Source organism: Klebsiella sp. X1-16S-Nf21, assembly GCF_002837615.1.
GTDB classification, from domain to species: domain Bacteria; phylum Pseudomonadota; class Gammaproteobacteria; order Enterobacterales; family Enterobacteriaceae; genus Klebsiella; species Klebsiella variicola.
The window spans coordinates 1-57671 of sequence record NZ_PJDK01000025.1 but is presented as its reverse complement, the minus strand read 5'-3'; the positions used below and the strand labels follow the sequence as shown (position 1 = coordinate 57671).

Below are 57671 nucleotides of genomic sequence, written 5' to 3'. Positions count from 1 at the left end.
GTCGAAGCTGACATAGCCCCCGGCGCGTTTTATCGCCTCCATTGCCGCGAATGCCGTGCTGCGGCTCGGCTCGGCGCTGAGAGCGATGGAGCAGACGTGCAGCCACTGGCCGGCGGCAAACGGCGGGAGATCCTCGGGCTGAAGGAACAGGTCGGCGCTCGGACGGACCATAAAGGTAAAGGTGCGCTCCCCGTGCTGATCGAGATCGACCACCACCGTGGAGGTGCGCTGCGCCGCATCGAGGCGCATGTAATTCACATCGACCTGCTCCTGCGCCAGGGTGTGACGCATAAAGCGGCCGAAGGGATCGTCGCCGACGCGGCCAATAAACCCGCTGTCGCCGCCGAGCCGCGCCACGCCGACCGCGACGTTGGCCGGTGCGCCGCCGGGGCATTGCAGCAGGCGGCCCTCGCCATCGGGCAGGAGATCAACGACCGCATCGCCGAGTACCCAGATTTTTCCATTCATTCGACAAATTCCTCTTAGCTAAACTATGTTAAACCGGTTTAGCTAATTAAAGCATAGCCCACCGGTAAGCGGAACGATCGGGTCACGAAACAGGGAGGTGAGGGTAAAAAATGTGAGCCAGGCGAAATATTTCGCCACTCCAGATCTGGACTTTTCCTTCCCCACCCGCTTAGGTATAGTTCAACAGGTCGCGGTTAGCCCCGCCGCGGTGGCCAAAGGTAAAGGAGTGCGCAGCGCGATGAACCCCAGTTTTGGCGATATTTACGATCGGTACCAGAATCTGACGCTGACCACGCATCTGCCGGCGGTGATCGCCTGCAGTGAAACGCTGAGTTTGGGCAAAGACCAGGGCTTTATTCCGCAGCCGGGCTATCTCTACTTTCTGCTGCAGGGGCAAATGACGTTGGCCTTTGGCGATGAGCAGAACCTGGTCGGGATTGTTATCGCGCATATGCCGTTAGGATTACTGGAACATTATTGTCCGTCGGTCGCGCTCTATTATCGGTGTCTGGGCGAGTGCCAGTTGGCGAAAATAACCGCCAGCGATTTTGAGCGAATATTCTTTCATTCGTCGCCGGGCTATATGCAAGAGCTGACCACGATCCTGGCCTATATGGGCATATTTGCCCTTGATGCCCACTATGAACGCGGCAGCCAGACCAGTTTTCAGACCATTAAATCGATGCTGTCGCGCTATTTATATCGCAGCGAAATTGATGGTGGTCAGCATGAGAGCCTGTCGGCATTTATTATTAAACGAACCAATCTCTCGCGCAGCTATGTGTACCAGGTGCTGGCCGCGCTGCGCGAGGGGGGATATATCACGGTGAAAAAAGGCAAGCTGATCTCCATCGACCGTCATATTCCTGAGAAATTCTGAACCCGATTCGGCAGATTCACGCCATCACGTTGCTATCACCGCCAGGGAAAGCGCTAAGCGCGCTTTTTCCCCGGCCCCGTTACGTCTGAATCTGGCTGTTTTATTTAGTTAACCTTTCACTCTGGAGTTATTTTATGACCCTGGATTATGTTGCGCTGGCCATTCTGATCGCCGTGGCCTTAATACTGTTTTATGGCGTGATTGTTATTCACGATATTCCTTATGAAATTGCCAAAGAGCGGCGCCATCCTCATCAGGATGCGATTCATTATGCCGGCTGGGTTAGCTTATTTACCCTGCACGCGCTGTGGCCTTTGTTATGGATCTGGGCAACGCTGTGGCGCGAAGATCGCGGGTGGGGAATGCGCCACATTGCCGACGATCAGCAGGCGCTGCATCAGCGTCTGGAAACGGTGGTCCAGCAACTGGAACAGGTCCAGCGCGAGGTGGCTGCGCTGAAAGCGGAGGAGGCAAACTAATGGAAACATTAATGTTACTGACCTACGCCGCGTTGTGCATTGTGGTGTTTAAGGTCTTCCGCATCCCGCTCAATAAGTGGACCGTACCGACGGCGGTGCTCGGCGGTATCGCCCTGATTGGCGCGGTGATCTTCGGGATGAACTACAACTTCCCGTATACCGACGTTGGTAACCAGGTGTTTCGCACCGTGCCGATTGTGTCGCAGGTGCGCGGCCGGGTGCAGAGCGTACCGGTGAAGCCTAACCAGATGCTGCATAAGGGCGATGTGCTGTTTACCCTCGACCCGACGCCGTTCCAGGCAAAAGTAGACGATCTGCAGGCGCAGATAAAAGCGGCCAGTCAGGATGCGCTCTCCTTAAACGCGGCGTTAAGCCAGGCGCAGGCCGAGCTGAGCAGAGCGGTGGCCCAGCGCGACCAGTCGCGGCGGGAATATGCCCGCTATCGGGAGGGTCATGCCCAGGGCGCCTTCTCCGATCAAATGGTTGATACCCGTCTGCAGACGTGGAAGGCCGATGAAGCCAGCGTCAGCGCGGCTCAGGCAAAGGTGGTGCAGGCGCGCAACGCGCTGGAATCGGTGGTGAAGGGCAAAAATACTACCGTGGCCTCTCTGCTGGCGCAGTTGCAGAAAGCGCAGTTTCAGCTGGATAACACTGTCGTCCGCGCCCCGGAAGACGGCTATGTCAGCACCGTCGGCTTACGGCCGGGTACCATGTCCACTGCCCTGGGGATGATCCCGCTGATGACCTTTGTGCCGGTGGAGGGCGCCGCCTCGCGGGAGTACGTCGCGGCATTTCGCCAGAACGCCCTGCAGCGTCTGCACAAAGGCGAGCCCGCGGAGCTGATGTTTCCGGCTATCCCGGGCACCGTCTTTCGCGGAGAAGTGGCCGACGTGCTGCCGGCGATTGGCGAGAGTCAGTTTCAGGGGCAGGGCAAATTGCTGACCACAGACGCGCTCAATACCCATGGCCGGGCGCTGGTGGTGCTGAAGGTGACCGATCCGCGATTTGCCGAATACGCTCTGCCGCAGGGGGCCACCCTTGAGGCGGCGGTCTACTCGGATCACCTGAAAGAGCTGTCGCTGATCAGGAAGATCCTGATCCGCATGAAAAGCTGGGAAAACTACCTCTATCTCGATCACTAAGCCGGCGGGCGCAGGGCGGACGTGCCGCCCCGCGCCGCAGTCAGGCCTCGCTGTCCACCAGGCCGTCAATAATGACCTGCCGCACCCCCTGCGAACAGGGTTCAATACGCCCGCGCACCCCATAGACGGCCGCCAGGGTCTCGGGGGTGATGACCGCGGCCGGGGTGCCGTCGCCGAGCAACTGGCCCGCCTTGAGCATCAGCACGTGGTCGGCATGACGCAGGGCAATATTGATATCGTGCACCACCACCAGGGTTACGATGTTGCGCCGTCGGGTCTCCCGGCGTACCAGATCCATCACGTGAAACTGGTAGTTGAGGTCAAGGGCGCTGAGCGGTTCGTCGAGCAGCAGCAGGCGCGGCTGGCGGATCAGCGACTGGGCGAGACCCACCAGCTGCTTTTGCCCGCCGGAGAGCTGATCGAGGTAGCTCATCGCCAGATGGGCAATCCCCAGCTGCCGCAGCAGCGCCATCACCTCCTCCTGGTGCTGCGGACTGTGGCGTCCTCCGGCGGCGCGCTGGGCAACGATAATCGACTCCAGCACATGCAGATGCACGCCGGCGGGCAGCGTCTGCGGAAGATAGACCACCTGCTCTGCGCGACGTGAGAACGGCTGCGTCAGCAGATTTTCCCCCTCCAGCAGCAGCTCGCCGCGGCAGGGTCCCAGACCCGCCATCGCCCGCATTAACGTTGATTTACCGCTGCCGTTTGGCCCCAGCAGCGCGGTGATTTTCCCTCGCGGCAGATGGGGAACCGTCAGGTTCTCGATCACCTTGCGTCTGGGGTAGCCGGCGCTGAAGTAAGACAGCGACAGCCCGGATAACGTCTGGTCGCTCATGCCTGCCCCCGATGACGTAAAATAATGCTCAAAAAGAACGGGACCCCGACCAGGGAAGTGACGATCCCCACCGGAATAATGGCCCCCGGGATCAGGTTCTTCGAGGCGATGGAGGCCAGGGAGAGCACCAGAGCGCCGATCAGCGCGCTGGCGGGCAGATAAAAGCGATGGTCTTCGCCGAAGAGCATCCGCGCAATATGCGGCGCCACCAGGCCGATAAAGCCGATTGGCCCGACAAAGGCCACCGAAAGCGCCGACAGTATGCTGATCCGCAGCAGCGTGGTCAGGCGCAGGCGGCGAACGTTAATGCCAAAACTGATGGCCCGGTCCTCGCCCAGCCGCAGGGCGGTCAGCTTCCACGCGCTGCGCAGCGACAGGGGCATCACCAGCGCCAGGGCGACCAGCAGGATGGCGACTTTGCTCCAGGAGGCGCGGTCGATGCTGCCCATGGTCCAGAACACCAGCCCCTGCAGCGTGTCTTCGTTGGCGATGAACTGCAGCATCGAGACCAGGGCGTTAAAGGTAAAGACCAGCGCGATGCCGAACAGGATGACCCCGGAGGTGGCCACCTGGGTCCAGCGGGTGATGCCGTCCAGCAGCAGGGCCGCCAGCAGGGCGAAGATAAAGGCGTTGGCCGAGATAAACCACTGGCCGGGAATACCGGGCAGGCCAATACCCAGCACAATCGCCAGCGCGGCGCCAAACGCCGCAGCCGAGGAGACGCCAAGGGTAAACGGACTGGCCAGAGGGTTATTGAGGATGGTCTGCATTTCGGCGCCGGCCAGTCCCAGCGCCAGACCGACGATAATCGCCATCACCGCATAGGGCAGACGGATATCCCAGACGATGGCGCGCGTGCCCGGATCGGCGCTGGCCGGATCGGTTAACGTCTGCCACAGGCTCTGCAGCGGCAGACCGGAGGGGCCGAGCATAAAATCGAGCAGCAGCGACGCGACAATCAACAGCGCCAGCAGGAGCATCAGCAGCAGACGGCGACGCACGATACGGCGATAGTCATCTATCACGCCAGAGGTCCCGGCGGGCAGCCCGTCGAGCACGGAGTCGGAGGTTAAACGCATGCCGGATTACTCGCTCTGCTGCCAGGAGAAGACGAACGGCTGGTCCGGCAGGTCGGTGAAATGGCGCACGATATAATGGTAAGTCTCATCCGGGTTGAGATCGCCGAAGGCCTGCGGGTAGATATCTTTCGCCAGGTATTCCATGCCGACAATATTCCACGGGTGGTTATAGAAGTGGTGATAGACGCCATAGGCCCGCTTTGCCTGTACCGCCGGGATCTGGCTGACCCCAGGTCGCGCCAGCAGGATCTGCGCCTGGGCCTTCACCGCCTCCGGCTTAACCTCATAACCCAGGGGCAGCACCTGGCTGTTGCCGCGCTTCGAGCCGGTCATGATCCAGGCGTCGGGCTTCATGCTGATGATTTTCTCCAGCGAGACGAACCCGGAGGCGCCCGGCAGCAGCTGCGAACCGATATTGTTCGCCCCGACCGCCTCCACCAGCCCGCCCCAGCCGCTGTGGCCGTGGGTAAAGCAGCAGGCGTCGCTGTTGCCGGCCAGCGCTTCCACGAAGACGTTGGCCTTCGGCGTGATGGCCGCGGTTTTCTGGCGAATCGTCTGCAGCTGCTGACGATAGTAATCGGTAAAGGCTTTGGCCTGGCTCTCGCGGTTAAGGACTTTGCCCAGCAGGTCGATGCTGGGGGCGGTATCTTTCGCCGGGTCGATCTCATAGTCGACAAACAGCACCGGAACGTGCAGGGCGCTGAGCTTGTCGATGACGCCGCTCTCCATCAGCGCTGGCCTGGCGCGCAGCTGGGCGATCATCAGATCCGGCTGACGGGCGATGACGCTTTCAAGATCGACGTTCCCTTTGTCGCTGAAGCCCATGTCAAGGATCGTGACCGACTGCGGCCACGTCGTTTTCAGCATCTGCCAGGTGGCAACATCCTGCTTTTTCGCCAGATTATTCCATGCCACCAGCCGTTTAAACGGATTGTCCCGGTCCAGCAGGGCGAGGGTCATAATGTCGCGGCCATCCTGCAAAATAATACGCTGTGGCTCTTTGGCCAGGGTGACCTGCCGGCCGTCGAGGTCAGTAACCGTCAGGGGATATTGGGTTGCATAGCTGAAGAGGGGCGTCGCGATCAGCGCAGTAAGTAACAGCGATCTTACTGATTTTCTTGCCATAAAAGGAGTTCCGTTTGCCAATTTATAAATATAATGATTCTGAGAATTATTCTCGAACAAACATCAACGGCAAGTATATCAAGGACAAATTTCATAAAATGTAACAAACATATTGGAAATTATGCCAACGCCGACAGGGCGCGCACGGCGGCAGCATTTTCTGCCATGGCTGGAGGTCGAAGACGTTTTTCAGGCTAATTCCTAATGTCATCCCCGGTTCGTTGTGCCATCCTGAATGCGACTCATAACACGACACGTGAGAGAGGATATTATGAAAAAAGCAATGATTGCGTTATCGGCTATTCTGGTTGCAGCTCCGGTTTTTGCTGCGACAACACATGCAACAGATGATACCGTCGCGGCGGCGAATGCCAATGCCAACACCGCCAAAGAGAAGCTGCACCAGGCCCAGCATGAGGGCGAAGAGCAGCAGCTGAAGGCGAAACATGCTGCCGAAGGCAAGCAGGACAGCGTTGGCAGCCAGGTGAGCGAAGGCGCGCAGAAAACCTGGAACAAGACCAAAGAAGGCACCGAGAAGGGGTGGGATAAGACCAAAGAGGTCAGTGAAAAAGGCTGGAATGCCACCAAATCCGGTGCGGAAAAGGGCTGGGATAAAACCAAAACCGGCGCCGAAGAGTTAAAAAATAAAGTGACTGAATAAGTCCTTTTACCTGTCTGAATCAAGGTCGCGAAAGCGGCCTTTTTTATTGCCCCGCCATCAGCACAACCTCTTCCCGACAGCCGATGCCAGGAATCGTCCTGGTTAACCAGTTACTCACTCTTTCTTCACATTTGCCCGGTACAAAGGAGCTGAATCAGGAGGTGTACCATGAAAAAGATGATTTCTCTGGCAGTAATTTTATCGTGTGTGCTGAGCGTCCCGGCCTTTGCCGATGGCCCGAACGACGGCCATCGCCCGGGGCAGCCAACGGTGTGGCAGAACGGTCCGGACCATGATGGGCATGCGCCGCAGGGCGGACCTGACGCGCATCATCAGGGCGACCATGACCAGCGTGGCCCGGATCGCGACGGTCATGGCAAACGCGATCAGGCACGTCATGAGCAGGACCATTTCGCCTGGCGCGGGAACGATTTCCGCAAAGGACACCCGGCTCCGGCGCCGTTCCGTGGCGATGAATATCGCGTCCGCGACTGGAGCGACCGCGGCCTGCCGCCCCCGCCGGAAGGCCATCACTGGTCCTATATCGACGGTAACTATGTGCTGATCGCTGCGGCGACCGGGATCATCACCTCGATTCTGGTGAGCGGCGCCCTCGGCCACTAAATGCGCTGCTCCGCGACGCCGGGTCAGGGAAAGCCTGATCCGGCGATGGCGCACTCGCGGAAAGCTACGGGTTCAGCGCAGCATCCGGCCAGTATTTATAACCATTGATCATTGCCTGGGCGGCCAGCCCTTTTTCGGTCAGGTCGTAGACGTTGACCTTCGAGGGCAGGGAGGCGGTATCTGACGCCACGCCGCTGGTGGAGGCGGCGATCGGCGCGATGCCTTTGTCATCATATTTTGCGGCGGCATTCGCATCGGCGCCAACCATGTATCCCTGGCGAATAAAGGTCTCCAGGGCCGCTTTATCATGGAAAACCAGCACCGTGCGCTGCTGCTTAATCCCCATCCCCAGGCCGGCGCCGCCCTGGGCCATTTTCATATAGGTATCCTTCCCGGTGGCCTTATTCCGCACCACGCCGTAACCGCTGCCAAACCCGAACAGCAGGATCTTGCTGCTGTTATTGGCAAACACCGCATACCCCTTCGCATGCTGAATATCACTGCGGGCCTCAGGCTGCAGGGCGTAAAGCTTGTTGAGGGTTTCGCTGCGCATCTTCTGGATGCTGGCCCGCTGCTGGCTGGCGGTATCGCCCTGCGCGCTGCAGCCCGCTAGCATGACGATGGCGGCGAGGGAAAGCGTCTGTAATTTCATACACGTTTATTTTATTTAAATCTGAATATGGTCGGGAATGGTAGGTTAAATAACGGTAAATCCTCCATAAAATAAACGTTTATTTTTAAATTTCACTATTTTTATTATTTATTACTCTGTAATGTGCGGATTATTAAATAAGATGAGTTCATTCCAGGTATTAGAAATGCTGCTTGCATAAAGTTTCCACCACGTTACCGTGTTAAGTCCTTAATTTATTTCCCGGAGAACGGCATGAGTGATTATGTAATCCCCGAAATTAAAGCGACGGAAGATGAAATGATTTCTATCCGTCATTATTTACATGCCAATCCGGAATTAAGTCTGGAAGAGTTTAATACCAGTGAGCTGGTGGCTGGCAAACTGGCGGAGTGGGGCTATCAGGTCACCCGCGGCCTCGGTAAAACCGGCGTCGTCGGCAGCCTGAGCAAGGGCGACTCGCCGCGTACTATTGGCCTGCGCGCCGATATGGACGCGCTGCCGATCCATGAAACTACTGATTTGCCCTGGGCCAGTACGGTACCCGGAAAAATGCACGCCTGCGGCCATGACGGCCATACCACCATTCTGCTGGCGGCGGCGAAATACATCGCCTCGCCGGCCTGCCAGTTTAACGGCACGGTGCATCTGATTTTTCAGCCGGCGGAAGAGGCTATCGGCGGCGCCGATTTAATGATTAAAGACGGGCTGTTCGAGCAGTTCCCCTGCGAACGCATCTTTGGCTTGCACAACATGCCGGGGCTACCGGTGGGCAAGCTGGGCTTCTACGCCGGCAACTTTATGGCCTCGGCGGACACCGTCAAAATTACGATTACCGGCTACGGCGGCCACGGCGCCCATCCGGAGCGTACCGTCGACCCGATCGTCGCCGGCGCAGCGCTGGTGATGGCCCTGCAGAGCATCGTGGCGCGCAACGTGCCGCCGGGGGAAACTGCAGTGGTCAGCGTCGGCACCTTCCAGGCCGGTATCGCCTCCAACGTCATTCCGGAGAGCGTGGTGATGGAGCTGAGCGTGCGGGCGATGAAGCCGGACATTCGCGATCTGCTGATCAAGCGTATTCACGAGCTCGCTGATTTTACCGCCAAAAGCTATGGCGCCAGCAGCGTAGTGGAGGTGTACGACTCCTACCCGGTATTAACCAACAGCCCTGAAGAGACCGATTTCGCCCGGGCGCTGGCGCTGGAAGTGTTTGGCCGCGAAGGGGTACTGGAGTCGGTCTCGCCGATGAACGCCAGCGAGGATTTCGCTTTTATGCTGCGCGAACGCCCAGGGAGCTACTTCCTGCTCGGCAACGGTGAGAAAGGGGAGAAGGGCGGTTGCATGGTGCACAACCCCGGCTACGACTTTAACGATGACATTATCACCACCGGCGCGACGCTGTTCGCCCGCCTGGTGGAAAAGCACTGTCGCTAATCTCTGGAGAAGAACGCGAATGAAAAAATCACTGTTGCTATGGCTGGCATTAATGGCGTCGACGTCGGCGCTGGCCGAAGGGGGAAAGGAGATCCGCTTCGGCGTCGACCCGACTTTCGCGCCGTTTGAATGGAAAGATCCGCAGGGCAAGCTGGCGGGGTTTGATATCGATTTAGGCAACGCCATTTGCCAGCAGCTGCAGGCGAAATGCGTGTGGGTGGAAAGCAATTTCGACGGCATTATCCCGGCGCTGAAGGCGCGTAAATTCGACGCGATCCTTTCCGGGATGTACATGACCGAGAAGCGCAAAGCGCAGATTGCCTTTAGCGACAAGCTATATAACGGGCCGGTGTTCCTCGTGGCGCGTAAAAATACCCTGCAGGGCAATACGCCGGAACAGCTGAAGGGCAAAACCATCGGCGTGGAGCAGGGCTCGGCGCAGGAGACTTATGTTAACCAGCACTGGCGGCCGCAGGGGATTAACATTGTGGCCTACCAGGGGGCCGATAGCGTGGTGCGTGACCTGGAGTCCGGGCGCATCGACGGCGCAGTGCTCTCCGGGATGATGGCCGACTACAGCTTCCTGCAGCAGCCGCAGGGTAAGGAATTCGCCTTTGTCGGCGGCCATCTGCAGGACGATACGCTGTTTGGCGCCGGGGCGGCGATCGGCTTGCGTAAAGACGATGAGGCACTGCGTCAGGAAATTAACGGTGCCATTGCGAAGATTCTTGCCGACGGCACCTATAAAAAATTAGCCGGCAAATATTTTAGCTTTGATGTTTATTCCGGGACATAATGTCTGAGTGTACCTGCGGGCGTGGAGCGCCCGCCGTAAGATTCCTTTTCTGATTATCCAATCACCTCCTCTCCTGACCCCTGCGGTTACCTGAGGGAAGCAGAATATAAGCTAAGGAGTACTCGGCATGATGACACGTCCATTGGGTAAAACCGGATTTTCCATCGCCCCATTAGTCTTTGGCGGCAACGTCTTTGGCTGGACCATCGATGAAAAAACCAGTTTTGCTCTTCTTGATGCTTTTGTTGACCACGGTTTTGACGCTATCGATACGGCGGATGTTTATTCCCGCTGGGCGGAAGGCAACCAGGGCGGCGAATCCGAAACCATCATCGGTCGTTGGCTGCAGGCGCGCCCCGGCATGCGCGATAAGGTCAAAATCTTCACCAAAGTCGGCTCCGATTTAGGCCTACCCGGCCATAAAGGGCTCAGCAAAGCCTGGATCCAACAGGCGGTAGATGACTCCTTACGCCGCCTGAATACCGACTACATTGATCTCTACTTCTCCCACTGGCCGGATCCGCAAACCCCGGTGGAGGAAACGCTGGAGGCTTTCCACAGCCTGCAGCAGGCTGGAAAAATCCGCGCCATGGGGGCCTCTAACCTGGATGCGATGCAGCTGGCGGGGGCGCTGGAGGTAGCGCGTAAAGGCGGCTTGCCTGCCTGGCAGGTGCTGCAGCCGGAATATAACCTCTACCACCGCTCCGCGTTTGAAGGCGCGCTGTGCGATCTCTGCGTCAGCCGCGATATCGGGGTGGTGACCTACTACAGCCTGGCCTCCGGGTTCTTAACCGGTAAGTACCGCCAGCCATCGGATCTGGCCCAGAGCCAGCGCGGAGGGGGGATTGGTAAGTACCTGAATCCGCGCGGGATGCGGATTATCGATACCCTGGTGGCGGTCGCGGACGAGCAGGGGGCGAAGCCGGCTGAGGTGGCCCTGGCGTGGCTGATCGGCCGCGAAGGCGTGACCGCGCCGATCGCCAGCGCCACCAGCGTGGCTCAGGTGGAGAGTTTTGCCCGCGCGGCGGCGCTGAGCCTGAGCGCGGAGCAAGTGGCGCGACTGGACAGCGCCAGCGCCTGAGTCACTCCCTCTCTCCGGCGGGGAGAGGGAGAAGGGCTATACATGACGCGGACCGTAGGCCGGGTTAGGCGCCAGCCGCCACCCGGCACTAAAGCGGGTCCGTAGCTGATGCCATCGCCCGGTGGCGCTGCGCTTACCGGGCCTACGCGGTGTCAGTCTGTGAAAGGGACCCGTAGGCCGGTTAAGGCGCCAGCCGCCACCCGGCGAAATGACGGCGCAACCGGAAATGCCCCTGCTCGCGCTGCGCTTAGCAGGGCTACCACTCCAGTGCTATTTCCGAGCTGATTGCGCTCCCGATATTTCTTCTGCGTTATGTCACTCATGGCACAGGGAGCGCACAGGGGGCGGCCAGTCGCCGCCGCCCCCTGTACCCCCGGGCTCCGGCCAGCAACATCGCCACTGCGTGGTACCTTCGACTTTTCCCTGCAGGCTTCGGGTCGGGCCGAGGCAGCGTCCGTGCAAAACACGGCCCTCAGCCCGCATCCATGCGGGCTGCCCCGGCCTTCCGGGAACGTCTCAGCGATTTTGAGGCCGTCAGCACCGGCAGTTTCAGTCGCACAAGTGGGTAAATTAATGACTGGCTGCTCGGACCGTAGGCCGGGTCAGGCGCAGCCGCCACCCGGCGAAATGACGGGTGTGGTGCCTGAAAGCGTGCCCGGCGGCGCCCCTTTATTCCTGATGGCGGGTGACGTTGAGGATCTTCGCGCTGGCGCCGACCGGGAAATTGCTGAGGGCACCGAAATCGCTGCCCTGATAGCCCATGATCTTGCCGTCGGTGCGCATCTGCTGCAGATCGATCAGGATCACCCCCAGCGTGGGAATGATTTTCTCCCGCCAGACGAACAGATAGAGATCCTCAGCCACCTGCACATAGTGGCAGCGATCGACATCCGCCAGCCCCTTTTCCACACCGTCCAGACACTGCCAGGTGTAAAAATTGTCGTTGAGATAGATGTGCTCATAGCGCTCGGTCGGGCTGTAGGTGTACTGATTGCGCATGCCAATGAGCGCATCGGTAAAGTCCGGCAGCGGCCCCGACTGCTCATCCAGGCGGGCAAAAACAAACCGTGCCTCTACCGCGGTCAGCGGCAGGCCTTGCTCCACCCGGCTGAAGGCGTCCAGCCGCGCGGCGGCTTCGTCCGGCAGCTGGCCGTAGACCAGGGTGGCGTTGCGCTGTGTCAGGTTGCATACCGCGCTAATGCTGGCGTTATCCCGCTCCGGGTCAAGGAAGTCGATAAACAGAATGTCCGGGCGCAGGGCGGTTGCCCGCCAGGGCGCGCGCTTGCCGTTCCAGCTGAGCGTCTGGTCATCTTCGATAACCAACTGCTGCGGCTTACTGCCCACGACATAAAAAGTAAAGGTTTCGCCGGCGGGCAGGCTGGTGGTGGCGAGTAAATTACCGTGTGGCGCAAAACCATCGGCCAGCGCGCCGACCTGGATAAATACGGCTTCTGAAGTCATAGGGGCTCCTGAACAGAGTAGGGCGTTAGGCAAACGCCAGAGTGGGAACATCGACGATACTGGCGCCGCCGTCGGCGACCAGCGTGGCGCCGCTGATGATGGCGGCCTGCGGCGAACAGAGAAACTGACAGGCCTCGGCTATCTCCTCGGGGCTGGCGGGGCGGCGCAGCGGAACATCGCGACAGACCCGCTGATAAGCCTCCGTCAGTGATAGCCCTTCTGCCTCCATCAGCGGGCGCATCTCTTCATCCGCCATCGGCGTCGTGACCCAGCCGGGACAGATGGCGTTGGCGCGTACCCCCTGTGGGCCGTAATCGCGGGCGACGGAACGCATCAGGCCAATTAAGGCGTGTTTGGCGGTGACGTAGCCGCAGGCCTGCGGCCCGGCGGCGAGTGAGGCGATGGAGGCGACAAACAGGACATTGCCTCGGCGGGCAATGAGCGAGGGCAGACAGGCGCGAACGCTGGCGAACGCGCTGGTGAGATTGCCGTCCAGCGCCTCGCGCCACTGGCTGTCGCTGGTCTCGGCGGCGGGGCTGTTGCCCATCCCGCCGGCGCTGCAGATGAGGACATCAATACCGCCAGCCTGGTCGAGGATCGCCGGCAGCAGCCGCTGACCCCAGACCTCGCCGTCGGCGGCATCGCCCACCAGCGCTGTCGCGCCGGTCTCATCGGCGACAGCCTGCAATGGCGCTTCGCGCCGTCCGGTAATAAACACCCGGTCGCCCGCGGCGCACATCAGCCGCGCGCAGGCGGCGCCAATTCCGGTTCCACCGCCGGTGATCACCACGACTCTCGCCATTCGCTCTCTCCTGTTATAGGGTCTTCGATTACCTTAAAAAGCGCGTCAGGTCCCGGCTATCGTCCGGAAGAACGATAGCCGTGGCGGTTAATGGATCTCTCTCACAGGGCGCCGTTCTCATTATTTCGGCAACAGCGGGTCAGGCGTCATCACATGATTACGCCGCGGCGAAAATTAATTGCATCCTGTTAAGGGTATAAGTGAAAAAAAACAGAAATCCATCGTTCTTTAGGATGAGAATGACGCGTCGGGGATAGGTTTTTTTTATCACCAGGGGCAGGTACGCCGGGTGTTAATCTTTTTTGTTTATATTTTAACGCGGCTATCGTAAAGCATGGCGGGTGTATTTTTTAAATGCTTTATATAACAATGGTTTGTTGAAAATTATGTAACGGCTATCACATTGTTAATATGTTAATGATTGTGTTACTTAAATGTGAAATGTATGCTTCAATTATCAGTAGTCATCCATGTGTCATGTACCATCATCTCGACGGGGAGGCCCTATCATGTCTGCTTTGTTAAAAGCCAGCCGTAATGATGCGATAATAGCCCGTTGTTTACAGACTATTTCCCAGCTAATTCCACTGACTTCAGCGGTCTTTTATCGAGTAAATAATCGTTTAAAACCCGAAAGCTATATATTGCATAATATTTCCGATAATACGCACCAACAATATCTGGAAAACTTCCAGCCGCTGGATCCGCTTCTGCCCTCGCATTTTAGCCACCAGAACACCACCGTGGCGGCGATGACGCCGCGGCTCTGCGACCGCAACCGCCATTACTATCATGAATTCATGTTGCCGAATAACGTACGCGACATGACCGAGATCTTTATTCGCCGCGAGCGGCGGATCATCGCCGGTATCTCGCTGATGCGCGACGTGCCTTTCTCCAGCGAAGAGCGCCAGCGGGCTCAGGCGGTGCTGCCGCTGGTGGAGCTGGCCATTCGCGACTGTCTGCAGGAAGACGATGACCTGCCCGCCATCCTGACGGCGAAAGAGCGGGAAATCGTCGGCATGGTGCGCGAAGGCGCCAGCAATAAGCTGATTGCCCGCCAGCTGGATATCTCGCTCTCGACGGTAAAAACGCACCTGCGCAACATTTTCGCCAAGACCGAAGTCGTCAATCGTACCGAACTGGTTTCCCGAACCTGGATGCCGGCCGCTCAGCGTACGCTGCATCTGTGATCTGACTTTCGCATCCCGCGCGCGCCGTGGCAGCACGGCGTTTTCCTGATGCCTGTGGGTATCACTCCCTGGAGGATCCTCCGGGGGGAGGCTTTTTTGACCGGAGCACGCCTACGATGTCGAGTACCCCTCTCACTGATAATGCGCTTTCCCGGCCCGCCGGGTTGGTGGTCTCCCTGCGTTTGCTGGCGGCGATCGTGATTTTTGCCGCTATTGCGCCGGGTATTCTGATGACCGCGCCGGCGGTGGCGGCGCAGCTGGCCAGCGAATGGCAGCTTAAACCTGGGCAGATCGGCTGGCTGTTCTCGGCGGAGCTGGGGGCGATGAGTCTGGCGACGCTCCCGGCGTGGTGGTGGATGAGCCGCCTCGACTGGCGGCGGGTCGCCCTGATGGCCGGGGTGGTGTTTCTGACCGCCAACCTCGCCTCGGCGGTGGTCACCCAGTACGAGACGCTGCTGGCGGCGCGCTTTCTCGCCTCGCTGGCGGGCGGCACGCTGATGATTTTGTGTATCAGCTGCGCGGCGGGGACGCCGAACCCGTCGCGGGTCTACGCCTTTTGGGTGCTCGGGCAACTGCTGTTAGGCATGCTTGGCCTGCTGGTGCTGCCCGGCCTGTTCGCGACCTTTGGCCTGAAGGTGGTTTATCTGATCCTCGCCGCCATTATGCTCTGCTGTTTGCCGCTGGTGTCCGCTTTCCCTCCGCGCTTTCAACCGCTCTCTGCCTCCCACCAGCTGCCGTCGACGGCGCTGTGGCGTCAGGCGCTGGCGGTGCTGGCGGTACTCACTTTCTATATCAGCCTCAGCGCAGTGTGGACCTTTATCGGCACCATCGGCAGCGCGGCGGGGCTAACCCCGACGCAGGTCGGTCTGGTGCTGGCGGCGGCGACGGTTTGCGGCATTATCGGCGCCGGCGGCGCGGCGCTGCAGGGTACCCAGCGGGCCGATCGTTTACCGGTGTGGCTGGGCTACGGCCTGCTGATCGTCAGCGTTGGGCTGCTGATCGGCCAGCCGCTGCTGGTGCGCTACGCCATCGCGGCGCTGCTGTTTAAGTTCACCTGGACCTTCGTGCTGCCCTTTATTCTTGCCCGTGTGGCCGGGCTCGATAACAACGGCCGGCTGATGAACAGCATCAATCTGGTGATCGGCGGCGGCATGGCGGCCGGTCCGGCCTTAGCCGGGGCCTTACTGCAGCATTTTGCCAGCGCCGACCCGCTGCTGGCGGCGGCAGGCGTCTGCGCGCTGCTGTCATTGATTTTGATTGCGGCGGCGTCCGCCGCCGGGAAGAGTTAGCCCACGGGAGGATAGAGTGAAAAGAAAAACCGGTTTCTTCTTTGATGAACGTTGTTTCTGGCACAGTACCGGCCTGCACGCGGTGACGCTGCCGGTGGGCGGGTGGGTGCAGCCGCCCGCCGGTGGCGGCCATGCTGAATCGCCGGAGACCAAACGGCGGATGAAAAACCTGATGGACGTCTCCGGGCTGACGCCGCAGCTGGCGCTGCGCAGCGCGGCGCCGGCGAGCCTTGAGGACCTGCGGCGGATCCACCCCGACAGCTATCTGGAGCGCTTCAAGGCGATCAGCGATAACGGCGGTGGCATGCTCGGCAAAGAGGCGCCGCTGGGGCCGGGCAGTTATGAAATCGCCTGTCTTTCCGCCGGGCTGACCTGTGCGGCGGTGGAAGCGGTGCTGGAGGGGGAGCTGGATAATGCCTATTCGCTGTCGCGCCCGCCCGGACACCACTGTCTGCCGGACCAGTCGATGGGATTTTGTTTCCTCGCCAATATTCCCATTGCCGTCGAGCGGGCGAAAGCGCAGCTGGGGCTGGGCAAGGTGGCGATCATTGACTGGGATGTTCACCACGGCAACGGCACCCAGCATATCTACCTGCAGCGCGACGACGTACTGACTATCTCCTTGCATCAGGACGGCTGCTTCCCGCCGGGCTACGCCGGCGAGGACGATCGCGGCGTGGGCGCGGGCGAAGGTTACAACATTAATATTCCGCTGCTGGCCGGGGCGGGGGATGACAGCTGGCGCTATGCGCTGGAAACTATCGTCATTCCTGCGCTGGCGCGTTTTGAGCCGGAGCTGATTATTATCGCCTGCGGCTATGACGCCAACGCCATGGATCCATTAGCGCGGATGCAGCTACATAGCGACAGCTTCCGGGCGATGACCGAACAGGTCCAGCAGGCGGCGGATCGCCTGTGCGGCGGGAAACTGGTGATGGTGCACGAGGGCGGCTACGCCGAATCCTACGTGCCGTTCTGCGGCCTGGCGGTGATGGAAACGCTGAGCGGTATCCGTACCGAGGTCCAGGATCCGCTGCGGGAATTTATTCAGCAGCAGCAGCCGCGGGCGGAGTTCGCGCAGTTCCAGAGGCAGGCTATCGATCGGCTGGCGCAACGGTTTGGTCTGCTATAAAACGCCTCAGCTTCCCCGCTGTGATGGCGGGGAAGTCAATGCTTTCCCTTCTGCGATTCCACCGCGCATCCACTGACTTACCGCCTGATTAATCATCGCCAGCACGCTGAGCAGCAGCATCCGCTGCTGCGCTTCCAGCCGCAGATAACGGCGCAGCGGGGGCATTTTACAGACCACTTCGCTGGCGGCCCAGGGTTCAATGCTGCAGCGCCAGCCGCTACTATCAAAGGTCAGCGAAAAGCGGCGGTAATCCAGCTCGCTTAAGGTCTGCTGGAGATTAGGAAAACCGTTGAGATAGCTGGCGAGTTCCTCGCTGCCTTTGCCGCCGATAAAGCGGATCGGCTGGCGTTTCCACCAGCCGGATTGATGGGCGCGAATGTTACCGCGAGCGGGCCGGGTCACCGGCCCCTCGACGACAAACTCGCAGCTGTGAATGCTGGCCATAAACAGCCGCTTCTGACGCACGCTGAAGGTCACGGCGGTGGCGTCGTTCAATCGCAGCAATGCGCTGCGTTCGCTCAGCTTTTCGCACGGCCAGCCCGCCAGATCGCGCTGCACCGCGTTCATTAACGGCGTCTCAAACCAGGGGACGGAGGACATCTGGCGTCATCTCCCCGCGGATCTGTTTTTCATAATTGTTGATGGCGCGCTCCACCACCTCTTCCACTACCAGCGGCTTGAACGGATTGACGCGCTGCACACACACCGTCCAGAACAGGGCGTAAGCGGCGGTCAGGCCGAGCATTATGCCGAACGGTACCAGCACCTGGCGGCTGTCCATCCCGGGCGGCGTGATATTGACGATAGCGATGATGATCCCGACGCTGGAGATAATCTGCGGCAGCGGGAACCACGGCGAGCGGTAGGCGCGCGGCAGGTCCGGGCGGCGAATGCGCAGCATCACCACCGACAGCGTCACCAGCAGATAGGCGACGCCCCAGGCGCAGACCGCGGCGAGGATCAGCGGCACGATGCGGTCCAGATCGCCGTTCAGATACCAGGCGTGCAGGCAGGGGATCGCCACCCCGATGGCAATGGCGATCACCGGCGTCTTAAAGCGCGGGTGCAGCCAGGTCAGGAAGCGGGGCAGCGCGCCGTCCAGTGCCATGCCGTAGATAATACGCGGCACGGCGGCCATCAGCGTATTGATGGTGGCGCAGCCGGCCAGCAGCAGCCCGACCCCCAACCAGTACTGGCCGGCGTGGCCCATCACCCGTTCGGCGAAGGCCGGGATCGCCATCGGTGTATCCAGCAGATGGACGTTGTTGGCCGCGTCGAGCACGGTATTCTCCACCTGGCGGTTGATCGCCGCGCCGTAGATAAACATGCAGCTGGCGACTCCCAGCAGGCCCAGCGCCATCGCCCGCGGAATAGTGCGGTGGGCCTGTTTAATCTCCGGCGCCATCGGCGTCACCAGTTCGCAGCCGACGAACATAAACATCGCCATGCCGATATAGCCGAACAGACCGTTGATATCGCTGATGTTCAGCGGCGTGCCGAACCAGCCGGAAAGATGAGTCACCGGCGCCATAAAAATGCCACACAGGCCGAAAATAGTCAGTGTGGTCCACATGCCGAAGGTCAGCACCACTTCGACCTTGCCGAAGATTTCCACGCCGATGGCGTTGAGCAAGCCGAAAATCACCACCATGCCGACACCCACCATCCAGGTGTTCTGGTGGGCGGCCATCTGAGCGTTGATCGATTCGAAGTTCACCAGCGCCATAATGCCCGCCAGGATCGTCTCCGCCGTCCCGGCGAAAATATGGACGATCAGATAGGCGCACAGCGCGCCGGTGATAGCGAAGAAGCGGCCCATGCCGCAGGAGATATAGTCGTACACCGAACCGGTGGTAGGAATGAGCGTCGCCGCCTCGGCAAAGGTGGTGACCTGCGCCTGCATCATAATAAAGGCCAGCAGCACCGCCAGCGCGAAGGTATCGCCGCCCATGCCGAAGCCGCTGGTGACCGTCAGGATCACCGGGCTGGCCATGATCAGCCCGACGGAGCTGGCGAGGGTGGTCGGGAAGCCGACGACGCCGCGCTCAAGATGGCTGGCGAGTCTGTTACTAAACATAGTCAACCTCTGCACAATAATGGGGTAGGGCAGGGAATAGCCAGCGCCACTCCCGGATAGTCATAATTTAGGCGGGCATCCTGCTCAATGAATATCGTCCGGAAGGTGGAGGGCGGCGCATGATTCTGTGACGCAGTCGATGAATGTCGCGGTGGATAAACAACATGACCCCGAAAACCGGGGCCATCCGTCTTGCCACGTTGCGCGTATTTCTGCCGGATGGCGGCTGCGCCTTATCCGGCCTACGGTCCGTGCGGCCTGCCTTTAATTTATTCACCATGCTGACTGAAACGCCGGTGTTGGCGGCCTCAAAACCCCCGGTGGCGCTGCTGCTTACCGGGGCTACAGCGCTGTGCGATTTGGTAGCCCGGAGAAGGCGCAATGCGCCGCCTCCGGGTCCCCCTGTGCGCTCCCTGCGCCGCCGGGCATTATCAGCGTGTTAGCGCGTCTCGACGTTCGCCAGGTAGTGCTTCACAAAGCGCGGCGTCAGGATTTTCCACTCCACTTCGGTGCCCTGTTTAACAAACCAGCTGTCGCCCGGCGCAAAGCGCTGCGGCTCGCCACCGGCGACGGTCAGCTCCACTTCGCCTTCCAGCACGGTGGCATGCTCGGTAAACGGATAGGTCATGGTAAAGCTCCCCTCAGTGGACGAAAACAGTCCGCAGGTAAAGGCGTCCTGCGGCTCGCCGTAGATCATCGCCCCGGCCACCTGCGGGTCTCCCGCGGTCGGCGTCGCGCCGAGCAGGCTGACGCTGCCGATCGGCTGCAGGTCAGGTACCGGGTGTTTAAGTTTAAAAGCGTGCATAGCGTTCTCCTGGTTAACTCCGGCCTTTCCAGAAACCGGCGGTTTGATGCATCAATTTTCCGGCTGTGACTAATAGCAAGCGCAGGCTGTCACGGCCGTGGATGGTCGCGTGGGGGATGCTGCTCAGCAGGCGATAGCGGTCGGAACCGCCGTTGATCCCTTCGGCGAGGATTTTGCACACGATGTGCGACGGGGTGACGCCGAAGCCGGAGTACCCCTGGACGTAAAAGACGTTGTTGTGATCGCGTAGGGTGCCGATCTGCGGGAACAGGTTGGCGCTACAGGCCATCGGCCCGCCCCAGGCGAAATCGATCTTCACATCCTTCAGATAGGGGAAGACCTCCGCCAGCAGGGTGCGATTCCAGGCGGCGAAATCGTTCGGCGTATATTCCACAAAGCGAGTCGCGCTGCCGAACAACAGGCGATTTTCCCGGGTGACGCGGTAGTAGTTAATCACCGGGCGAATATCGCTGAAGGCGCCGCGCAGTGGGCTGATGCGCTCGATCAGTTCATCGGAAAGGGGCTCGGTCGACACCTGATAGGAGTAGGTCACCAGCGTCTTGTTGTAGATCTCCGGCTCCATATTGTTGAGGAAGCTGTCGCAGGCCCACAGTAGTTTGGCGGCTTTGACGCTGCCCATCGCGGTGCGTACCCGCACCTGTTTGCCGTAATTCACCTCCACCACTGGCGAGGATTCGAAGATCTTTACCCCCAGCGAATGGGCGGCCTGCGCCGAACCGAGCAGCATATTGAGCGAATGGATCTGCCCGCCGCCCATATGTTTCAGCGCGCCGCAGTAGACCTCGGAGCCAACCACCTGCTGCACCTCTTTGCCGGTATACAGTTCGATTTCTTCATCCGGGGTAGCGGCTTTAAACTCCTTCTCCCACTGGCGCAGCGTTTTGAGCTGCCGCTGGTTATAGGCGAGATAGCCGTAGCCGGGGACGAAATCGGCGTCGATATGGTATTTGCGGATGCGTTCGCGAATGATGCCCGCGCCGAGGTTGGCGATTTTAAACAGCGTCTCCAGCCCCTCTTTGCCGACGTGCTTTTTCACCGCTTCGATGTCGTGACCGATACCGGCCATCACCTGGCCGCCGTTGCGCCCGGTACCGCCGTAGCCAAGATGGCGCGCCTCCAGCACCACCACGTTGGTGATACCCTGTTCCGCCAGCTCAAGGGCGGTGTTAATCCCCGAGAAGCCGCCGCCGATAATCACCACGTCGGCTTCAATATCTTCCCGCAGCGCCGGGAAATGGAGGTGGTATTTCTTCGTCGCGCCGTAGTAGTTCAGCGCATCGATTTTAATGTTCATCGCGTTACCCTGTGGTCTTGCCTGGCTCAAGGTCCTCATCACAGCACGCCATGCGGGCGTTGAATATCGTCCGGAAGAATGACGTTCTTTAGAACGATGGGCGGCGCAGAGCAACCGTGCTGTGATAGGCCAACTTTGCTAAAAAAACGGGTGCTGACGATGAGCGAGATAACCTTACTGGCGGAAGTGACCGCCTTTTTACGCCAGCCACACGGGCAGTTTATTGCCGGTCAACGTGAGGCGGGCCACGGCGCGCCGTTCGCGGTGGTTAACCCGGCCACCGGTCAGGCAATTGCTGAGGTGACGGCAGCGGATGTGGATCAGGCGGATCGCGCCATGGAGAGCGCCCGCCAGGCGTTCAGTCAGTGGCGTGAGATGCCGACGCTGGCGCGCGGTACGCTGCTGTTGAAGCTGGCGGATGCCCTGGCTGAGCATCGCGAAGCGCTGGCGCAGCTGGAAAGTCTCTGCTCCGGCAAGACCATCATGCTGGCGCGGATGTTGGAGCTGGATCAATCGGTGGCGTTTTTGCGCTACTTCGCCGGCTGGGCGGGGAAAGTCACCGGCGAAACGCTGGATGTCTCGCTCCCCTCCATGAACGGTGAGAAATATACCGCCTTCACCCGCCGCCAGCCGCTGGGGGTGGTGGTCGGCATCGTGCCGTGGAACTTCTCCATCATGATTGCCATCTGGAAGCTGGCGGCGGCCCTGGTCTGCGGCTGCACCATCGTCCTCAAACCGAGCGAGTATACGCCGCTGACGCTGCTGCGCGTGGCGGAGCTGGCGAAAGCGGTGGGTATCCCGGATGGGGTGATTAACGTGGTCAACGGCACCGGCGGCGAGATTGCCCAGCGGCTGATGACGCATCCGGCCTGCGCCAAGGTGAGCTTCACCGGCTCGGTGGCCACCGGTGAAAAAGTCCAGCAGTCGGCCTGCGCGTCAGGTAAACGGGTGACCCTTGAACTGGGGGGCAAAAACGCCGCGCTGTTCCTCGATGACCTGACGCCGGAGGCGATGGTCAACGGCATTATTGAAGCCGGCTACCTGAACCAGGGACAGATTTGCGCCGCTGCGGAGCGTTTTTATCTGCCGCAGGGCAAACTGGATGCGGTGCTGGCGCTGCTGAAAGACAAGCTCAGCGCCTTCGCGCCGGGATCGCCGCTGGATGAACAGACGCTGATGGGGCCGCTGGCTAACCGCCAGCAGTACGAGAAAGTGCTCAAACTGATCCAGACCGCGCGCGACGAGGGGGATACCATCGTCTGCGGCGGCGAAGCGCTGCCGGGAGAGGGGTATTTCCTGCAGCCGACTGCGGTCAAAGTCCGCAGCGAAGAGAGCACCCTGATGCGCGAGGAGACCTTCGGTCCGGTGTGCAGTTTTATCGGCTATCGCAGCGAAGAAGAGGCGCTGGCGCGGATCAATGCCTCACCGTATGGCCTGGCGGCCAGCGTCTGGTCGGATAATATTCGCCAGGCGCTGCGCTACTCGGAGGCGATTGACGCCGGCATCGTGTGGGTCAATATGCATACCTTCCTCGACCCGGCGGTACCGTTCGGCGGCATGAAGGGCTCGGGCATCGGGCGCGAATTCGGCAGCGCGTTTATCGATGATTATACGGAGCTGAAGTCGGTGATGGTGCGCTATTAATCGCCGTTCAGCGACATAGCGCTGTCATGTGTCGCTTTGCGCCAGATGGGCAACACATCGTGTGCCTTCTGGCCTGCAACCCGGGCGGTGCACGGCATCGCTTCCGGGACGCTTTTCCCGTCACGGATCCTGTCTTCCCCTCGTAATCCGCCATTGCCGTAAAAAAAATCAGCAGATTATCTTTTTTGCCCGCCAGGACTTGTTTGACATTGGATAATGAGTATAGTTCTCATTCTCTTTTTCATTCGTAATTTTGGCAAGGTTCGAGCTGCGCCAGTGAGTCGTTCACTAAGAGTCGCGAAGGCGTAGGGTGACGTAAAGACAGCAGGCTGGAAACACACAATATCGGCCGCTGCGCGTCCATCGGGTCATTGATTTTTTATAGGGTTGATCCAATGAAATACACACTTCCGACGTTGACGCTGGCCATCAGCGCGGCGTTAAGCGGCTGCGCGACGCCTCATTCCTCTGCCGTTTCCCAACCGGTTGTCGACTCGCCAGCCCCTAACGTGGCGCAACCGCTGCAGCGCCAGCTAGCGGAAGGGCTGTACGAGATGGCGTTAAGCCCGCAGGGTGATGCGCTGTACGTCGCCAGCGCCGAAGGCTTTAAAAATGTGCAGGGCGGGGCGGTCTACACACTGGATCCGCACACCCTCAATACCATCGGCCTGACGCACACCGATCTGAAAAACTTCGCTTTACAGCTCTCTGCGGAGGGTAAAACGCTGTATGTCAGCAATTCGCTGGACGGCGGCATCAGCGCTATCGACACCGCCACCGGCAAGGTAAAAAACCGCCTGCTGTTCAGCGAGCGCAATGAAAAAGGTCGCCCTTATGGGGCACGTCAGCTGCTGTTGCTGAATAATACTCTCTACGTTGGCGCGGTCGCCGACCCGGCGCAAATCTGGGTGGTTGACGCCACCACTCTGAAGCTGAAAACGCGGATTAAAAATACCGGTAAATGGATGACCGGCCTGCACTACTCCGCACAAACCGGTCGCGTGTACGCCGCTAACGGCAGCGGTGAAATTCTGGTGATCAACCCACATAACCAGCGCATTGAACAGCGCTGGAAGCCGCTGGGCGACAAGCCAGCGCTGCTGCTTAATATGGCCGAAGATAGCGACACCGGCCGCCTGTTTGTGACTGATAACTCGAAAGCGAAAACCACTCTGGTGCTGGATATCCACAGCGGCAAGCTGCTTAAACAGCTCGACGTCGGCGATTCGCTGGCAGTGCAGTTCAATAAGAAACGCCACGAAATTTATATTTCGCAGCGTGAATCCGGCAAGGTTATCAGCCTTGACGCCAGCCGCTACACGCTGAAGAAAAGCTGGGCGCTGCCGGCCAATCCCAACAGCCTGCTGCTTTCCGCCGATGGTCAGACGCTATTTGTCACCGTCAAACAGCCCTTCAATAAAGACCACTCCACAAAAGGCCCGGACAGCGTCGTACGCATTGACCTGAACGCGCAATAAAAATAACGGGTCCGGCGACGGGCCCTTTGATTCATTTATCCTCATCCATGGGGCAAATTATGCACACCACGCACTATTCATCCTTCCCGCTGCGTAAAACGCTGCTGGCCTTAGCCATCGGCGCTGCCAGTCAAACGGCGATGGCCGCGGACGCTGCCGCCGCGAAGCAACCTGGCGAAGAGACCCTCATCGTCGAGGCTAACGAAACCAGCGATTTTAAATCCGGCGGCGACCTGGTGGTTCCGGCATTCCTCGACGGGCAGATCGCTCACGGCGGCCGTCTGGGGATGCTTGGCGAACAAAAGGCGATGGACGTTCCTTTTAACGTTATCGGCTATACCTCGAAGCTGATTCAGGATCAGCAGGCGAAAACCATCGCCGATGTCGTCAGTAACGATGCTGGCGTGCAGGCCGTACAGGGCTACGGCAACTTCGCCGAGACCTATCGAATCCGCGGGTTTAAGCTCGATGGCGATGACATGACCATGGGCGGCCTGGCGGGCGTGGTGCCGCGTCAGGTGATGGACACCCAGATGCTGGAGCGCGTTGAAATTTTCAAAGGAGCTAACAGCCTGCTTAACGGTGCGGCCAGCAGCGGCGTCGGCGGGATGATTAACCTTGAGCCGAAACGGGCGGAAGATCTGCCGACCGCGCGCGTTGGCGTCGACTATACCTCTGATTCTCAGGTGGGCGGCACCCTCGACCTGGGACGCCGTTTCGGCGACAACAACCAGTTCGGCGCCCGGGTCAACCTGGTGCATCGCGAGGGTGAAGGCGCTATCGATAATGATAAACGTCGTACTACGCTGGCTTCGCTGGGGCTTGATTACCGCGGCGACCGTTTCCGCTCCTCGCTCGATTTCGGCTACCAGAAGAAAACGTTCCACGGCGGTACGATGGGCGTCAATATCAGCGGCGTGGATTTCGTTCCGGCGCTGCCGGACAACAGCAAAAACTACAGCCAGAAGTGGGGCTATAGCGATATCGAAAGCGAATTCGGCATGGCGAAGGCAGAATATGACCTGACCGATAGCTGGACGGTATACAGCGCCCTCGGCGGCCAGCATTCGCATGAAATTGGCACCTACAGCGCGCCGAAGCTTCTGAATAAAAACGGCGATGCGACGGTGGGCCGCCTGGATACTAACCGCATTATTGACGCGATCAGCGGCATGGGCGGGGTACGCGGCGATTTCAATACCGGCGCGATTTCGCATAAGGTGAACCTCGGCTATGCGGCGCAGGTGCATACCGATGCTACCGCCTGGCGGATGTCGGCGAAGAATCCGACCACCAATATCTATGACAACCGTGATGTGGCGATGCCGGATAACGCCTATTTTGGCGGCAACTACCACGATCCGCTGGTCACCTCGCGCAGCCGTACGCAGGGCTGGCTGCTGAGTGATACCCTCGGCTTCTTTAACGATAAAGTGCTGTTTACCGCCGCCGCTCGTCATCAGAAAGTGGTTGTGCGCAACTACAGCAACGCCACCGGGCTGGAAGATACCTCTTCGCGTTATACTCAAAGCCGCTGGATGCCGACGTTTGGCCTGGTGTACAAGCCGTGGGAGCAGCTGTCGCTGTATGCTAACCATACCGAAGCGCTGCAGCCGGGCTCTGTGGCGCCGACGACGGCGGCCAATGCCGGGCAGAGTACCGGGATCGCGCACTCGAAGCAGGACGAAGTGGGCGTCAAGATAGATTACGGTACGATCGGCGGATCGCTGGCGCTGTTTGAAATCAAAAAACCGAACGCTATTTCCGATACCGCTGGCAATTACGGCCTCGACGGCGAGCAGCGTAACCGCGGCGTAGAGATGAACGTCTTCGGCGAGCCGATGCTGGGGCTGCGTCTTAACGCCAGTACGGTGTGGCTGGATGCCAAACAGACTAAAACCGCTAAAGGCGCCACCGACGGTAAAGATGCCATCGGGGTGGCTAACTTCTACGCGGTGCTCGGCGCCGAGTATGATATCAAGCCGGTGGAAGGCCTGACCGCCACCGCGCGCGTCAATCATAGCGGGTCGCAGTATGCCGATGCGGCCAATACCAAGAAGCTGGATAGCTACACCACCCTGGATTTAGGCCTGCGCTATCGTATGCGCCTGAACGCCGACCAGAACGAAATGACCTGGCGCGTCGGGGTGACCAACGTGACCAACGAGAAGTACTGGTCTGGCATTGACGATACCGGTACCTATCTGTTCGAAGGCGATCCGCGTACCGTGCGCGTCTCAATGAGCTACGACTTCTGACGCTAAAAAAGCGGGGCGGGCGGCTGACGCTCGCCCCGCGCAACTTGCGACAATTCCCCCTAAGTGATAAAAGGTGCCCCTTCACAAAAACACACAGGGGAACGACGTGAAAGACGCGTCAACGTCGTCGGATGCCGTAGAAGAGAGCGGCCCGACGCTTCATCGCGGTTTACAGAACCGACACATTCAACTTATCGCCCTTGGCGGCGCGATTGGTACCGGCCTGTTTCTTGGCATTGGTCCTGCGATTCAAATGGCTGGCCCGGCGGTCTTATTGGGCTACGCCGTGGCCGGGATTGTCGCTTTTCTGATCATGCGCCAGCTGGGCGAGATGGTGGTGGAAGAGCCAGTATCCGGCTCCTTTGCCCACTTTGCCTACAAATACTGGGGCCCGTTCGCTGGTTTCCTGTCCGGCTGGAACTACTGGGTGATGTTCGTGCTGGTAGGGATGGCGGAACTGACCGCCGCCGGGATCTACATGCAGTACTGGCTCCCCGACGTGCCCACCTGGGTTTGGGCGGCGGCCTTCTTCCTCATTATTAACGCCGTCAACCTGGTCAACGTCCGTCTGTATGGCGAAGCGGAGTTCTGGTTCGCACTGATTAAGGTGCTGGCGATTATCGGCATGATTGCCTTTGGCCTGTGGATGCTGTTTGGCGGCCACGGCGGCAGCAAAGCCGGGTTCGACAACCTGTGGAAACACGGCGGCTTCCTCGCCACCGGCTGGCACGGTCTTATTCTGTCGCTGGCGGTGATTATGTTCTCCTTCGGCGGGCTGGAACTTATCGGCATCACCGCCGCCGAAGCGCAAAACCCGGAAAAGAGCATCCCGAAAGCGGTGAACCAGGTGGTTTATCGTATCCTGCTGTTCTATATCGGTTCGCTGGTGGTGCTGCTGGCGCTCTACCCGTGGGTGGAGATCAAATCCGACAGCAGCCCGTTTGTGATGATTTTCCATCATCTCGACAGCAACATGGTGGCCTCCGCGCTGAACTTCGTCATTCTGGTGGCCTCGCTGTCGGTCTATAACAGCGGTGTGTACTCCAACAGCCGGATGCTGTTCGGCCTGTCGGTGCAGGGCAATGCGCCGACGTTCCTCGCCCGCGTCAGCAAACGCGGCGTGCCGGTGAATTCGCTGCTGCTGTCAGGCGTCATTACCTCGCTGGTGGTGGTGCTGAACTACCTGCTGCCGCATGAAGCGCTGGGGCTGCTGATGGCCCTGGTGGTGGCGACGCTGCTCCTGAACTGGATCATGATCTGTATGGCGCACCTGAAGTTCCGTGCCGCCCAGCGCCGCAAAGGGCGTGAATCGAAGTTCAAAGCGCTGCTGGCGCCCGCCAGCAACTACTTCTGCATTGCTTTCCTTGGGTTGATTCTGGTGCTGATGTGCACTATCGACGGCATGCGCCTGTCGGCAATCCTGCTGCCGGTGTGGATCCTGTTCCTGTTTATCGCCTTCAAACTGCTGCGCCGCCCGGCGTAAGCGAGACGTCCCGCCGTCCGGCGGGGCTGCCTGCCTTTTTATTGTGATCCTCTTCGCAGGTGGGGAATTTGCCTGACGATCTTCTTTTTGTAATCGATTACTTTTGTGTTGAGCGATTTTGTAATCGATTACTTTTCTGAGGGCGAGCAACATGGTCACAACAACAGAAGGTCGGGAAAGTGTCCGCGTGAGCCACCGTTTTCTGGTGCCGCGGTTGTCGTTAATGATGTTTATGCAGTTCTTTATCTGGGGCAGCTGGTCGGTGACCCTGGGGCTGGTGATGACCCGCTATGAGATGTCACTGCTGATCGGCGATGCGTTCTCCGCCGGGCCGATCGCCTCCATCCTGTCCCCCTTTGTGCTGGGGATGCTAGTGGACCGCTTTTTCGCCTCGCAGAAGGTGATGGCGGTGATGCACCTGGCCGGGGCGGCGATCCTGTGGTTTGTCCCCCAGGCGCTGGTGGCGCAGAACGGCGCCCTGCTGATTGGCCTGCTGTTCGGCTATACGCTGTGCTATATGCCGACCCTGGCGCTGACCAACAATATTGCGTTCCACAGCCTGGCCAATATCGATAAAACCTTCCCGGTGGTCCGCGTGTTCGGCACCATCGGCTGGATTATCGCCGGGATCTGCATCGGGGTGACCGGCATCTCTGATACCACCGGCATCTTCACCGTGGCGGCGCTCTGTTCGGTGGCGCTGGCGATCTACAGCCTGACGCTGCCCCATACCCCGGCGCCGGCCAAAGGCATGCCGGTGCAGTTTCGCGATCTGCTGTGCGCGGACGCCTTCGCGCTGCTGAAAACCCGTCACTTCCTGATTTTCTCCCTCTGCGCCACCTTAATTTCCGTGCCGTTAGGCACCTATTACGCCTATACCGCGTCGTATCTGGCGGATGCCGGCGTCAAGGATGTCAGCACCGCGATGTCGTTCGGCCAGATGTCAGAGATCGTCTTTATGCTGGTGATCCCGCTGCTGTTCCGTCGCCTCGGGGTGAAATATATGCTGCTCATCGGCATGGTGGCGTGGTTTGTCCGCTACGCCTTTTTTGCCCTCGGGGTCAGCGAAGAGGGGCGCTTCCTGCTCTATCTGGGCATTTTGCTGCACGGCGTGTGCTATGACTTTTTCTTTGTCGTCGGTTTTATCTACACCGACCGCGTGGCGGGCGAGAAGGTCAAAGGCCAGGCGCAGAGCATGATTGTGATGTTCACCTACGGGATCGGCATGCTGCTGGGCTCGCAGATCTCCGGCGCGCTGTATAACCATCTGGTGGCCGGCCAGAGCGTGCCGCAGGCCTGGGTGACCTTTTGGTGGATCCCGGCGGTGGCCGCCGCGGTTATCGCGCTGATTTTCCTTTTCTCTTTCCAGTACAACGAGAAAGAGCCGCACTAATTTTTCAGGAGGGGGTATGAAAACGATTAAGGGACCGGGCATTTTTCTGGCGCAGTTTATCGGCCCGCAGGCGCCGTTCAACACCCTGGCGGGGATGGCGCAGTGGGCCGCCGGCCTGAGGTACAAGGCATTGCAGATCCCCTGCAACCACCCGGCGATTTTCGATGTCGAGCGGGCGGCGGCGAGCCAGACCTACTGCGACGAGGTCCGCGGCACCCTGGCGGAGCATGGGCTGGTCATCAGCGAGCTGTCCACTCATCTTGAAGGGCAACTGGTGGCGGTGCATCCGGCGTATGACGCGGCGTTTGACGCCTTTGCCCCAGCCGCGTTACATGGCGATCCGCAGGCGCGCCAGCGCTGGGCGGTGGAGAAAGTGCGCCAGGCGGCAGTGGCCTCCGGCCGCCTTGGGCTGAAGGCCCATGCGACCTTTTCCGGGGCGCTGGCATGGCCCTTTTTTTATCCGTGGCCGCCGCACAATCAGCCGCTTCTGGATGAGGCCTTTGCCGAGCTGGCCCGGCGCTGGCGGCCGCTGCTGGACCACTTCGACGAACAGGGCGTCGATGTCTGCTATGAGATCCACCCCGGCGAAGATCTGCACGATGGCGTGACCTTTGAGCGTTTTCTCGCGCTGGTGGATAACCATCCGCGCTGCAATATGCTCTATGACCCGAGCCACCTGCATCTGCAGCAGATGGACTATCTGACCTATATCGATATCTATCACTCGCGTATTAAAACGTTTCACGTCAAGGACGCCGAATTTCGTCGCAACGGGCGCAATGGCGTCTATGGCGGATACCAGCCCTGGCAGCAGCGGGCCGGGCGTTTCCGCTCTCCCGGCGACGGGCAGATCGACTTCAAAGGGGTGTTCAGTAAGCTGACCGAATATGATTTTGACGGCTGGGCGGTGCTGGAGTGGGAGTGCTGCCTGAAGGACGCCGAGACCGGCGCGCGCGAGGGCAGCGAGTTTATCCGCCGCCATATCATTCCCGTTGCCGGACGGGCCTTCGATGACTTTGCCGCCGGCGGGAGGGAATAACATGATTCAGGTTGCGATAATCGGGGCAGGGTTTATTGGCCCGGCGCATCTGGAGGCGCTGCGGCGGCTGGGAGATGTCGAGGTCGTGGCGCTGTGCGACAGCCGCCTTGAGGCGGCGCAGCGCAAGGCGCAGGCGCTGAACATTGCCCATGCCTACGACAGCGTGGAGGCGCTGCTGGCCCATCCGGGGCTGCAGGTGGTGCATAACTGTACGCCGAACCATCTGCATGCCCAGATTAACCGGCAGATCCTCGCCGCCGGGCTGCACGTCTTCTCGGAAAAGCCGCTGTGTATGACGGCGGAGGAGGCGCGGGAGCTGGTGGCGCTTGCCGCCCGGGCCGGCGTGGTGCATGGCGTCAGCTTCGTCTATCGCCAGTTCGCCATGGTCCAGCAGGCGGCGGCGATGATCCGCCATGGCGAGGTCGGCAGGATCTTCGCGGCGCACGGCAGCTATTTACAGGACTGGATGCTGCTGGAGACCGACTACAACTGGCGGGTCGATTCGGCGCAGGGCGGCGCGTCGCGGACGGTGGCCGACATCGGCTCCCACTGGTGCGATACCGTGCAGTTTATGACCGGTCGGCGGATTGTCGAGGTGATGGCGGATCTGTCGATTGTCTGGCCGACGCGTAAAGCGCCAGTCAATGGCAAAGCGACCTTCAGCGCCGTTCACGAGGCGCAGGCATATGAAACCCGGCCTGTCGATACTGAGGACTTTGGCTCGGTGCTGTTGCGTTTTGACGATGGCAGCAAAGGCAGCTTGATGGTCTCCCAGGTGAGCGCCGGGCGGAAAAACCGTCTGGCGGTGGAGATTAACGGCAGCCTCTGTTCTCTGGCCTGGGATCAGGAAGTGCCCCAGCGACTGTGGATCGGCCACCGCGAGCAGCCGGATCGCCTGCTCAGCGACGACCCGAGCCTGCTGCGGCCGGAGGCCGCCGCCAGCGCCCATTATCCCGGCGGCCATATTGAGGGCTGGCCGGATGCCTTCAAGAATATGATGGGGCATTTTTATCAGGCGGTGCGCGCCGGGAAGATGCCGGAGGCCGGGGCCCGGCGCTTCGCCGCTTTCGACGACGGCGCCGATGTGATGTACATCATCGAGGCGATCGTCAAAAGCCATCAGCAGCAGCGCTGGGTCAGCGTCGAACGCTGAGCGCAGGCGGGGCGCAGGATTATTTCACCCCAAGATAGCCGTCGAGATAGGCACCGGAGAGCTCGTTGCCGAACAGGACGGCATCTTTATTTTCCATCGCATTATCCCATTTGTCGCTGGCGTTGCCGGTAAAGGCGTGCTCGGTGCGGGTGCCCTGCGCCGCCTGTTGTTTGATGGCCTCAGCGGTGCGGCGGGCGTCGCTTTCACTCATGCCAGCGGCTTTATCCTGCTGGCCGCGGGCGTACATTGCCGTGAAGGTCGGCAGGTTTAAACGGTAATTTTCCTGGCGGTTGACGGTGAAATTGCCGCCGACAAAATCGGAGCGGTGGGCGACAAACGCGTAAGCGTGGCGTTCCGGTGACGATTTTGACGAGGTGCAGCCGGTGATCGTTGCCAGGGCACAGCTGAGGGCGAGAACCGCGGTGGAGAGCCTCATGGAGATATCATCCTTAATCATAAACGAAGAAATAGGGCGCCAGGGGGGCTGTCGCCAGAGCGCGAACCGGGTGGAACGGCAAAAGGATGCGCGTTAACGGCGTGGGAGAGAAGCCCTGATTTTTAATAGTTTTCTCGTGCGTTCCCGCGCTTTCGCGCCAGGCTGGCAGGCTGACCAGAGGTCATTTATGATAGCCTGCAGGATCCACCTCTATCGCAGGAAGTGCAGGGTTTATGTCTATTCAGAAAATTGCTCGTCTGGCCGGCGTCTCGGTGGCCACGGTGTCGCGGGTGCTGAACAACAGCGATACGGTAAAAGCCAAAAACCGTGAGCGCGTGCTGCAGGCGATCAAAGAGAGCAACTATCAGCCGAACCTGCTGGCGCGTCAGCTGCGAACCGCTCGCAGCAATATGATCCTGGTGATGGTCTCCAATATCGCTAACCCCTTTTGCGCCGAGGTGGTGAAAGGGATAGAAGAAGAGGCGGAGAAGAATGGCTACCGCATTCTGCTGTGTAACTCCGGGTCGGATCTGGCCCGCTCGACCTCGGGCCTGCAGCTGCTCTCCGGCAAAATGGTCGACGGCATTATTACCATGAACGCGCTCTCCAGCCTGCCGGAACTGACCACCATGATTGGCGATGCGCCCTGGGTGCAGTGCGCGGAGTATGCCGACACCGGCAGCATCTCCTGCGTCGGGATTAACGACGTCGAGGCGGCTCAGGGGGCGGTGTCCCGACTGGCCGATAGCGGCCGCCGCCGCATTGCGCTCATTAATCACGACCTGAGCTATCGCTATGCCCGTCTGCGCGAGCGCGGCTATAAAAGCGTGCTGCACGTGCACGGTCTGGTGTATCAGCAGGTGACTTACGCGCAGGATCTTAGCGCGGCGGCCGGTAAACGGGCGATGGAGCAGCTGCTGTCGCAAGACGAGCAGCCCGACGCGGTGTTTGCCGTTTCGGACTCACTTGCTGCCGGGGCGCTGCGGGCGATTGACCAGGCCGGACTGCGGGTGCCGGAGGATATCGCGGTGATCGGCTTCGACGGCACCGAGCTGGCGGAAGTGGTCTCCCCGCAGCTGACCACCGTCGAACAGCCCTCCCGGGCGATCGGCCGCACGGCGGTGGATCTGTTAATGAAACGCATCGACGATCCCGACGCCGCCGTCGAGCGGGTGATGATGGACTGGCGCGTGATAGCCCGCGCCAGCGCCTGAGGATCAGCGGGAGAAGGCGCCCGCCAGCGCGCGAATGTCGTTGCCGGTGGGCGTTTGATGAATGCGTAAGCCAAACTCCTCCACCACGGCGAAGACATGGTCGAAAATATCCGCCTGGATCCCCTCATATTCCGCCCACACCACGGTGTTGGTGAAGCAGTAGATCTCGATGGGCAACCCGTTGGCATCCGGCGCCAGCTGGCGCACCATCAGGGTCATATCCTGGCGGATGCGTGGATGATGGCGTAAATACTCCTGCAGATAGGCGCGGAAGGTGCCGACATTGGTCATTCGCCGCTCATTGAGAACCGACTGTTCCCCGGCGTACTGCTGGTTCCAGGCGCTAATCTCCTCGTGGCGCGAATCCATATAGGGCTTAAGCAACTTCGCCCGGATCAGGCGCTGCTGCTCCTGTTCATCAAGAAAATGAATGCTGGTGGTGTCGATGTTGAGGCTGCGTTTGATGCGGCGGCCGCCGGAGGCCGACATGCCGCTCCAGTTTTTAAACGAGTCGGAGACCAGCGACCAGGTTGGAATGGTGGTGATGGTGTTGTCCCAGTTGCGTACCTTCACCGTGGTGAGGCCGATATCGATCACCGCGCCGTCGGCGCCGTACTTCGGCATCTCCAGCCAGTCGCCAAGCTTGAGCATATCGTTTGCAGAGAGCTGGATACCGGCCACCAGACCGAGGATCGGATCTTTAAACACCAGCATCAGCACCGCGGCCATCGCGCCGAGCCCGCTAATCAGGATCGCCGGTGACTGGCCTATCAGCAGGGAAATAATCAGGATGCCGATAATAATCGCCGTCACCAGCTTAATCCCCTGGAATATGCCCTTCAGCGGCAGCTGTGAGGCGGCGGGAAATTTCTGCGCCAGCTTTAAGATCACATCCAGCAGCGAGAAGAAGGACAGCATGGCATATATCATCACCCATAGCTGAGCCACGGTGGTTAATATTTCCGCGGCCTCGCTGCCTTTTTGCAGCCACAGCACCGCCTGCACGTTGACGATGATCCCCTGCAGGGTAAAGGCCAGTCGGTGAAAGAGTTTATTCTGCGTGATGATTTGCAGCCACAGATGGCTGCTGGCCAACGCCCGTTTTTCGAACGCGCGCAGGACCACTTTGTGCAATATCAGATGCACGACCACGGCGGTGAATAAGATAATGCCGAAGATAATCATCAGCGAGCGGGTGGGGGTTATTTCGATTCCTAAGGCGGCAATTTGCGATATTAATTCCTGCATAACGTCTCCTGAATATCCAGCGGGTATGATGACCGCTGGATAGCTATTATGCAAATCACCGCCGCCGGTATTACGACGCTACCGTCGCAGGCTGTCGGTTGAGATGATGGCGCAGCCACAGCGCGATCGCCCCCAGCAACAGCATCATGGCCACCTCGACCAGCAGAAAATCAATCAGCGCCTGCGGATAGTTTCCGCCGCCGCGACGGGCCAGCGCCAGGAACAGCGAACCAAGGATAGCCGGTCCGAGACCGAGGGTCGCCTGCTGCAGGGTGCTGAGGATGGCGCTCCCGGCCCCGGCGTCGCTGGCGCTGATATCGCGCATGCCAATCCGGTAAAAGCTGTTGACGATCAGCGCCTGACCGTAGCCGATCAGCGCCGTGGCGGGGACCAGCGTCAGGGCGGTGGTGGCGATGCCGAAGCGGGAGAAGGTGGCGCACAGCAGCAGTAGCCCGGCGATCTGCACCGCCAGACCAGTCAACAGGATCCGCCCCATGCTGTGGCGGGCGATAAGCCGCGGGGCATACAGCGCCGAAATAAAATAGGCCACGCCGAGGGCGATAAAGCTATTGCCGGACTGCCACGGCGCCATCCCCAGCCCCTCCTGCATGGTCAGCGCCATGCAGAACATAAAGCCGGACCAGGCGCTGAAAAATAGCAGGGCGATGGCCATCCCGAAGCGGATGCTGGTCAACTGCAGCAGACGCGGCGGCAGCAGGGGATGGTCGCCGCGCTGCTGCTGGCGCAGGGCGCTCTGACGCATGGCGAACAGCAGCGGCAGGACCGCCACCAGCATCAGCTGCAGCCACAGCGGCCAGTGCAGCTCCGGACCGAGGGCCATCGGGAACAGCAAGCAGCAGAGGATCAGCGCGAGGTACAGCGTGCCCTGCCAGTCAATACGCGACGGCGTCTCGCGACGGGTTTCCGGCACATAGCGGCGGCTCAGAGCCAACACCAGCAGGCAGATCGGCACATTGATAAAAAAGGCGTTGCGCCAGCCCAGCCCGGCGATGTCCGCCGATACCAGCCAGCCGCCGCCCATCTGTCCGACAATAAAGGCGATCCCGCCGATGCCGCCATACAGGCTGATGGCCCGGGCGTGGGCGGGGCCTTTGAGGGTCACGTGCAGGGTGGCGAGGATCTGCGGCACAATCAGCGCCGCCCCGGCGCCCTGCAGGGTGCGGGCCGCCAGCAGGGCGCTGATGCTGTTCGCCATCCCGCACAGCAGGGAAGCGATGCCAAAGAGGGCGACGCCCCACATAAACAGGCGCCGGCGGCCATAGTTATCGCCAAGCTTACTGCCCATCGCCAGGCAGACGGCAAAGGCGACGCCGTAAAGCGCGACGATAAGCTCCAGCTGCGTGGCGCTGGCCGCCAGGGTGTGGGTGATGGCGTCCAGCGCCACATTGGTGATCGAGGTATCAATAAGCGGCAGCATCTGGCCGCCCAGCAGCAGCAACAGACCGGCGCGGCCGGGTGAAACAGCAGACGTATTCATGGGATTCTCCATTGCGTCATTCAGCAGACCGACGTAGCATTACCGATAAATTAAACGGGTACCAGTTCCTGTCTATACTGGTACTGGCACTACTATGCTGGAGGGGTGATGACCACGATGCCGCAACGGGAGTTGACGATCGCCGTGCCGGACGATCGACGCAAACAGCTGGGGGCATTTTTGCGCGCCCGCCGCGAAAGCCTCGATCCGCAGCGCCTGGGGTTGCCCCGCGTGGGCCGCCGGCGCACGCCGGGCCTGCGTCGGGAAGAGGTGGCGATGCTCGCCGACGTCGGCGTCACCTGGTACACCTGGCTGGAGCAGGGGCGGGAGGTGAATCCGTCGGAGGCGGTGCTGGTGGGGGTCGCGAATGCCCTGCAGTGCAGTCCGCTGGAGACCCGGCACCTGTTCGTACTGGCGGGGCTGACCCCGCCGGAAGCCACCCAGGTGACGGTGTGCGAAGGCATCAGCCCCGGCACCCGCCGGATGCTGGACAGCCTGATGCCGCAGCCGGCCAGCATTCAGAAACCGAACTTTGATATTGTGGCCTGGAACGACAGCTTCTGCCGCCTGATGGGCATCGATTTCGCCACCCTCCCGGAAGAAGATCGCAACTGCATTTATCTCTATCTGACCCATGAGACCTGGCGCAGCCGGATCGAAAATCGCGATGTGCTGCCGACCTTCGTCTCTTATTTTCGCGCCGCGATGGCCGAGCACCGCGGCGATCCGGCGTGGGAAAACAAGCTGGCGCGCTTTTTCGCTGCCTCGTCGGAGTTTGAAACGCTGTGGCATCAGCGCTACGAGGTGCGCGGTGTGGAAAACCAGATTAAACATTTTAACCACCCGCAGCTCGGGCGATTCAGTCTGCAGCAGATGTACTGGTATTCGGCGCCGCGCAACGGTTCGCGCCTGCTGGTCTATCTGCCGATGGACGAGGCGGGCGAGCAGGCGCTGGCGTGGCTGGACCAACATTAATCACAAGGAATCAGATGGCTGGCAATGTGCCATCTTCGGGTATTCCCGGCCGGCGCTGCTGGACGGTTCCCTTACCCTCCGGGAGAGGGGTAGGGAAAGCACTGTCGGGAAGTCCTGTATGTGATCTACGACTTCAGCACACATTGCGCTCCCGATACGCCTTCTGCGTTATGTCACTCATGGCGCAGGGAGCGCACAGGGGGCGGCCAGTCGCCGCCGCCCCCTGTACCCCCGGGCTCCGGCCAGCAAAATCGCCACTGCGTGGTGCCTTCGACTTATCCCTGCAGGCTTCGGCCTGCCGGGAACGTCTCAGCGATGTTGAGGCCGCCAGCACCGGCAGTATCAGCAGCCCCAGGACCCGCGGTGATTTGGGTTTGTAGGCCGGGTAAGGCGTACGCCGCCACCCGGCAGAAAGGCGAGCACATTAGCGAAAACAGGTTTGTCATCAGTCTCAAGGAATGCCTATGAACGTAACCCGAAAAGAGCAGCGCATTATTCAGCGCGCGCTGAACGCCTGGCAGGCCAGCGGGGAGTTAACCCCGTCGGACAGTCAGCGGCTGGCGCACACGCTGCGCGTCTCCCCCTTCGACTGGCGGCGCCTGAGCCGCTACGCCTTCTGGACCGCGCTGGCCTGCGTGCTGATTGCTCTGGGCAGCCTGTTCGCCGACAGCGAGCTGGTGGCGTGGCTGCTGAGCCTGTTCAGCCACTCGGCGCTGACGCGGATCCTGCTGCCTGCGCTGCTGGCAGTCGTCTGCTACGGCTGGGGCTTTCGCCGCCAGCGACGGGAAACGCAATGGCACTACAGCACCGAGGCGATTTTGTTTCTGGGCGTCGTCTTTACCGCCGTGTCGCTATGGCAGCTTGGCGAACGGCTGGATAACGGCAGCGGCCATATCGCACCGCTGTTTCTGGCCGGATGCGTGATTTACGGCGCCATCGGCTATGTTGCCCGCTCCGGGCTGGTGTGGCTCTTTTTTCTGCTGGCGCTGGGCAACTGGTTCGGCGCGGAAACCGGCTACGTCTCGGGGTGGGGCGCCTACTGGCTGGGCATGAACTACCCGATTCGCTTCGTCCTGTTCGGCGGCGCGCTGCTGGCGCTCTGCTACGGCGCGCAATCCCTGCTTCGCCAGCGGCAGCTGTTTACCGTCAGCAAGGCGATGGGCCTCACGTACCTGTTTATTGCGCTGTGGATCCTGTCGATTTTCGGCAATTACGACGCAGACAGCTGGTACCAGGTGAGCCAGGCGCGACTCCTGCCGTGGGGGCTGCTGTTTGCCGTAGCGGCCGGCGTCTGCATTTTTATCAGCCTGAAAACCGATGACGGAATGCTGCGCGGCTTCGGACTAACCTTCCTGGCGATCAATCTCTATACCCGCTTCTTTGAGTTTTTCTGGAACGGGATGCACAAAGTGCTGTTTTTCCTGATCCTTGCCGTCTCGCTGGCGGTGATTGGCCGCTATGCCGAGCGCATCTGGCACGCCGGCGAAGGGCAGGTGGAGAAAAAATAAGCTCGCGTTGAGAACGCTAACCCCTCAGGCCGCGCTCAGTCGCGGCCTTTTTTCGTCCCTGATTCCAGTTTCAGCACATTTTTCTGCGATTGGCTGCAAATGAGCATAGGCTTGCCGGGCATCTCAAAAATTAGCCTTTAAGGCAATTTGCCTTATATGCTAACATCCAGAGGAAGGGAGTCTGATGTTCAGAATAGCTGTGCATGTGGACGTTAAAAAGGAATTGCAGGCGCTTCCGCCCATTGTCCAGGCGAAGATGATCCGGCAAATAGACAAGTTACGCCAAAATCCCGCCGCGCGGAGAGAACCTGACAGTAAACCGCTGGGGCAGGGGCTATTTGAAATTCGTGCGTTAGGTTCGGTACAGGGGCGAGGGATCTACGTTTTTCAGCAAGGCAAGACGCTCTTTCTGCTACGGGTTTTTGTCAAGAAAACGCAAAAAACCCCATCATCGGAAATTCGCCTGGCGCTGAAGCGATTAGAGGAGATGCGCAATGAGTAAAAAGATCATTGACTGGGATACGTTAAAAACAGAACTGCTTAGCCAGCCTGAGGTTCAGGCTGCATTCGATGCGCAAGAACGTCAACAGCGATTACGTACTATGCTGGCGCAATGGCGCGAGCAGGCGGGGCTGACCCGAGCCCAGGTGGCGCAGAGGATGGGGGTGAGTGCGCCGACGGTCTCCAGAATGGAAGCCAATATCACCCGCGCCAGTCTGGATACCTTAACGCGATACGCGTTAGCCTGTGGAATAAAGCACCCACAAATTTTACTTTACTAACGCCCTCGGTGGCGATTCACTTACCGGCTCAAATTAACGACAGGCCGCACGGACCGTAGGTCGGGTAAGCGAAGCGCCACCCGACAAAACAACGGCGCATCGGGCTACGGCTCCGGGGAACAATGAATGGGTGCGCTCTGCCGCCCTCACCCCGGCCCTCTCCCACAGGGAGAGGGGGAAAACCGAGCCTCACTCCGGCCCTTCATACACAGGGAGAGGGAGAAACCGGCAGTTTCAGTCGCGCAAGTGGGTAAATCACCAACAGGTCGCACGAACCCCAGGCCGGGCAAGGCGTGAGCCGCCGCCCGGCATAAAAGCCGCTCCGAGCCCGCTGCTCCTGCCCGGCGGCGCTGCGCTTGCGCGGGCCTACGGTGAGAGGTAACTATATGATATACATTGTTATGTAGGCCGGGTCAGGCGTAGCCGCCACCCGGCAATAACAAGCACCACCAGAGGCGCCCGGTGAAAGGCGCCTGGTGGAGAGATTAAATCTCGGTAATGGTCGTCGACTGCGGCAGACGCGACTTCGGCAGGGTGGCGTTGAAATCTTCCACGCTATGGTGGCCAACCGGGACCACCACCAGGCTGGTGTAGCCCTGGGCTTTCAGGTCAAATTCCTCATCGAGGATCGCAAAATCAATCCCTTCGATCGGCACGGCGTCGAGGCCCATCGCCGCCACGCCCAGCAGGAAATTGCCGACGTTGAGATACACCTGCTTCGCCATCCACTGATCGTCATCTTTCAGCTCTTTGCGGTGCATATCGGCAAAGAAGGTACGACCCTTGTGGTTAGCGGCTTTTGCGTCCGGGGTGGCGAAACGGCCATCGGCCTCTTCCTGATCCACCACACGCTGCAGCCAGGCGTCGTCCATCGCGGTTTTCGCGCAGAACACCACCACGTGCGAGGCGTCGAGAATTTTGCGTTCGTTGAACACGTAGGTGCCGCTGGCGGCTTTGGCTACGCGAGCTTTCCCTTCATCGGTGCTGGCGACGATAAAGTGCCACGGCTGGGAGTTGGTGCTAGACGGGCTGTACTGCAGCAGCGTTTTCAGCTGTTCGGCTTCGCTGGCAGTCAGCTTTTTCGTGGCGTCAAAGGCCTTGGTGGAATAGCGCTTTAAAGCGACCGATACGATATCCATAACTCTTCCTCACAGTTTACAGCACCTTACCGGTGCGTTAAGGAGAGGAAGAGTACAGCGAAGATCGCCAAATGATAAGGGTGAAAAATGCGATAACACTTATCGCATTTGGCTGAAAATCAGCGCGGACGCAGGCGCTGCTGGGCCTTTTTACTCAGCTTGTTCACCACCTGATGCCACGAATCGTCAATCAGCTCGGCCAGCAGATCCTCGCTGATATCCTCTCCCGGCACCACCGTGATCCAGTGTTTCTTGTTCATATGGTAGCCCGGTTCGATACTGCGATAAATTTCCTGATTCAGCAGCGACTTCTGCGGCTCAGCCTTCAGGTTGACCAGCGCCCGGCCGCGAATGGTCATGGTGATCATAAAGATACGGCCATCGACCTTAAACACGTCGTACTCTGGCCCAAAAGGCCAGCAGTGCTCGGTAAACGGGTAGGTCAGGGCGATACGATGAGCGCAGGGATGCAGCATCTCGGGAGTCATTAGGCGTCCGCCTCATGCAGGGCGTTCCACATGGCTTCAAAGCCGAGGGCGATAATCTCCCGGGCGCGCTGCGGATCGTGGCTGGCGAATTCGATGGTGGTCTCCGCCAGCGACAGAAACAGGGCATCGCCAAAGGCGCGGTACGCCTCGCTGAGAAAAATCTCTTTCACCGACAGCTGGCACATTTCGTTGAGCTCCGGGAAGCTCTCTTTTACCTGGCGACGGGTTTCGTCGGTGATGCGCTCGCTAAGCGCCATCCGGCGGATCGCCTTGTGCTCCATCGGGTTGCGCACCCCCCAGTCGATATAGCTGTTCCAGATATTGCGCGCGTTCTCTTTCGGGCGCTTTTCGTCGGGATCCAGCCCGGCGATCATCATCCGTACCAGACGCAGCTTAATGGCGAGGTACAGCTCGTTGAGCAACTCATCCTTGGTGGCGAAATAGCGAAACAGCGTCCCCTCGGCCACCCCAGCGCTGCGGGCGATGGCCGACGTCGAGGCGGCGATGCCGGACTGGGCGAAAGCCGCGGTGGCAGCTTCCAGTAACGCTTGCTTTTTATCTTCACTCTTTGGACGAGCCACTACTTTTTTCCTCACGCAGGTTTAAACAAACCGCCGATCTTTGCACGTCTGACCAGGTCGCTGCAACGGCGGAACGCAAAAATTGAAAATCGTCTTGACGACTTTCATCACTTTCCTAATAATGAGTGCGTACTCACTCATAATCAAGTTATATCACAAAGCCTCCGGGATGGGGGCTTTTGTCTGGTCAGGATATGAACCGTGTCACTTTTAGCGTGGTCGCCATCATGTTACTCGCAGCAGCAACGACATTGCCGTTTGTCCTCAATGCCGGTTTTGGTAAGGCGCCGCAGGGGGCACAGCTTAGCCAGGTGGAAGCGTCTCCCCACTACCGGGACGGCCAGTTCCATAACCAATTGCCCACGCCAGGGTTCACCGGGCAGAAAAATATGCTGGCGGCGTGGTGGGATTTCCTGATGACCAAACGGGAAAACGCCCGTCCCGCTCAGCCGCTGCCGCTGGTGAAGACCGACCTGGCGACGCTGCCCCTGGGGCAGGATGTGATGGTCTGGCTCGGCCACTCCTCCTGGTACCTGCAGCTGGCAGGAAAACGTATCCTGATCGATCCGGTGTTCAGCGATTACGCGGCGCCGTTCTCCTTTATCAATAAAGCCTTTCCCGGCGACTATCCGTGGCGGGCGGAAGGGATGCCAGACATCGATCTGCTGATCATCTCCCACGATCACTACGACCATCTGGATTACGCCACCATCCGCGCCTTGCTGCCGAAAATTAAGCGGGTCATTACGCCGCTGGGCGTCGGGTCGCATCTGCGCTACTGGGGGATGGACGGGGCGCTGATTACCGAAGCGGACTGGCAGCAGGCGATCCCGGTCAGCGATGAATTCACCGTTCACGTTCTGCCGGCGCGGCACTTTTCCGGCCGTGGACTGAAGCGTAACCAGACGCTGTGGGCCAGTTTTCTGTTCGTCACCCCGCAGCAAAAAATTTATTACAGCGGCGACAGCGGCTATGGGCCGCACTTCAAAGCGATTGGTGATGAATTTGGTCCGGTTGATCTGGCGATCATGGAGAACGGGCAGTATGACCAGGACTGGAAATATATTCACATGATGCCGGATGAAACGGCTCAGGCTGCCGACGACCTGCGCGCCCGCGCGGTGCTGCCTGGGCATGCAGGACGGTTTGTTCTGGCGAAACACAGCTGGGATGAACCGTATCAACGGCTGGCGGCTGCCAGCGAAGGAAGGGCCTGGCGTCTGCTGACGCCTATGCAGGGCGAGCCGCTGTGGGTCGCCGATAAGACGCAATCATTTAACGCCTGGTGGCGCTAAGCGCCAGTGCAGTTTCAGAGGAGAGAGCATATGACGATTTCCGCTCAGGTGATTGACACTATCGTCGAGTGGATTGATGACAACCTGCATCAACCGCTGCGTATTGATGATATCGCTCGCCATGCCGGGTATTCGAAATGGCATCTGCAACGGCTGTTTTTACAGTACAAGGGAGAGAGCCTTGGGCGCTATATTCGTGAAAGGAAGCTGCTGCTGGCCGCCCGCGATCTGCGCGACACCGATCAGCGGGTCTACGATATCTGCCTGAAGTATGGCTTCGATTCGCAACAGACCTTTACCCGCGTCTTCACCCGGACCTTCAACCAGCCGCCGGGCGCCTACCGCAAAGAAAACCACAGCCGCGCCCACTGAGGCGCGCTCTCCTGGTTTACCGTTCGAGGGAGAACCAGCGACGCCACACCCAGCGCAGCACCAGAAATTCAAGGGTGCCCAGCGCTAAGAACCACAGACAAAACAACACCGTATAGAGCTGGTTGAGATCCATCATATGGAATGTCTCAACCAGCTTTTGCGCCAGCGTCAGGCCCAGCGAAGGCGCGGGCAACAGCAGACAGGAGAGCAGGGCCAGCAGTAAGATCCCGGCGGCGGAGAGAAGCGTTTCCAGCGGATGTTTCATGTCATGTTAATCATCAGTTAAAAAACATATTGTCCGGTAAAATAATGCTTAACGCAATATGCTTTGTTTTTTTACTCTCTATAACACGGCTATTTTAAATATTATTGCCTGCCTTTCGCTCTCATGTTAATTAATCTGAAATAATTTGTAATTAAGTTAATTGCAGCCGGATGTAAATTAACGTCATTATTATGCCAGCGCTTTTACAAAACTATAAGTGCTATATCCCACCAGCGTGGCAACAATGATGGCCAGCAGGATGTACAGCGCCAGACGGCGTCCGCGGTAGATTCCAAACATATTTAACCTCGTTTAGTTTTGGTTTATTAATATTCTGTAATATTTATCTTGTGAATTAACTTATCACACATTTTGTATTTTGCGAAAAATTTAGGCGGATATTGGATCACATTTTTACCGGCTTTTTAGCCACGTTTTACTTCATTGGCCAGGAATGATTTCAGGCTTTCCGATTCACGGAATTTATAAGGAAAATGTAATTTGACCAAGATGAATAACCCAAAGTTTACGACGCCCTCGGGCGACACCGCGCCACGGCAGGTCTGGCAGCAGACCGTTGACGCAGTGCTGGCGCAGACAAAAAGCCAGGCCGCTGGGTTAAATTCCGCAGACGCCGCCGAGCGCCTGAATACCTTTGGTCCGAATGCCCTGCCGGAAAAGAAGGGTAAACCGGGCTGGCTGCGCTTTCTCGCCCACTTTAACGACGTACTGATTTACGTGCTGCTGGCGGCTGCGGCGCTGACCGCCATTATGGGGCACTGGGTCGATACCCTGGTGATCCTCGGCGTGACGGTGATTAACGCCCTGATCGGTCATATCCAGGAGAGCAACGCCGAAAAATCCCTGCAGGGGATCCGCAACATGCTCTCCAGCGATGCCCGCGTCCAGCGTAACGGCAAACATGAGACTATCCCGACGCGCGACCTGGTTCCAGGGGACATCGTTATCCTGCGCGCCGGCGACCGCGTACCAGCGGATATGCGCCTGATTGAAACCCACAACCTGCGGGTGGAAGAGGCGATCCTCACCGGCGAGTCGACGGTGGTGGATAAAATCACCGACGCGCTGGAGGGCGACCTGCCGCTGGGCGACCGGGTGAACATGGTCTTCTCCGGCACCACCGTCAGCGCTGGCGGCGGCATCGGCGTGGTGACCGCCACCGGCGCGGAGACCGAACTCGGCCATATCAACCAGATGATGGCGGGCATTGAGAAGCACCGTACCCCGCTGCTGGTGCAGATGGATAAGCTCGGCAAAGCGATTTTTGTCATTATCCTCGCCATGATGGTGGCGCTGTTTATCTTTAGCCTCGCGCTGCGGGATATCCCGATGGGCGAGCTGCTGCTGTCGCTGATTAGCCTGGCGGTGGCCGCGGTACCGGAGGGGCTGCCGGCGATCATCTCGATTATTCTGTCGCTGGGCGTGCAGACGATGGCGCGCAAGCGGGCGATTATTCGTAAGCTGCCGACCGTGGAAACTCTCGGCGCCATGACCGTGGTCTGTTCGGATAAAACCGGCACTCTGACGATGAACGAAATGACCGTCAAAGCGATCATCACGGCAGACTGCTGCTACCGGGTGGAAGGCGACAGCTATGAGCCGCAGGGACGGATCTTCCTTGAGGGGAGCGACGAGCCCGTGCAGGTTCAGCCCGGCACCGTGCTGGAGACCTGGCTGCGCACCATCGACCTGTGTAACGACAGCCAGCTTACCCAGGATGAGCGCGGTCTGTGGGGGATCACCGGCGGGCCGACCGAAGGGGCGCTGAAGGTGCTGGCGGCGAAAGCGCAGCTCCCGGCGGTGGAGGCCCGTCTGGTGGCCAAGATCCCCTTTGACTCACAGTACAAATATATGTCGACCCTGCAGCACATCGATGGCGAGGCCCGGGTGCTGATCACCGGTGCGCCGGACGTTATCTTCGCCATGTGCCGCGAGCAGATGAGCCGCCACGGCGCGGTGCCGTTCGAGGCGCAGTACTGGGAAGAGGAGATGGCGCGCTTCGCCCGTCAGGGACTGCGCATGGTGGCGGCGGCCTGTAAGCCTGCCAGCCTTGATGCCACCACCCTCAACCATGAGGACCTGCAGGAGGGGCTGATTTTCCTCGGCATCGCCGGGATGATGGATCCCCCGCGTCCGGAAGCCATTGACGCCATCCATGCCTGCCAGACCGCCGGGATCCGCGTGAAGATGATCACTGGCGACCACCCGCAGACGGCGATGAGCATCGGCCAGATGCTGGGGATCACCAACAGCAGCCAGGCCATGACCGGCTACCAGCTGGAGCACATGGACGATGCGGCGCTGGCGAAGGCGGCGGTGGAGTACGACATCTTTGCCCGTACCAGCCCGGAGCATAAGCTGCGCCTGGTGAAAGCCCTGCAGGATAACGGCGAAGTGGTCGGCATGACCGGAGACGGCGTCAACGACGCGCCGGCGCTGCGCCAGGCCGACGTGGGTATCGCCATGGGTATCAAAGGTACCGAAGTCACCAAAGAGGCGGCTGACATGGTGTTGACCGATGATAACTTCGCGACCATCGCCAGCTCGGTAAAAGAGGGCCGTCGGGTCTATGACAACCTGAAGAAGACCATCCTCTTCATCATGCCGACCAACCTGGCGCAGGGGCTGCTGATCATCATCGCCCTGCTGGCGGGGAACATTATTCCGCTGACCCCGGTGCTGATCCTGTGGATGAACATGGCGACGTCGGCGACGCTCTCCTTCGGCCTGGCCTTTGAAGCCGCAGAGCGCAACGTGATGAACCGCCCGCCGCGTAAAACCGGCCAGCACGTGATGGATGGCTTCGCCGTGTGGCGAGTGGCTTTTGTCGGGTCTATGATTGCTATTGCCGCCTTTATCCTTGAGGCCTGGCTGGCGCCGCGCGGCCACAGTCCGGAGTTTATCCGCACCGTGCTGCTGCAGATGCTGGTGACGGCGCAGTGGGTCTACATGATCAACTGCCGCAGCAGCGACAGCTTCTCCCTGAGCATGGGTCTGCTGCGCAACAAAGGCATCTGGCTGGTGACCGGTGTCCTGCTGCTGATGCAACTGGTCATTATCTATGTCCCGCTGATGCAGAGCATGTTTGGTACGGAAGCGCTGCCGCTGCGCTACTGGTTTATCACCCTGGTCATCGGCGTCGCCATGTTCCTGGTGGTGGAAGTTGAGAAGCGCCTGACGCGCAGGTTCCGCAAAACGGCTTGATTGATCTCGCGCGCCTCGCTGCAGGCGCGCGTTACTTTCGCAAGGATCCCCCTATGATTAAAACCTTCCGCTTTGCTCTGCTGGCCTGCGGTCTGGCCGGCGGCGCCCTGACGGCGACCGCCGCGCCGGCGGTGCCGGTCCGCGTCGCCACGGTCGAACTGGCGCCTCATGCTGAAGAACGCGCGATCCCCGGGCGGGTCGAGGCGATCCGCGCCGTCGACATTCGCGCGCGCACCGAAGGGGTGATAGTTCAGCGCCACTTCCAGGATGGCCAGTATGTTACCGAGGGCGACCTGCTGTTTACCCTCGACGACGCGCAGCCCCGCGCGGCCCTGGCCCTGGCGCAGGCCGAGCTGAAAAGCGCCGAAGCCTCATTACGTCAGTCGCAGCAACTGCTCACTCGCTACGAGCGGCTCATTAACAACCACTCCATCAGCCGCAACGACGTCGACACGGCCCGGATGCAGCGCGACGTCGCCGCCGCCGCCGTGCAGCAGGCGAAAGCCCGCGTCGAGGCCCAGCAGATTGTGCTCAGCTACACCCGGATTGCGGCGCCGGTGACCGGTCGCGTGGGCCACAGCGCCTTTCACGTCGGGACGCTGATTAACCCATCCAGCGGCGTGCTGGTGGACATCGTGCAGCTGGATCCGGTGCGGGTGTCGTTCGCTCTCGACGAAGCCGCATTTTTCAGCAAATCCGGCCAGCATGCCGACATCCACGCCCTGAAGCAGGCGTGGCTGGCGCAGATTGACGTGGATGGCAAACGGCGCGATGGGGTGTTGACCTCCATCGATAACCGGATTGACGCCCGCACCGGCAGCGTGGCGGTGCGGGCGGAGTTCGCCAATCCGCAGCACCGTCTGCTGCCGGGCGGCAGCGTAACAATCCTGTTCCGTCCGCAGGAGCTGCAGTCACGGGTGATGATCCCGGCCGCCGCCGTGCAGCAGGATCCGCAGGGCTTTTTCAGCTGGGTGCTGAAGCCGGACCACACCGCCGGGCAGCGTCGTCTGACCCTCGCGGGGCAGCAGGGGCAGCAGTTTGCGGTTGAGAAAGGGCTGCAGGCGGGCGAGCAGGTGATCACCGACGGCGCGCAGCGTTTACGCGAAGGCGCCGCGGTACAGGTGCTGAAGTAAGTAAGGAGAAGGGATGCTGACCTTTTTTATCCGTCGTCCGCGATTTGCCATGGTGATCGCGCTGCTGCTGACCTTTGTCGGCGCGGTGTCGCTGAAGCTGATCCCGGTGGAGCAGTACCCGGCGATCACCCCGCCGGTGGTGAACGTCAGCGCCAGCTGGCCGGGCGCCAGCGCGTCAGATGTGGCGGAAGCCATCGCCGCCCCGCTGGAGACCCAGCTCAACGGCGTCGATCATATGCTGTATATGGAGTCCACCAGCTCGGATGAGGGAACGTACCGCCTGAGCATTACCTTCGCGGCGGGCACCGATGCCGACCTGGCGGCGATCGACGTGCAAAACCGGGTGGCGCAGGCGCTGGCGCAGCTCCCGGCGGAGGTGCAGCAGAATGGCGTCCAGGTCCGCAAGCGCGCCAGCAACCTGCTGATGGGGGTGAGCCTCTACTCGCCGCTGGGCACGCTGTCGCCGCTGTTTGTCAGTAACTACGCCAGCACCCAGGTGCGCGAGGCGCTGGCCCGCCTGCCCGGCGTCGGCGAGGTGCAGATGTTTGGCGCCCGGGATTACAGTATGCGCATCTGGCTGCGTCCGGACCGCATGAATGCGCTCAACATCACCACGGATGACGTTGCCCAGGCGCTGCGCGAGCAGAATGTGCAGGGCGCGGCGGGGCAGGTGGGCACCCCGCCAGTATTCAACGGCCAGCAGCAGACGCTGACCATCAACGGGCTGGGGCGTCTGAACGAGGCGGCCAGCTTTGGCGAGATTATCCTCCGCCGCGGCGCGCAGGGGCAGCTGGTTCGCCTCGCTGACGTGGCGACCATTGAGCTGGGTGCCCGCAGCTACAGCTCCGGCGCGCAGCTGAACGGTAAAGCGTCGGCCTATCTGGGGATCTACCCGACGCCCACCGCCAATGCCCTGCAGGTCGCCAGCGCAGTGCGTGCGGAGCTTAACCGCCTGCACACTCGCTTTCCGGCGGATCTCACCTGGGAGGTGAAGTTCGATACCACTCGCTTTGTGGCGGCGACGATCAAAGAGATCGGCGTCTCGCTGGCGCTGACCCTGCTGGCAGTGGTCGTGGTGGTGTCGCTGTTCCTGCAGAGCTGGCGAGCGACGCTGATCGTAGTGCTGGCGATCCCGGTGTCACTGATCGGCACCTTTGCGGTGCTCTATCTCCTGGGCTACAGCGCCAACACCCTCAGCCTGTTCGCGATCATTCTCGCCCTGACGATGGTGGTGGATGACGCCATTGTGGTGGTGGAGAATGTGGAAACCAAAATGGCGGAAGGGCTGGATCGCCTGCAGGCCACCGCCCAGGCGCTGCAGCAGATCGCCGGGCCGGTGATCGCCACGACCCTGGTGCTGCTGGCGGTATTTGTGCCGGTGGCGCTGCTCCCGGGGATCGTCGGCGAGCTGTACCGGCAGTTTGCCGTGACGCTCTCCACCGCGGTGGCCCTGTCGAGCCTGGTGGCGCTAACCCTGACGCCGGCTCTCTGCGCACTGCTGCTGCGCCCGCGTCCTGCCCGGCCAGCGGCGGTGTGGCGGGTGTTTAACCGTCTTCTCGACGGCACCCGCGACGGCTATGGCCGGCTGGTGGGCTGGATGAACCGCCGTCCCTGGCTGGCGCTGGCGGCGACGGTGGCGGCAGGCGCGCTGGTGGCGTTCAGCTTCACCTCGATGCCGAAAGGCTTCCTGCCGCAGGAAGATCAGGGTTACCTGTTTGCCAGCGTGCAGCTGCCGGAGGCGGCGTCGCTGGAGCGTACCGAAGCGGTGATGGCCCAGGCGCGCAATCTGCTGATGGCTAACCCGGCGGTGGAGGATGTGATTCAGGTGTCCGGCTTCAACATTCTCAACGGCACCAGCGCCTCTAACGGCGGGTTTATCTCGGTGATGCTCAAGGACTGGCACCAGCGGCCGCCGCTGGATGCGGTGATGGCAGATATTCAGCGCCAGCTGCTGTCGCTACCCGAGGCGACGATCATGACCTTCGCGCCGCCGACCCTGCCGGGCCTGGGCAATGCCTCGGGGTTTGATCTGCGCATCCTGGCGCAGGCCGGTCAGTCGTCGGCGGAGCTGGAGCAGGTGACGCGGCAGATCCTCCAGCTGGCGAACCAGCATCCTCAACTGAGCCGGGTGTTTACCACCTGGAGCAGCAACGTGCCGCAGCTGACCCTGACGGTCGACCGCGATCGGGCGGCGCTGCTGGATGTGCCGGTGGCGCAGATTTTCAGCAGCCTGCAGACGGCGTTCGGCGGCACGCGCGCCGGCGATTTCAGCCGTAACAATCGTGTCTATCATGTGGTGATGCAAAATGAGATGCAGTGGCGCGAGCGGGCAGAGCAGATTAGCGAGCTGTACGTCCGCAGCCGCGACGGCGAGCGGGTGCGGCTGAGCAATCTGGTCACCATTACGCCGACGGTGGGGGCGCCGTTTATTCAGCAGTACAATCAGTTCCCGTCCGTTTCAGTGAGCGGTTCAGCGGCCGAGGGGGTCAGCAGCCGCACGGCGATGGCGGCCATGGAGCAGATTTTGCAGGCCCATCTGCCGCCGGGATATGACTACGCCTGGAGCGGGATCTCCTGGCAGGAGCAGCAGACCGGCAATCAGGCAGTGTGGATCGTGCTGGCGGCGGTGGCGATGGCGTGGCTGTTCCTGGTGGCGCAGTATGAGAGCTGGACGCTGCCGGCGAGCGTCATGCTCTCGGTGCTGTTCGCCATCGGCGGAGCGCTGCTCTGGCTGTGGACCGCGGGCTATGCCAACGATGTGTATGTTCAGATAGGGCTGGTGCTGCTGATTGCCCTGGCAGCGAAGAACGCGATTCTGATTGTTGAATTCGCCCGCAGCCGGCGCGAGGAGGGGCTGTCGATAGTTGACGCTGCGCGCGAGGGGGCCACCCGCCGCTTCCGCGCGGTGATGATGACCGCGGTGTCGTTTATTATCGGCATCATGCCGATGATGCTCGCCACCGGCGCCGGGGCGCATAGCCGGCGGATCATCGGCACCACGGTATTCAGCGGTATGCTGGTGGCGACGATGATTGGCATCCTGTTTATCCCGTCGCTGTATGTGCTGTTTCAGCGTATGCGTGAGTGGGCGCATCGGCGGGGGTAAGTGTTGCGCCACAGCGTCTGCCTGTCGATCCCCTCTCCCTGTGGGAGAGGGTTAGGGTGAGGGGGATTTTCCGTTCACGTTGCGTTTGGGCGTTAGCCCCGCCTTATCTGCCGGAGCAACAGCGTCTGCCGGGCGGTCCCCTCTCCCTGTGGGAGAGGGTTAGGGTGAGGGGGAATTTTCCGTTCACGTTGCGTTTGGCAGAAAAGGGTAGTCCTTCGCTGGTGAACGGGTAAAGGGGGAGAAAACCGTCTCCCCCTTTACAATCCCCCCGGTCCCGCAGAGAAATCGGTGCTGCGCACTACGCTCACCTCCCGGTCGTCCGCCTGCGGTCGGCTCAACTCGACGTCGTGTCTCGAATCGCCTCTGGCCGCCCTCCGTGGCGGCCAGCCCTTGTCTGCCGACCTCCGGTTCGCCGATTTCAGCGGGAATCGGCCCCGCTGCACGCCCGTAGTTTTCAGAGGCCAAACCATAGCGATCAGAATATATCCGTTAAAAATTGTATGTGCCTTTCTCCGTGGCCCCGCTGTGTATACCGGGGCTGCAACGACTGCCGGGCGGTCCCCTCTCCCTGTGGGAGAGGGTTAGGGTGAGGGGGAATTTTCCGTTCACGTTGCGTTTGGCAGAAAAGGGTAGTCCTTCGCTGGTGAACGGGTAAGGACGGCGGGCACGGCGCCGCTTTTGTGCCGGGCGCCCGCTACTTCCTCTCCACCGTTATCATGGTCACGAACGGATGATACTGCCACGGCACGCTGCCGCCTTTGCGGTACATCTTCGACAGCGTGCCGTCGAGATAGAGCATCTGCCGCACCCCGAGCTTTGACTGCGCATAGCAGGCAAAATCATAGAAGTTGGTCTCGCGATCGCTGAGCATAAACACCACCCGGCCCTGCTTATCGATACCCACCCCGTTACGCAGCTTGCGCGAACTGGCTGAGGGCTTCAGCCGCCAGTTGATGACGTCATTCTCAATCAGCATCGGGCCGGACTGCACCGCATAACGGATGGCGGGAGAGGGTTTGTACACCGGCAGCGGCACGATTTTCGCCCGGTCGTTCGCCACCAGGAACACGCCGCCGGGGCGGATAAAGAAGTTCCCGCCGCCGGCGGAACGGTTTACCGGCGTCAGCCGTTTACCGTCTTCGATATACAGCCCCAGCGGCGCGTAGGCTTTATCGTAAATGCCGCCGTTCATCGCCATCTGCACCCGGCCGTCGCCATCGATACCCGCCAGCAGCGAACGCAGGGAACCCCACGCTTTGCCGTGCCGATCCTGCCAGTACATCGCAATGCGCTCGTTCTGCGCATCCACCCGATAGCTCTGCAGGGTCAGCTTCGGGTCGGTGAGGGTACAGGCGGCGCTGGCGACGGCGGCCAGGGGCAGCAGCGCCAGGGGGAGCAGGCAACGTAATAACATGGGCAGTCCTTTCTATGGTCTGCGCCGAGTATACCCGCCTCGCTGCCTTATGCCGCCCAAATCTCACAGTGTTTTTGCACCAGGCCGGAAAGCGAACCGCCGTTGGCGATAAAGTCGCGCATCTGCTGCGCTTCGCTGTGCGGCGATTTCGCCTGGCGGACCACCGCTTCCAGCGCCGCCGTCGCCTTCAACTGATGGGCGAAGGGAGCCAGCCGGTCGGCGAGCTGCAGGATCTCCTGGCGGATGCTGCGCTGCTCTCCGCTGCGCACGTCGGTGAGGGTCCCGTCCAGCCCATAGCGGCACGCCTGATAGCGGTTAAAGGGGTACAGCAGATAATCATCAGGCTGGTGCTTAAAAGGGCGCTCCGTCAACAGCCAGCAGGCCAGGGTCTGTATAAAGCCGGCGATATGGATCGCCTGGGCGAGGGTCAGGGGAGTGTCCATCACCCGCACCTCGACGGTCCCAAACTGCGGGCTGGGGCGAATATCCCAGTGCAGATCCTTCATGCTGTCGATCATGCTGGTGTAGCTCAGCTGGCGGAACAGGCGACGAAACCCCTGCCAGTCTGCCACCCACGGCATCGGACCGTTGTCGGGATAGGAGGAGAAGCGGTTCAGGCGTGAACAGGCGAAACGGCTGTCGGTACTGTCAAACCACGGCGAGGCGGCATTAAGGGCGATGAAGTGCGGTACAAAGCGCGACAGGCCGTGCAGCAGATAGAGGGCGTCGTCGCCGCTCTGGCAGCCGACGTGCACATGCTGGCCAAAGACCGTGGCCTGCTGCGCCAGATAGCCAAAATGCTCGACGGTTTTAACATAGCGCGGATTGTCGCTGATTTGCTGACGCTGCCAGGCATGAAAGGGGTGCGAACCGCCGCCGCAGATCTGCAGATGATGGCGCAGCGCCGCGCGCTGAACCGCCTGCTGGATGGCGCTGAGCTGGGTTTGGGCATGGCTGATGTCGCGGCACACCCCGGTGGCGATCTCCAGCATGCTCTCGGTGATGTCATGTTTGGCTTCTCCCACGGTCAACTGATGCTGGACGTCGGCAATCAGCGTCGAGGCATCCTGGCTGAGGTCGTAACCCGGCGGGTTCACCACCTGCAGCTCCAGTTCGATACCGAGGGTAAAAGGATCAGAGCGGTGAAAATCGGCTAAAGGCATAGTCTCTCCCGGTCGATGTGTTCCCTGAAGTATAGAAGGGATTGATCCCGACGGAGAATACGCGGCGGCGGAGGACGGGGATGAATGAAAAGTGACGCAGTGTGATTATTTGAATTTTGCCATATAGCGGCTGGTGCAATTCTGCAACATATTTCCCGTTGGCGGTGCGGCGGAATAAGGTGCAATTATTTTCCCATAATTATCATGGTGATAATATAAGTCATTCTTATTTTATTGGTCGGTTTTGGCCTATTATCGCCCGCGTAAGAGCTGGTACGCATTTTGCCTGTTAATCCGTGACACTTTATTTAACAGGGATTATGTGATGCACAAAAAGACGTTATTTTCGCGTGCCGGTCGTCTCGCCGTGGCGGTGAGCGGCGCACTGGCCCTGGCGGGCGCCGCCTTACCTGCCAACGCCTCCACGCTGCGGATCGCCATGACCGCCGCGGATATTCCGTTAACCCTTGGCCAGCCGGATCAAGGCTATGAGGGCAACCGCTTTACCGGCATCCCGCTGTACGACGCGCTGGTGGAGTGGGATCTGTCGCAAGGTGAAAAGCCCAGCGGTCTGGTGCCGGGGCTGGCGACCGAGTGGCACATCGATCCGCAGAACACCAGCCGCTGGATTTTCACCTTGCGTCCGGGCGTCAGGTTCCATGATGGGACGGAGGTGAACGCCGACGCCATCGTCTGGAACGTGGATAAGGTGTTGAATAAAGCGGCGCCGCAGTACGCCCCGGGGCAGATCGGCAACACCCTGTCGCGCATGCCGACCCTCACCGGCGCAGAGAAAATTGACGACCACACTGTGGCGCTGACCACCTCGGAACCGGACGCGCTGCTGCCGTACAACATCACCAACCTGTTTATCGTCTCGCCGACGGCGTGGCAGAAGCAGTATGACGCGGTGCCGGCCAGCGCGGGAGATAGCGCCGCGCGCAGCAAACAGGCGTGGACCGCCTTCGCCGCCCACGCGGTGGGTAGCGGCCCGTTCAAACTGGAGAAGCTGGTGCCGCGTCAGCAGCTGATCCTCGATAAAAACCCCGACTACTGGAACAAAGATCGCATTCCCCGGGTGGATAAAGTGGTGCTGATCCCCTTGCCGGAGGCCAACGCCCGTACCGCGGCGCTGCTGTCGAAGCAGGTGGACTGGATTGAAGCCCCGGCGCCGGACGCCATCGATCAGATCAAGTCTCAGGGTTTTCACCTCTACGCCAATACCCAGCCGCACCTGTGGCCCTGGCAGTTCTCCTTTGAAAAAGGATCGCCGTGGCAGGACATCCGCGTGCGCAAAGCGGCCAACCTGTGTCTGAACCGTGCCGAGCTGAAGAGCTACCTCGGCGGCTATATGACCGAGGCCACCGGGGTTTATGAGGCTGACAGCCCGTGGCATGGCAAACCCACCTTCCAGATCAAATATGACCCGGATACCGCCCGCCAGCTAATGACCGAGGCCGGATACAGCGCCAGCAAACCGCTGCACGTCACGGTGGCCACCTCGGCCTCCGGCTCCGGGCAGATGCAGCCCTTGCCGATGAACGAGTATATCCAGCAGAGCCTGAAGAGCTGCTTCTTCAATGTGGATATCAAAGTGGTGGAATGGAACACCCTGTTTACCAACTGGCGCCTGGGCGCCCGGGACCCCTCGGCGAAAGGGATCGATGCGATCAACGTCAGCGCCGCGGTTAACGATCCGTACTTTGGCCTGATCCGCTTCTCGACCGCCAAAGCGTTTCCGCCGGTGGCGACCAACTGGGGTTACTTCTCCACTCCGGAGACGGAGAAGCTGGCCGCCGCCGTCAAGCACGCCTTTACCCCAGCGGAGATGAACCAAGCGGCCGGTGAGCTGCACGCCGCGCTGGTGGATCAGGTGCCATTCCTGTTTGTCGCCCACGACGTCGGGCCGCGCGCGATTTCCCCTGCGGTGACCGGGGTGGTGCAACCGCAGAGCTGGTTTATCGACCTCAGCCTGGTGAGCAAAAAAGAGTAATCGCGAAAGGGGCGACCGATGATCAATACGCTGCTATACCGCATTCTGCTGGCTATCCCCACCATGCTTGGGGTGGCGGTGATCTGTTTCATGCTGGTGCAGATCGCCCCGGGCGACCCGCTGGTGTCGGTGATGCCGCCGGACGCCTCGGAGGCGCTGCGTCAGACGTTAATACAGGCTTACGGCTTTGATAAGCCGCTGCCCCTGCAGTTTATCCACTGGCTGTGGCGGGCGCTGCATGGCGACCTTGGTATGTCGGTCGCCACCGGCCGCCCGGTGATAGACGAAGTGATGACCGCGGTGGCGTACTCCCTGCGCCTGGCGCTGCTGGCGACGGCGATCGGCTTCGTCCTCGGCAGCCTGTTCGGCTTTGTCGCAGGCTATTTTCGCAACAGCGTCATTGACCGTCTGGCCTCGGTGTTGTCGGTATTTGGCGTCAGCGTGCCGCACTACTGGCTGGGGATGCTGCTGGTGATCCTCTGCAGCGTTAAGTTCGCGCTGCTGCCGGCCACCGGCGGCGGGCCGATAGGCGAGGTGGGCTGGCAATGGGACTGGGCGCACCTGCAGTTCATGCTGCTGCCAGCCCTCACCTTGTCGGTGATCCCCACCGGGATTATCGCCCGCACCGTGCGCTCGCAGGTGGCCGATATCCTCAGCCAGGAGTTTATCGTTGGCCTGCGCGCTCGCGGGCTCAACGAGTCGCGCATCTTTGTCCACGTCATGAAAAATGCCGCGCCCACCGCGCTGGCGGTGATGGGGCTGCAGGTGGGCTATCTGATGGGCGGCTCGATCCTTGTGGAGACCGTTTTCTCCTGGCCGGGAACCGGATTGCTGCTCAATACCGCCATTTTTCAGCGCGACCTGCCCCTGCTGCAGGGCACCATCTGGGTGCTGGCGCTGTTTTTCGTGCTGCTCAACCTGCTGGTGGATATTCTGCAGACCACCCTCGACCCGCGTATTAAGAGGAGCTGACCATGGTGGATACGGCAACGACGAAAGCGGTTCCGGCCGCAGCGGCCCACGCTTCCCGGCAAGGTTACTGGCGCGGGGTATTGCGCCGCCTACTGCGCGATCCCGGCGGGGTGGTGGTGGGCGTGGTGATCCTCCTGCTGCTGGCCCTGGCGCTGTTCGGTCCGTGGCTTATCGTCAAAGATCCTTATCAAACGTCGATGTTCCTGCGCCTGAAACCCATCGGCAGCGACGGCTTCCCGCTGGGCTCGGATGAGCTGGGACGCGACATGCTGTCGCGGCTGATCCTTGGCACCCGACTGTCGCTGTTTATGGGAATTGTCCCGGTGGTGTTCGCCTTTTTTATCGGCGGGGCCATCGGGATTATCGCCGGCTATACGGGCGGCAAAACCAATACCGTGATTATGCGCACCGTGGATGTGTTCTATGCCTTTCCCTCCGTCCTGCTGGCGATTGCGCTGTCGGGAGCGCTGGGGGCGGGCATCGGCAATGCGCTGCTGTCGCTGACCCTCGTGTTTGTCCCGCAGGTGGCGCGGATTGCCGAGAGCGTGACCGCCCAGGTGCGGCATATGGACTATATCGACGCCGCCCGGGCCACTGGCGCCAGCGCGTTGACCATTATCCGCGTCCAGGTGTTGGGCAACGTGCTCGGGCCGATCTTCGTCTTCTCCACCGGGCTGATTTCGGTGTGCATGATCCTCGCCTCCGGCCTGTCGTTTCTCGGCCTCGGCGTGCGGCCGCCGGAGCCCGAGTGGGGGCTGATGCTCAATACGCTGCGCACGGCAATCTATACCCAGCCGTGGGTGGCCGCCCTGCCGGGCCTGATGATTTTTATCACCTCCATTTCGTTCAATATCCTCGCGGACCGCCTGCGTGCGGCAATGGCGATTAAGGAGTAAGCGATGCAACCCTTTATCAATATCGACCTTGGCGGGCCGGCGCAGCCGCTGCTGAAGGTCAATCACCTGCTGAAGTACTTTCGCGGCGGCAAAGGCCGGGAGGTGGTGCAGGCGGTGGACGATATCAGCTTCACGGTGATGAAAGGCGAAACCCTGGGGGTGGTCGGCGAGTCGGGCTGCGGCAAATCGACCACCGCCCGGCTGCTGA

The 57671-nt window shown here is 60.4% G+C and carries 52 protein-coding genes (1 of these 52 running past the window's edge); 32 read left to right on the top strand and 20 right to left on the bottom strand.

The features are described 5' to 3' along the window. Positions 1–468: the 5' portion of an aminoimidazole riboside kinase gene (locus CW267_RS13580; protein ID WP_023297166.1), read on the bottom strand. Its footprint begins 456 nt before the window's first position; 468 of the gene's 924 nt are visible here — the first part of the coding sequence; it begins with the start codon at positions 466–468; its stop codon lies off the left edge, out of view. Positions 469–706: 238 nt separating this feature from the next. Between CW267_RS13580 and CW267_RS13575 the strand changes: the two genes are divergently transcribed. From CW267_RS13575 to CW267_RS13565, 3 genes are all read left to right on the top strand, one after another. Continuing rightward, entirely contained in the window at positions 707–1348 is a 642-nt protein-coding gene (locus CW267_RS13575; protein ID WP_072121882.1) for a helix-turn-helix domain-containing protein, read from the top strand. 134 nt (positions 1349–1482) lie between these two features. Then, on the top strand, positions 1483–1827 hold the full coding sequence (locus tag CW267_RS13570; RefSeq protein ID WP_008805501.1) for a DUF3302 domain-containing protein: 345 nt from the start codon (positions 1483–1485) through the stop codon (positions 1825–1827). Beyond that, positions 1827–2969: an HlyD family secretion protein gene (locus CW267_RS13565; RefSeq protein ID WP_023297168.1), complete on the top strand. Its 1143-nt coding sequence runs from the start codon at positions 1827–1829 to the stop codon at positions 2967–2969. The genes CW267_RS13570 and CW267_RS13565 overlap by 1 nt, the downstream gene beginning before the upstream one ends. Before the next feature lie 40 nt (positions 2970–3009). Here the strand turns inward: CW267_RS13565 and CW267_RS13560 are convergent, their stop codons facing one another. Genes CW267_RS13560 through CW267_RS13550 form a run of 3 tightly spaced genes read right to left on the bottom strand, consistent with a single transcriptional unit; the run spans position 3010 to position 6011 of the window. Beyond that, entirely contained in the window at positions 3010–3807 is a 798-nt protein-coding gene (locus CW267_RS13560) for an ABC transporter ATP-binding protein (RefSeq protein ID WP_008805503.1), read from the bottom strand. Next, positions 3804–4832, bottom strand: a complete 1029-nt coding sequence (locus CW267_RS13555) for a FecCD family ABC transporter permease (protein ID WP_162494475.1) — start codon at positions 4830–4832, stop codon at positions 3804–3806. Before CW267_RS13555 ends, CW267_RS13560 begins: the two co-directional genes overlap by 4 nt. Positions 4833–4892: 60 nt before the next feature. Next, complete coding sequence (locus CW267_RS13550; protein WP_100781063.1) at positions 4893–6011, bottom strand: ABC transporter substrate-binding protein; 1119 nt, start codon at positions 6009–6011, stop codon at positions 4893–4895. Between the two features lie 271 nt (positions 6012–6282). Between CW267_RS13550 and CW267_RS13540 the strand changes: the two genes are divergently transcribed. After that, positions 6283–6672 (top strand): hypothetical protein, encoded by a 390-nt coding sequence (locus CW267_RS13540; protein ID WP_002892699.1) that lies wholly within the window; start codon positions 6283–6285, stop codon positions 6670–6672. A 168-nt stretch (positions 6673–6840) separates the two neighbouring features. Then, positions 6841–7296, top strand: coding sequence for an RcnB family protein (locus CW267_RS13535; protein ID WP_008805507.1), 456 nt, complete (start codon positions 6841–6843; stop codon positions 7294–7296). A gap of 64 nt (positions 7297–7360) precedes the next feature. Here the strand turns inward: CW267_RS13535 and CW267_RS31300 are convergent, their stop codons facing one another. Continuing rightward, positions 7361–7642, bottom strand: a complete 282-nt coding sequence (locus tag CW267_RS31300) for a hypothetical protein (protein ID WP_228961033.1) — start codon at positions 7640–7642, stop codon at positions 7361–7363. Between the two features lie 540 nt (positions 7643–8182). Here CW267_RS31300 and CW267_RS13525 point away from each other — a divergent pair. From CW267_RS13525 to CW267_RS13515, 3 genes are all read left to right on the top strand, one after another. Continuing rightward, a complete protein-coding gene (locus CW267_RS13525) occupies positions 8183–9361 on the top strand; it encodes a M20 aminoacylase family protein (protein ID WP_012542544.1) in 1179 nt (392 codons plus the stop codon). A 19-nt stretch (positions 9362–9380) separates the two neighbouring features. Then, positions 9381–10157 (top strand): ABC transporter substrate-binding protein, encoded by a 777-nt coding sequence (locus CW267_RS13520; RefSeq protein ID WP_002892707.1) that lies wholly within the window; start codon positions 9381–9383, stop codon positions 10155–10157. 127 nt (positions 10158–10284) lie between these two features. Further along, a complete protein-coding gene (locus CW267_RS13515) occupies positions 10285–11238 on the top strand; it encodes an aldo/keto reductase (RefSeq protein WP_012968772.1) in 954 nt (317 codons plus the stop codon). A 669-nt stretch (positions 11239–11907) separates the two neighbouring features. Here the strand turns inward: CW267_RS13515 and CW267_RS13505 are convergent. Together CW267_RS13505 and CW267_RS13500 are read right to left on the bottom strand one after the other, a co-directional pair. Continuing rightward, positions 11908–12699: a MoaF C-terminal domain-containing protein gene (locus CW267_RS13505; RefSeq protein WP_023297169.1), complete on the bottom strand. Its 792-nt coding sequence runs from the start codon at positions 12697–12699 to the stop codon at positions 11908–11910. A 25-nt stretch (positions 12700–12724) separates the two neighbouring features. Then, positions 12725–13501, bottom strand: a complete 777-nt coding sequence (locus tag CW267_RS13500) for an SDR family NAD(P)-dependent oxidoreductase (protein WP_012542542.1) — start codon at positions 13499–13501, stop codon at positions 12725–12727. 509 nt (positions 13502–14010) lie between these two features. On the opposite strand from CW267_RS13500, the gene CW267_RS13495 reads away from it, so the two are divergent. The 3 genes from CW267_RS13495 to CW267_RS13485 all read left to right on the top strand — a co-directional run bounded on the left by CW267_RS13495 (position 14011) and on the right by CW267_RS13485 (position 17115). Continuing rightward, positions 14011–14694 (top strand): response regulator transcription factor, encoded by a 684-nt coding sequence (locus CW267_RS13495; RefSeq protein ID WP_012968769.1) that lies wholly within the window; start codon positions 14011–14013, stop codon positions 14692–14694. Positions 14695–14810: 116 nt separating this feature from the next. Next, on the top strand, positions 14811–15983 hold the full coding sequence (locus tag CW267_RS13490) for an MFS transporter (protein WP_032753819.1): 1173 nt from the start codon (positions 14811–14813) through the stop codon (positions 15981–15983). A gap of 16 nt (positions 15984–15999) precedes the next feature. Beyond that, positions 16000–17115, top strand: a complete 1116-nt coding sequence (locus CW267_RS13485) for a class II histone deacetylase (RefSeq protein ID WP_032753820.1) — start codon at positions 16000–16002, stop codon at positions 17113–17115. 6 nt (positions 17116–17121) lie between these two features. Here CW267_RS13485 and CW267_RS13480 read toward each other — a convergent pair whose 3' ends face one another. The 4 genes from CW267_RS13480 to CW267_RS13465 form a co-directional block, all read right to left on the bottom strand. Further along, complete coding sequence (locus tag CW267_RS13480) at positions 17122–17715, bottom strand: DUF3156 family protein (RefSeq protein ID WP_032734919.1); 594 nt, start codon at positions 17713–17715, stop codon at positions 17122–17124. Then, positions 17693–19192, bottom strand: a complete 1500-nt coding sequence (locus CW267_RS13475) for an APC family permease (RefSeq protein WP_019704885.1) — start codon at positions 19190–19192, stop codon at positions 17693–17695. Before CW267_RS13475 ends, CW267_RS13480 begins: the two co-directional genes overlap by 23 nt. A gap of 439 nt (positions 19193–19631) precedes the next feature. Further along, complete coding sequence (locus tag CW267_RS13470) at positions 19632–19997, bottom strand: cupin domain-containing protein (RefSeq protein WP_002892824.1); 366 nt, start codon at positions 19995–19997, stop codon at positions 19632–19634. Positions 19998–20010: 13 nt separating this feature from the next. Next, a complete protein-coding gene (locus CW267_RS13465; protein ID WP_012542535.1) occupies positions 20011–21312 on the bottom strand; it encodes an NAD(P)/FAD-dependent oxidoreductase in 1302 nt (433 codons plus the stop codon). Between the two features lie 159 nt (positions 21313–21471). Here CW267_RS13465 and CW267_RS13460 point away from each other — a divergent pair, with 159 nt between their 5' ends. The 7 genes from CW267_RS13460 to CW267_RS13430 all read left to right on the top strand — a co-directional run bounded on the left by CW267_RS13460 (position 21472) and on the right by CW267_RS13430 (position 31760). Next, positions 21472–22956 carry an aldehyde dehydrogenase family protein gene (locus CW267_RS13460; protein ID WP_022065419.1) on the top strand — a complete coding sequence of 495 codons (1485 nt, stop codon included), beginning with the start codon at positions 21472–21474 and terminating at the stop codon, positions 22954–22956. A gap of 395 nt (positions 22957–23351) precedes the next feature. After that, positions 23352–24434, top strand: coding sequence for a YncE family protein (locus CW267_RS13455; protein ID WP_022065420.1), 1083 nt, complete (start codon positions 23352–23354; stop codon positions 24432–24434). Between the two features lie 59 nt (positions 24435–24493). Continuing rightward, a complete protein-coding gene (locus CW267_RS13450; protein WP_022065421.1) occupies positions 24494–26692 on the top strand; it encodes a TonB-dependent receptor in 2199 nt (732 codons plus the stop codon). A gap of 106 nt (positions 26693–26798) precedes the next feature. Next, positions 26799–28175, top strand: a complete 1377-nt coding sequence (pheP, locus tag CW267_RS13445; protein WP_012968762.1) for a phenylalanine transporter — start codon at positions 26799–26801, stop codon at positions 28173–28175. A 187-nt stretch (positions 28176–28362) separates the two neighbouring features. Next, the gene (locus CW267_RS13440) at positions 28363–29568 is read left to right on the top strand and encodes an MFS transporter (RefSeq protein ID WP_012542531.1); all 1206 of its coding nucleotides are present in this window, start codon (positions 28363–28365) and stop codon (positions 29566–29568) included. Between the two features lie 16 nt (positions 29569–29584). Beyond that, positions 29585–30607 (top strand): sugar phosphate isomerase/epimerase family protein, encoded by a 1023-nt coding sequence (locus CW267_RS13435; RefSeq protein WP_100781061.1) that lies wholly within the window; start codon positions 29585–29587, stop codon positions 30605–30607. A 1-nt stretch (position 30608) separates the two neighbouring features. Next, positions 30609–31760: a Gfo/Idh/MocA family protein gene (locus CW267_RS13430; protein WP_012542529.1), complete on the top strand. Its 1152-nt coding sequence runs from the start codon at positions 30609–30611 to the stop codon at positions 31758–31760. A 19-nt stretch (positions 31761–31779) separates the two neighbouring features. Here the strand turns inward: CW267_RS13430 and CW267_RS13425 are convergent, their stop codons facing one another. Further along, on the bottom strand, positions 31780–32196 hold the full coding sequence (locus tag CW267_RS13425; RefSeq protein WP_004183289.1) for an Exc2 family lipoprotein: 417 nt from the start codon (positions 32194–32196) through the stop codon (positions 31780–31782). 233 nt (positions 32197–32429) lie between these two features. On the opposite strand from CW267_RS13425, the gene CW267_RS13420 reads away from it, so the two are divergent. Continuing rightward, complete coding sequence (locus CW267_RS13420) at positions 32430–33410, top strand: LacI family DNA-binding transcriptional regulator (protein ID WP_012968759.1); 981 nt, start codon at positions 32430–32432, stop codon at positions 33408–33410. A gap of 3 nt (positions 33411–33413) precedes the next feature. On the opposite strand, the gene CW267_RS13415 is transcribed toward CW267_RS13420, so the two are convergent. Both CW267_RS13415 and CW267_RS13410 read right to left on the bottom strand, forming a co-directional pair. Continuing rightward, a complete protein-coding gene (locus CW267_RS13415) occupies positions 33414–34658 on the bottom strand; it encodes a mechanosensitive ion channel family protein (protein ID WP_004202471.1) in 1245 nt (414 codons plus the stop codon). A gap of 70 nt (positions 34659–34728) precedes the next feature. Further along, positions 34729–36156: an MFS transporter gene (locus tag CW267_RS13410; protein WP_023297179.1), complete on the bottom strand. Its 1428-nt coding sequence runs from the start codon at positions 36154–36156 to the stop codon at positions 34729–34731. A 108-nt stretch (positions 36157–36264) separates the two neighbouring features. Between CW267_RS13410 and CW267_RS13405 the strand changes: the two genes are divergently transcribed. The 4 genes from CW267_RS13405 to CW267_RS13385 all read left to right on the top strand — a co-directional run bounded on the left by CW267_RS13405 (position 36265) and on the right by CW267_RS13385 (position 39421). Further along, positions 36265–37131: a helix-turn-helix transcriptional regulator gene (locus CW267_RS13405; protein ID WP_022065427.1), complete on the top strand. Its 867-nt coding sequence runs from the start codon at positions 36265–36267 to the stop codon at positions 37129–37131. A gap of 464 nt (positions 37132–37595) precedes the next feature. Beyond that, on the top strand, positions 37596–38639 hold the full coding sequence (locus CW267_RS13395) for a DUF2157 domain-containing protein (RefSeq protein WP_064170485.1): 1044 nt from the start codon (positions 37596–37598) through the stop codon (positions 38637–38639). A 184-nt stretch (positions 38640–38823) separates the two neighbouring features. After that, entirely contained in the window at positions 38824–39141 is a 318-nt protein-coding gene (locus tag CW267_RS13390; protein WP_044613938.1) for a type II toxin-antitoxin system RelE/ParE family toxin, read from the top strand. Then, positions 39134–39421 carry a helix-turn-helix domain-containing protein gene (locus tag CW267_RS13385; protein WP_012542525.1) on the top strand — a complete coding sequence of 96 codons (288 nt, stop codon included), beginning with the start codon at positions 39134–39136 and terminating at the stop codon, positions 39419–39421. The genes CW267_RS13390 and CW267_RS13385 overlap by 8 nt, the downstream gene beginning before the upstream one ends. 485 nt (positions 39422–39906) lie before the next feature. Here CW267_RS13385 and nfsB read toward each other — a convergent pair whose 3' ends face one another. From nfsB to CW267_RS13370, 3 genes are all read right to left on the bottom strand, one after another. Further along, positions 39907–40560: an oxygen-insensitive NAD(P)H nitroreductase gene (nfsB, locus tag CW267_RS13380; RefSeq protein ID WP_012968755.1), complete on the bottom strand. Its 654-nt coding sequence runs from the start codon at positions 40558–40560 to the stop codon at positions 39907–39909. Between the two features lie 119 nt (positions 40561–40679). Continuing rightward, the gene (locus CW267_RS13375; RefSeq protein ID WP_008805536.1) at positions 40680–41048 is read right to left on the bottom strand and encodes an MmcQ/YjbR family DNA-binding protein; all 369 of its coding nucleotides are present in this window, start codon (positions 41046–41048) and stop codon (positions 40680–40682) included. Next, the gene (locus tag CW267_RS13370) at positions 41048–41629 is read right to left on the bottom strand and encodes a TetR/AcrR family transcriptional regulator (RefSeq protein WP_046881940.1); all 582 of its coding nucleotides are present in this window, start codon (positions 41627–41629) and stop codon (positions 41048–41050) included. Before CW267_RS13370 ends, CW267_RS13375 begins: the two co-directional genes overlap by 1 nt. A gap of 179 nt (positions 41630–41808) precedes the next feature. On the opposite strand from CW267_RS13370, the gene CW267_RS13365 reads away from it, so the two are divergent. After that, entirely contained in the window at positions 41809–42924 is a 1116-nt protein-coding gene (locus CW267_RS13365; protein WP_162493283.1) for an MBL fold metallo-hydrolase, read from the top strand. Positions 42925–42954: 30 nt separating this feature from the next. Next, on the top strand, positions 42955–43296 hold the full coding sequence (locus CW267_RS13360; protein WP_002893035.1) for a RamA family antibiotic efflux transcriptional regulator: 342 nt from the start codon (positions 42955–42957) through the stop codon (positions 43294–43296). Between the two features lie 16 nt (positions 43297–43312). Here CW267_RS13360 and CW267_RS13355 read toward each other — a convergent pair whose 3' ends face one another. Continuing rightward, entirely contained in the window at positions 43313–43561 is a 249-nt protein-coding gene (locus tag CW267_RS13355; protein ID WP_008805539.1) for a DUF1158 domain-containing protein, read from the bottom strand. 501 nt (positions 43562–44062) lie between these two features. On the opposite strand from CW267_RS13355, the gene CW267_RS13345 reads away from it, so the two are divergent. The 3 genes from CW267_RS13345 to CW267_RS13335 are packed head-to-tail and all read left to right on the top strand — an operon-like array spanning position 44063 to position 51025. After that, complete coding sequence (locus CW267_RS13345) at positions 44063–46786, top strand: cation-transporting P-type ATPase (RefSeq protein WP_012542521.1); 2724 nt, start codon at positions 44063–44065, stop codon at positions 46784–46786. Positions 46787–46839: 53 nt separating this feature from the next. Then, positions 46840–47919, top strand: coding sequence for an efflux RND transporter periplasmic adaptor subunit (locus tag CW267_RS13340; protein ID WP_012968752.1), 1080 nt, complete (start codon positions 46840–46842; stop codon positions 47917–47919). A gap of 13 nt (positions 47920–47932) precedes the next feature. Continuing rightward, positions 47933–51025 carry an efflux RND transporter permease subunit gene (locus tag CW267_RS13335; RefSeq protein ID WP_100781060.1) on the top strand — a complete coding sequence of 1031 codons (3093 nt, stop codon included), beginning with the start codon at positions 47933–47935 and terminating at the stop codon, positions 51023–51025. Positions 51026–51719: 694 nt separating this feature from the next. On the opposite strand, the gene CW267_RS13330 is transcribed toward CW267_RS13335, so the two are convergent. Together CW267_RS13330 and CW267_RS13325 are read right to left on the bottom strand one after the other, a co-directional pair. Continuing rightward, a complete protein-coding gene (locus tag CW267_RS13330) occupies positions 51720–52439 on the bottom strand; it encodes a phosphodiester glycosidase family protein (protein WP_100781059.1) in 720 nt (239 codons plus the stop codon). A 47-nt stretch (positions 52440–52486) separates the two neighbouring features. Beyond that, a complete protein-coding gene (locus tag CW267_RS13325) occupies positions 52487–53602 on the bottom strand; it encodes a YbdK family carboxylate-amine ligase (RefSeq protein WP_008805544.1) in 1116 nt (371 codons plus the stop codon). A 325-nt stretch (positions 53603–53927) separates the two neighbouring features. On the opposite strand from CW267_RS13325, the gene CW267_RS13320 reads away from it, so the two are divergent. The 4 genes from CW267_RS13320 to CW267_RS13305 form a co-directional block, all read left to right on the top strand. Then, on the top strand, positions 53928–55595 hold the full coding sequence (locus tag CW267_RS13320) for an ABC transporter substrate-binding protein (RefSeq protein WP_023297185.1): 1668 nt from the start codon (positions 53928–53930) through the stop codon (positions 55593–55595). Positions 55596–55613: 18 nt separating this feature from the next. Continuing rightward, positions 55614–56567, top strand: a complete 954-nt coding sequence (locus CW267_RS13315; protein ID WP_100781058.1) for an ABC transporter permease — start codon at positions 55614–55616, stop codon at positions 56565–56567. A 2-nt stretch (positions 56568–56569) separates the two neighbouring features. Beyond that, positions 56570–57463, top strand: coding sequence for an ABC transporter permease (locus CW267_RS13310; RefSeq protein ID WP_008805546.1), 894 nt, complete (start codon positions 56570–56572; stop codon positions 57461–57463). Positions 57464–57466: 3 nt separating this feature from the next. Continuing rightward, positions 57467–57671, top strand: a 205-nt coding sequence (locus CW267_RS13305) for an ATP-binding cassette domain-containing protein (protein ID WP_133124741.1), incomplete at its 3' end; no start/stop codon positions are given.

Bases quoted from the DNA above. Each gene is read 5' to 3' on its own strand.
- CW267_RS13575 (WP_072121882.1), top strand. From the start codon at position 707: ATGAACCCCAGTTTTGGCGATATTTACGATCGGTACCAGAATCTGACG.
- CW267_RS13570 (WP_008805501.1), top strand. From the start codon at position 1,483: ATGACCCTGGATTATGTTGCGCTGGCCATTCTGATCGCCGTGGCCTTA.
- CW267_RS13565 (WP_023297168.1), top strand. From the start codon at position 1,827: ATGGAAACATTAATGTTACTGACCTACGCCGCGTTGTGCATTGTGGTG.
- CW267_RS13560 (WP_008805503.1), bottom strand. From the start codon at position 3,807: ATGAGCGACCAGACGTTATCCGGGCTGTCGCTGTCTTACTTCAGCGCC.
- CW267_RS13550 (WP_100781063.1), bottom strand. From the start codon at position 6,011: ATGGCAAGAAAATCAGTAAGATCGCTGTTACTTACTGCGCTGATCGCG.
- CW267_RS13540 (WP_002892699.1), top strand. From the start codon at position 6,283: ATGAAAAAAGCAATGATTGCGTTATCGGCTATTCTGGTTGCAGCTCCG.
- CW267_RS13535 (WP_008805507.1), top strand. From the start codon at position 6,841: ATGAAAAAGATGATTTCTCTGGCAGTAATTTTATCGTGTGTGCTGAGC.
- CW267_RS31300 (WP_228961033.1), bottom strand. From the start codon at position 7,642: ATGGGGATTAAGCAGCAGCGCACGGTGCTGGTTTTCCATGATAAAGCG.
- CW267_RS13525 (WP_012542544.1), top strand. From the start codon at position 8,183: ATGAGTGATTATGTAATCCCCGAAATTAAAGCGACGGAAGATGAAATG.
- CW267_RS13520 (WP_002892707.1), top strand. From the start codon at position 9,381: ATGAAAAAATCACTGTTGCTATGGCTGGCATTAATGGCGTCGACGTCG.
- CW267_RS13515 (WP_012968772.1), top strand. From the start codon at position 10,285: ATGATGACACGTCCATTGGGTAAAACCGGATTTTCCATCGCCCCATTA.
- CW267_RS13505 (WP_023297169.1), bottom strand. From the start codon at position 12,699: ATGACTTCAGAAGCCGTATTTATCCAGGTCGGCGCGCTGGCCGATGGT.
- CW267_RS13500 (WP_012542542.1), bottom strand. From the start codon at position 13,501: ATGGCGAGAGTCGTGGTGATCACCGGCGGTGGAACCGGAATTGGCGCC.
- CW267_RS13495 (WP_012968769.1), top strand. From the start codon at position 14,011: ATGTCTGCTTTGTTAAAAGCCAGCCGTAATGATGCGATAATAGCCCGT.
- CW267_RS13490 (WP_032753819.1), top strand. From the start codon at position 14,811: ATGTCGAGTACCCCTCTCACTGATAATGCGCTTTCCCGGCCCGCCGGG.
- CW267_RS13480 (WP_032734919.1), bottom strand. From the start codon at position 17,715: ATGTCCTCCGTCCCCTGGTTTGAGACGCCGTTAATGAACGCGGTGCAG.
- CW267_RS13475 (WP_019704885.1), bottom strand. From the start codon at position 19,192: ATGTTTAGTAACAGACTCGCCAGCCATCTTGAGCGCGGCGTCGTCGGC.
- CW267_RS13470 (WP_002892824.1), bottom strand. From the start codon at position 19,997: ATGCACGCTTTTAAACTTAAACACCCGGTACCTGACCTGCAGCCGATC.
- CW267_RS13465 (WP_012542535.1), bottom strand. From the start codon at position 21,312: ATGAACATTAAAATCGATGCGCTGAACTACTACGGCGCGACGAAGAAA.
- CW267_RS13460 (WP_022065419.1), top strand. From the start codon at position 21,472: ATGAGCGAGATAACCTTACTGGCGGAAGTGACCGCCTTTTTACGCCAG.
- CW267_RS13455 (WP_022065420.1), top strand. From the start codon at position 23,352: ATGAAATACACACTTCCGACGTTGACGCTGGCCATCAGCGCGGCGTTA.
- CW267_RS13450 (WP_022065421.1), top strand. From the start codon at position 24,494: ATGCACACCACGCACTATTCATCCTTCCCGCTGCGTAAAACGCTGCTG.
- CW267_RS13435 (WP_100781061.1), top strand. From the start codon at position 29,585: ATGAAAACGATTAAGGGACCGGGCATTTTTCTGGCGCAGTTTATCGGC.
- CW267_RS13430 (WP_012542529.1), top strand. From the start codon at position 30,609: ATGATTCAGGTTGCGATAATCGGGGCAGGGTTTATTGGCCCGGCGCAT.
- CW267_RS13425 (WP_004183289.1), bottom strand. From the start codon at position 32,196: ATGAGGCTCTCCACCGCGGTTCTCGCCCTCAGCTGTGCCCTGGCAACG.
- CW267_RS13420 (WP_012968759.1), top strand. From the start codon at position 32,430: ATGTCTATTCAGAAAATTGCTCGTCTGGCCGGCGTCTCGGTGGCCACG.
- CW267_RS13415 (WP_004202471.1), bottom strand. From the start codon at position 34,658: ATGCAGGAATTAATATCGCAAATTGCCGCCTTAGGAATCGAAATAACC.
- CW267_RS13410 (WP_023297179.1), bottom strand. From the start codon at position 36,156: ATGAATACGTCTGCTGTTTCACCCGGCCGCGCCGGTCTGTTGCTGCTG.
- CW267_RS13405 (WP_022065427.1), top strand. From the start codon at position 36,265: ATGACCACGATGCCGCAACGGGAGTTGACGATCGCCGTGCCGGACGAT.
- CW267_RS13395 (WP_064170485.1), top strand. From the start codon at position 37,596: ATGAACGTAACCCGAAAAGAGCAGCGCATTATTCAGCGCGCGCTGAAC.
- CW267_RS13390 (WP_044613938.1), top strand. From the start codon at position 38,824: ATGTTCAGAATAGCTGTGCATGTGGACGTTAAAAAGGAATTGCAGGCG.
- CW267_RS13385 (WP_012542525.1), top strand. From the start codon at position 39,134: ATGAGTAAAAAGATCATTGACTGGGATACGTTAAAAACAGAACTGCTT.
- nfsB (WP_012968755.1), bottom strand. From the start codon at position 40,560: ATGGATATCGTATCGGTCGCTTTAAAGCGCTATTCCACCAAGGCCTTT.
- CW267_RS13375 (WP_008805536.1), bottom strand. From the start codon at position 41,048: ATGACTCCCGAGATGCTGCATCCCTGCGCTCATCGTATCGCCCTGACC.
- CW267_RS13360 (WP_002893035.1), top strand. From the start codon at position 42,955: ATGACGATTTCCGCTCAGGTGATTGACACTATCGTCGAGTGGATTGAT.
- CW267_RS13355 (WP_008805539.1), bottom strand. From the start codon at position 43,561: ATGAAACATCCGCTGGAAACGCTTCTCTCCGCCGCCGGGATCTTACTG.
- CW267_RS13340 (WP_012968752.1), top strand. From the start codon at position 46,840: ATGATTAAAACCTTCCGCTTTGCTCTGCTGGCCTGCGGTCTGGCCGGC.
- CW267_RS13335 (WP_100781060.1), top strand. From the start codon at position 47,933: ATGCTGACCTTTTTTATCCGTCGTCCGCGATTTGCCATGGTGATCGCG.
- CW267_RS13330 (WP_100781059.1), bottom strand. From the start codon at position 52,439: ATGTTATTACGTTGCCTGCTCCCCCTGGCGCTGCTGCCCCTGGCCGCC.
- CW267_RS13325 (WP_008805544.1), bottom strand. From the start codon at position 53,602: ATGCCTTTAGCCGATTTTCACCGCTCTGATCCTTTTACCCTCGGTATC.
- CW267_RS13320 (WP_023297185.1), top strand. From the start codon at position 53,928: ATGCACAAAAAGACGTTATTTTCGCGTGCCGGTCGTCTCGCCGTGGCG.
- CW267_RS13315 (WP_100781058.1), top strand. From the start codon at position 55,614: ATGATCAATACGCTGCTATACCGCATTCTGCTGGCTATCCCCACCATG.
- CW267_RS13310 (WP_008805546.1), top strand. From the start codon at position 56,570: ATGGTGGATACGGCAACGACGAAAGCGGTTCCGGCCGCAGCGGCCCAC.